Raw genomic sequence first — 56,896 nt, forward strand, 5'->3', positions numbered from 1 at the left:
AGTTTTCAAGGTTCAATGTGCTAGCGACTCCGTTTGGAGCGACTTTATTAATTTACCACAAATTCTTATGTGGTGTCAACTGTTTTTCGGAATTATTTAATGGTGTTTCTTCTAAATAATTCATTGCGTTTCAGCGACGTTTATTAATATACCAAGTTTATCGGGAGGGGTCAATACATTTCATGAACTTTTTTAAAAATATTTCAAACACATTACCTCTTTTACACTTCAGCCTTTTCATTCAGTTAGCCGCTCCCTCCATTCACTATTAGGACATAGTAAAGCTCCCGTTCGGATACTTACGGAAGCTGATTTTTAATCAATATGTTTCTTTCTTCGCTGCCGTCTTCATATACTTTAGACATTCCTTATGACTGGCAAACCTTTTAAAGAGTGAAAATAAGATTTTGTACCGTTCATCCATTGCTCTCTTAACGATATGATCAATTCGAGAATCTTTTAGATCGAACAGTATTTCATCCATTTCTCTTTTTAACAAATACTCTATTTCTTGTTTCTCTCTGTCATTAATCATTAACCCCAGCAAGTATGTCACCCCTTAATGTTTGTATTTGTAGTTTTTTCCATTAAAAGAAATTTATAATCATTTTTTTATAAGATAGATATTTTTTCCGGGGACATGCATATCTTTAGTAGAGATAGACGGTTGAACGGAGGGATGAAATATTGAATACGTTTCACACAGTTCATGCTAAGAAGTTAAAGCAAATCAGTCTGATTATCGTGATTTCATTTTTCACTGCCTTGTTTGTATATAGCAGTAACCTTTCGACTCTTTCTGTTTTTAGTACGAAGGATGGACCGAAAGCGATCTACAAAGGGGAAAAGGGAGTCGCGATTACATTCAATATTGGTTGGGGAGATGAAAAAGCGGGGCCGATCCTTGAAGAATTAAAGAGGATGAATGTCCAGTCCGCTACCTTCTTTCTTTCCGGAGCCTGGGCGGAGAGACACCCTGATTTAGTGGAGCAAATCGTGAAGCAGGGATATGAAATCGGAAATCTTGGCTATGCATATTCCGATTATACGGATATGGAACCAAATAAGATCAAGCAGGACATTTTAAAAGCCGATACCGTTTTCAAGAAGCTGAATGTAAAAGATGTGAAGTTATTACGCGTGCCAACCGGTCACTTTGATAAAGAAACATTAAAGGTAGCTGACTCTCTTGGACTGACAGTGGTTCACTGGAGTGTAGACTCTAAAGATTGGACGAATCCTGGTGTAGATGAAATTATCAATAATGTGAAGAAAGCCAAAAAAGGGGACATCATTCTCCTTCATGCATCGGATTCAGCTAAACAAACGAAATCCGCTTTACCGACCATCGTGAAGGAGTTGAAAGGAAAAGGGGATTTCATTACGGTTTCAGACATGATTTCAAATGGGGATGCCAAGTCTTCCCTCATACAATAATAAAAGCCCGCTGATGAAGGGATCTCATCAGCGGGCTTTTATTTGTTTAACTCTCCGTTGGCTGCTTACGTTGTCTTTCCAATTGGGACTTCTCGATATATTTAGGAAGACGCAGAAGCTGGAATGCATTACATGCCAATAAGGCCAGCAGCATAAGGTACAGCCATTTAACGGAATTCACCAGTAGGACCGGCAGCCACTCCAGTGTCGTTACAACAATCATAAAGAATAAGGCAGACACAAATGTGTTCGTCTTGGCTTCTGATTGCTGATTCTTCATGTAAGCTACGATTAAGCCAACGACCAGGATGCCGATTCCCAGAAAAATATAAGGCGTATACGACTCGCCTTCTTCAGCGAAAGCTCTGAATCGGAAGTAGATTAAATCAAACAGGACAAGAGCAATCAGGACCACTTGAACGGGATTCCATAATCCCTTAAACATTCCCATCCCGAATTGATGGATGGTTAAATAAGCGAAATACCCCATCTGACTGATTACACTAAATGTGAAACCTACAAATATAAACCAAAGTAGACTTGATAATATGCCAATCAAGTTTCCGTCTTGAATGTATGGGCCGAACTGATCCCATCTAATGAGAAGTGCGGCGATGGCAGTCACGGCTCCACCGATCACTAACGTATGAATGAAAAAACGAATCCAATTGCGGATGGTCACTTCTATTTTCCTCCAAATAAAAAAATATACACTCTTTTGATTGTACCAACGCCACTGTAAAAAATCCAGGTTCCAATTTTCCTTGTGCATATTTTTTTCGTTATTTCTCATATTAAGGGTAAGGGAATTTGTATGGAAGGAGCCTACCCATGAAAAGATATTCCTTTCTTTTTCTACTGACGATTTTTCTTCTATCCGCTTGTGGCGGTGGTGGGGATACAGGCAGTGGCAAAATGGATTATGAAGAAACCAAGAAAATGGTTGTCGATATATTAAAGACAGATGATGGTAAAAAAGCGATTCAAGAAGTCATGTCTGATGAAAAAATGAAATCAGAGCTAATTATGGACCAAGGGGTTGTGACGGATACGATTTCGAAGACGTTGACCTCTGAAAAAGGAACTGAATTCTGGAAGAAATCCTTCGAAGACCCTAAGTTTGCCGAAGCGATGGCGAAAAGCATGAAGGATGGAAATGAAAAATTGCTCAAAGACCTCATGAAGGATCCTGAGTATCAAAAAATGATGATGGATCTGTTAAAGGACCCAGAATTCAAGAAGGAACTGACTGAAGCATTAAAAAGCCAAGAATATAGGGAATATCTGCAAAAAGTCATTACGGAAACATTTGAAAGCCCTCTGTTTAAGGCTAAACTTCAGGATGTATTGTTGAAGGCTGCCGGAGAAATGAAAGATGGCGGTAAAAGCGAAGGTGGAGGTCAAGAATCCTCTTCCGGGGGACAAGGCGGATCTGAAGATACTGGTGGTACAGGCAGTGGCGGTGGAAGCCAATAAGATTTAAAAAGGACAAATGCGTGGAGATTCCAACGCATTTGTCCTTTTATACGGTTCATTAAGAGAGTTTTTCAATCACTTTATGAGCGATGTCACCATAGATCTGCCCTAAACGGTGGTCCTCTGCGTAAATGGAAGGAGCAAAATCCTCTTCGTTCCAATCAGGCTGTTGAAGTGGAAGCTTGCCTAATAAATCGGTACGGAGTTCTTCCGTCAGCTTCTCTCCTCCACCTTGACCGAATACGAATTCTTTTTCGCCTGTTAATTTACTTTCGAAATAGGACATGTTCTCAACCACACCGAGAATGTCATGATCGGTTTGCAGGGCCATGGCACCGGCTCTGGCCGCTACGAATGCTGCTGTTGGATGCGGCGTCGTTACGATGATCTCCTTACAATGTGGAAGCATCGTGTGAAGATCAAGGGCAACGTCTCCTGTTCCTGGCGGCAGGTCCAATAGCAAGTAGTCCAGCTCTCCCCACTCTACTTCTGAGAAGAAATTATTCAGCATTTTTCCGAGCATCGGCCCTCTCCAAATAACGGGGGCATTGTCTTCTACAAAGAAGCCCATAGAGATGACTTTTACACCGAAACGTTCTACCGGAATAATTCTTTCTCCCCGAACAACCGGTCGTTTCACGATTCCCATCATATCCGGAACACTGAACCCGTAAATATCTGCATCCACGAGCCCGACTTTTTTGCCTTGACGGGCCAACGACACAGCTAAGTTAACAGAAACTGTCGACTTTCCTACTCCGCCTTTTCCGCTGGCAATCGCGATAAAGGTTGTTTTACTTGCAGGTGATAAAAGATCCGTTCCTTGTCCACCGGATCCTCTATGCTTTTCAAGCTCTTCCTGTGGAAGCTCCGTGAACCGGATCCCGACAGATTCCGCTCCGTTATCCTTTAAGACTTGTACGATCTTTTGTTGGAATTGCATTTGTTCACCAGTACCTGTCTTGGCAATGGCAATCTTCACGCTTACATGCTTCTTTTCTTCCTTAATTGAAATTTCTGCGATACCATTTGTTTCTTCTAACGTTTTATTTAAAAAAGGATCTTTTAATCCAAATAAAAGTTCGCGTGTCTGTTGTTCAGTTAACATGAATAACCACCCTTTTCTATGTATTCGTTTTCAATCAATCTGCTTTCAGTATAACATATTCTTAGTTGAATGAATGATCAAAAGGTTTGGAATGCTTTTGTTGAATAATGAATGGTCGTAACGTTTGATTCTTTCTTAGATAAGAAAGCAGTAGTTGATTTCCGCTACAGGATGCTCGCTTTCCGCGGGGCTGGCGGTGAGCCTCCTCGCCTTTGGCTCCGGGGTCTCACCTGTCCAGCTATTCCCGCAGGAGTCGAGCATCCTTCCGCTCCAATCAACTTTCGAAGTATGTTTCCTTAAAGGCTATTCTCTACACCCTCAGACACAGGTCAAACAGACCTTCTGTATTTAAACAACAATCTTTTCGAAATTAGCCAAAAATAAAAGCTGAGAGGTTATTCCTCGTCAGCCTTTTCTTCGTCTTCATCTTCTATTGTTAAATAATTGAGAACCCCCTGATATACAGAGGCAGCGATTTTTTGCTGGTAGTCTTCTTTAAGTAAGTTAGCCCGCTCGCCTGGATTGGATAAAAACCCGATTTCCACTAAGGCTCCTGACTTTTTGGCGTGTTTTAAGATATACACATTTTGAATGCCCTTCGCTTCACGTGTCGTGTTTTCTAAATTACGTGTAAGCTCTCCTTGAATGGCTTTTGCAAGGGCTTTATTCTCTGTGTACTTTGGATTATAAAATGTTTGGGCACCGCTCCACTTAGCAGATGGAATGGAGTTCAGATGGATACTTAAAAATAAGTCTGCTTCAGAATCATTGATTAAGCTTAGCCTCTTCTTTAAATCCTCCACTTTCCGTCGGCTGTATCCTTTGGTTCCTTCATCGGCAAGATCTTCGTCTTTTTCACGCGTCAGGATCACGAGAGCCCCTTGTTCCTGGAGATAATCCCTTATCATCAGAGACACATTTAAAGCGATGTCCTTTTCAAGGGCATCCTGATCACCAGCCCCACCGTCCGGCCCGCCATGTCCGGGATCTATATAGATGATTTTACCTGATAAGGGGAGATTCCAGGAATCCCACGTATCCTTGTCCAGAATCTTATATTGAATAATGAATAATAATATCGCCAGTGCAGAAATCATCCCGATAACCTTTAGTTTCTGAATCATTCCAGTCCTCCCATTTCCAGTTTCAACCCGGAGTAAAACCTCTTTATAACTCCGTTGTCCTTACTAAAAAAATATGGGACGAGAATGATTTTTAGAACTGAAATGATTAATTCAAACGCAGTTTATGACGCTTGATCCCCTTTTCATACCCTTCTGACCACCATGTTTCCACAAAGTGCTCGCAGCAAAAATAAAAGGATTCATCCACTTGATTAGAGACACCCATCTCTGACCAATACAGCCAGAAATTATAAAGTGTATCAATAAAGTGTTTTAATTCTTCCTCGCACCGCTTTTTCACGTCGTCTGTGGGTTCACCAGTATAACCAAACTTGCTGACCTTTCCACCGAGCAGATAGGCTTCAATGGCCACATCAAAGCATGCCTCATCAAAGCCCTGCTGCATAAATACGCCGCCTTGAACCTTTATATATCCAAAATGCTTCCGGACACTCTCCTGAAGCATTTTAATTGAAATCTCTTTCAGCAATGTTCTTTCCGTCTTAATTTGCTTTTCTCTTCTCTTTGTATTGAAAGTTGTAATAACGTTCAAAAGTCATCCACCCCTTTGAACGTATTTTCCTACTTAACACACCACTTCATTCGAGTAACTGTTACCAATTTTTTTGAGGGACGGACCTCTGATTTTCACGTGAAACAGAAGGTCCGTCCCTCTCCCACATAACAACAAAAGCCCAACCGAATGAATCGGTTGAGCTTTTGTTTGAAATAATAATTAACGCTTAGAGAATTGTGGCGCGCGACGTGCACCTTTAAGACCGTATTTTTTACGCTCTTTCATACGAGAGTCACGAGTTAATAATCCAGCGCGTTTTAGAGATCCACGGTACTCAGGGTCTGCTTGTAGTAAAGCACGAGCGATTCCGTGACGGATCGCACCAGCTTGACCAGAATAGCCTCCACCATGAACGTTTACTAAAACGTCATAGTTACCAAGAGTTTCAGTTGCAACTAGTGGTTGCTTAATTACTTCTCTTAGTGCTGCGAATGGGATATATACTTCTACTTCACGATCATTGATAACAATGTTTCCGTTACCTGGTACTAAACGTACACGAGCTACTGAGCTCTTACGACGACCAGTTCCGTAATATTGAACTTGAGCCAAGATAATAACCTCCTCTTATTAATTATCCACGAAGTTCGTAAACTTCAGGTTGTTGTGCTTGATGCTTATGCTCTGCTCCAGCATATACATGTAATTTCTTGAACATTTGACGACCTAGAGAACCTTTTGGAAGCATACCTTTGATAGTAAGCTCTAACATTTTCTCTGAGTAGTTTGTACGCATTTCTAATGCTGTACGTTGTTTTAAACCACCTGGGTGATTAGTGTGACGGTAGTAAATCTTATCCGTTAACTTTTTACCAGTTAGTTCAATTTTTGAAGCGTTAAGAATGATTACATGATCACCAGTGTCAACATGTGGTGTGAATGTTGGTTTGTGTTTTCCGCGTAGAATTGAAGCAACTTCACTAGCTAAACGTCCTAGAGTTTTGCCTTCAGCATCTACAACGAACCATTTACGATCGATTTCGTTGGCTTTTGCCATATACGTTGTACGCATGATTTAACCTCCTATTTAATGAATCCGTAGTATTTATTTTCTAATCACAATAAGTTTCCGGGGCTTATCGTGGGGTTAATAACATACCATATGCTATATTATCTTGTTCCCAGACTATTGTCAAGAGAATGTTACACCAGGATTAGTTGTTTTAGTATTTTTTTTGAAACTTGATTATCATCTTTAACTAACCAATTCATTTTATGGTTACGAGAAGGTATGTCTATACCTAGATAGTAGTGGTTGATTTCCGCTCCAGGTGCTCGCTTTCCGCGGGGCGGGCGGTGAGCCTCCTCGGCTTCGCCTGTGGGGTCTCACCTGTCCCGCTATTCCCGCAGGAGTCGAGCACCTTCCGCTCCAATCAACTTCAACGGTGCTAATATAAACTATCTTTCAGAATGTTAAATACCCACTAATTCTGATTACAACCATAATCAACCTTCCACAGATATAACCCATGAGGTGGCGCTGTCTTCCCTGCCCTATTGCGATCCCGTGCTTCCAGTATTTCAGGGATCTCCTCTACCGGTAAATCCCCGGAGCCTACTTCTAATAATGTACCAACCAATATCCTCACCATATTGTATAAAAATCCATTTCCTACAAAAGAAAAAACGATTTCTTCTTCATGTTCTTGAATGTCAATATGGTGAATGATTCTTACTTTATCTTCCACTTCCGTCTTAGCCGAACAAAAGCTCGTGAAGTCGTGCTCTCCGATAAGGTGCCGTGCAGCACGCTCCATATCCGTTACAGATAAAGTATAGGGATAATGAAGGGCGAAGTGACGGTTAAACGGACTTCTCGACTCTCCCGTATACACACGGTAGCGATATTCCTTCTGTAGGACAGAGAACCTTGAGTGGAAATCAGTTGGAACAAACTCAGATTCTTTAACGGTTACTTCATCCGGTAAGCGTGTGTTCAGCACGACCGGCCATTTCTCTTCAGGGATGGACAAGGGTGTATCAAAATGAAAAACCTGTCCGTTCGCATGAACACCTGCGTCGGTCCGACCCGACCCACTGATCCGGATTCTTGCCCCTTTATGGATCGTGGACAGAATATCTTCTATGAGCCCCTGGACGGTACGCTGATTGGGTTGTACCTGATAACCATGAAAATAGGTGCCATCATAAGCGATGGTACACTTCACTCTCTGCATGCACGACACCCCCGTTATCCTCTAAAAATAATTAATATAACTGTTAGAAAGGCCAGTACCACTAAAGACCCTGTATCCTTCTTGTGCCAGGATAACAGCCGGTATTTCGTCCTGCCTTCTCCACCTTGATACCCTCTTGCTTCCATGGCTGTTGCCAGGTCCTCTGCACGTTTAAAGGCACTGACGAAAAGAGGGATCAGTAAAGGGATGATGGCTTTGATCCGATCTTTGATAGGACCGGAAGAAAACTCAGCCCCCCTTGCAATTTGTGCCTTCATGATTTTATCCGTTTCCTCCATCAAAGTCGGAATGAACCGTAAGGAAATCGACATCATAAGAGCCAGCTCATGAACGGGAAACTTCACTTTTTTCAATGGGTTCAATAGCGTCTCGAGACCGTCCGTAATCGTAATAGGGGAGGTCGTCAGCGTTAATAAAGACGTGACGAGAATCAGATAAAAGAATCGTAAAGAAATAAAGATCCCCTGCCTTAACCCCTCTTCATGAACAGATAATACGCCTAAGTCCAGGATGACGGGGCCTTCCTTGGTGAAAAACACGTGTAAAAAGAACGTAAACAGAATCAACCATAGGATAAGCTTCAATCCACCGATAATAAAACGCAAGGAAAGATTAGAAAGAATGAGTGCGCTAAACGTAAAAAGACCAAGCAATCCATACGTAACAAAATTATTTGCCAGAAAGACGACACATATAAATCCAAAGATAAATAATAGTTTTGCCCTCGGATCCATCTGATGAAGGATGGATTTAGCAGGTACGTAGCGACCAAAGATCATTTTCTCCATCATAGGACTTCACCTCCGTCACTGACTGTACGGATGGCTGAAGCTAATTCTTCTATCGTTAAACAGGTTTTCGGTAGCTTCTTTCCTGATTTGTATTCAAATTGATATTGAAAACGAACGACGTCGGGCACGTCCAATCCCATCTCAAACAGTTCATCCGCGGAAGAGAATATCTCCTCAGGACTTCCTTTTCTCTTAAGACTGCCTTTCTGCATGATCACAATCTCTTCTGCATAATGAGCAGCGTCTTCCATGCTATGGGTGACGAGAATGGTCGTCAGTCCTTTTTCTTTATGAAGATCATAGAACATGTCCATGATTTCACGTTGACCCCTTGGATCGAGTCCCGCTGTAGGTTCATCGAGTACAATGACCTCCGGATTCATTGCAAGTACTCCTGCAATGGCCACACGTCTCATTTGTCCCCCTGATAAATCAAAAGGGGATTTATTAAGTACTTCTTCTGAAAGTCCAACCTTTACGATCAGTTCCTTGGCTCTTCTTATCGCATCTTCTTCGGATACTCCAAAGTTCATTGGTCCGTAACAGATGTCTTTAAGTACGGTTTCTTCAAACAGCTGATGCTCAGGAAATTGAAAGACGATGCCTACCTTCTGTCTGACCGACTTTAAGCTTTTTGCCTTTTGTTTGGCTTTTATTTGATGCTCTCCAACTTGTACAAGGCCCTCCGTAGGCTTTAACAGTCCATTTAAATGCTGCAGGAGTGTTGATTTCCCTGAACCGGTGTGACCGATCACCGCGAGGAACTGACCTGTCGGGATGGAAAGATTGATATCTTGAAGGGCAAGCTTTTCGAATGGAGTGTTGAATGAATACCGGTATTCTACCTGTTGAAATGTGATTTGCATAATTCATTCACCAACTCTTCTTCTGTAAAATAGGTTTTAGACAAGGGTATCCCTGCCTCTTTAAGGGCTCCAGCAAGCTTTATTGTAAAAGGAGAGTCAAGGCCCAGCTTGATTAACTCGTCCTCTAATAAGAAAATTTCTTCCGGGGTTCCTTCCTTAAAGACCATGCCTTGATTTAATACAATCATTCGATCGGCTTTTGTCGCTTCTTCCAGGTCGTGAGTGATGGAAATCACCGTCAGGTTTTCTTCCTCTTTCAGCTTGCGTACTGTTTCAAGAACTTCTTTTCTTCCTTTCGGATCAAGCATCGATGTCGCTTCATCTAAGATGATGATCGATGGCTGAAGGGCTACGACCCCGGCAATCGCTACACGCTGCTTTTGCCCCCCTGATAAATGGTGCGGCTCTTGATTAAGAAAATCTTCCATATGGACACTTTTTAAAGCATCATTGACTCGCTGTACCATAGATTCATAAGGTACCCCATGGTTTTCTAACCCAAAAGCCACATCATCTTCTACTGTAGCACCAACAAATTGATTATCGGGATTCTGAAAAACCATACCCAGCTTTGAACGGATGTCCCAAATAGAGCTCTCCTCAAGAACGATACCGTCCACCGTTACCCTCCCCTTCTCAGGAAAATGAAGCCCATTCAACATTTTGGCAAGAGTCGACTTACCGGATCCGTTATGACCTACAATCGCTAACCATTCACCTTGATTGACAGTCAGACTAATGCCTTCAAGGGCGAAGGAATTCTGATCAGGGTATCTGAAATGTACATCGTCTACTTTAATGATTTCCTTCAATTTCTGTAACCTCCTCTACGCTATCCATACTCAGCTCTGCTCAAAAAATCTCTACATATAAAAAAAAAGCCTGCACCCCGACCAAAGAAAAGAGATCTTTTCTTGTTCAACCACTGAACAGCTTCTATGAAAATAGAAGTTGGAAGGGATGCACGAGCTAGACGAGTCAGCCGGAGCTGCTCATCGTAACGCTCTGCTTTTCATCAACATGCACTTATACAAAAAGGGCAAAGAAGCAGTTAAGGATTAACTGTCCTGCCCTTAATGTTAGAAGTCACGAATTATTAAACTAATTCGATGATTGCCATTGGAGCACCGTCACCACGGCGAGGACCAACCTTCATAATGCGAGTATATCCGCCTTGACGCTCTGTGTAACGAGGAGCGATGTCAGAGAATAACTTTTGTAAAGCATCTTGGTTGTTTTCAGCGTTTGCAACTTCTTTACGAATGAATGCACCAGCTTGACGACGCGCGTGAATGTCACCACGTTTACCTAAAGTGATCATTTTTTCCACAACTGAGCGAAGCTCTTTCGCACGAGTTTCAGTTGTTTCGATGCGCTCGTTAATGATTAGGTCTGTAGCTAAATCACGTAGCATTGCTTTACGTTGAGCACTGGTACGTCCTAACTTTCTGTAAGCCATTAAGGGTTCCCTCCTTTGTTGAATCTATATATGAAAGAAGATGTTATCAGTCGTCTTTACGTAAGCCAAGTCCAAGGTCTTCAAGTTTAACTTTAACCTCTTCAAGTGATTTACGTCCTAAGTTACGCACTTTCATCATATCTTCTTCTGTCTTGTTAGCAAGCTCTTGAACAGTATTGATTCCAGCACGCTTCAGGCAGTTATAAGAACGAACAGAAAGATCTAATTCTTCGATCGTCATCTCAAGAACTTTCTCTTTTTGGTCTTCTTCTTTTTCTACCATGATTTCAGCATTCTGCGCTTCATCTGTAAGGCCAACGAAAATATTTAAGTGTTCTGTTAGAATCTTAGCACCTAAAGAAATCGCTTCTTTTGGTCCAATACTTCCATCAGTCCATACATCAAGAGAAAGTTTATCGTAGTTCGTCATTTGACCAACACGAGTATTTTCTATTTGATAGTTAACGCGTGAAACTGGAGTGTAAATAGAATCGATTGGGATCACGCCAATAGGAAGATCCTCACGTTTGTTCTGGTCTGCTGGTCTGTATCCACGTCCACGTGATGCGCTTAAACGCACACGGAAGTGTCCACTCTTAGATAATGTTGCGATGTGTAAATCAGGATTTAACACTTCTACATCACTATCATGAGTAATATCAGCAGCCGTTACAACTCCTTCGCCCTGTACATCAATTTCCAGCGTTTTTTCTTCATCAGAGTAGATCTTCAACGCTAGCTTCTTGATATTCAAAATGATGGATGTGACATCCTCTACGACGCCTTCAATTGTTGAAAACTCATGCAGTACTCCATCTATTTGAATAGATGTGACAGCAGCACCTGGGAGTGACGATAGTAGGATACGACGTAAGGAGTTACCCAAAGTTGTACCATATCCACGCTCAAGTGGTTCTACGACGAACTTTCCATATGTGGCATCATCGCTGATCTCAACCGTTTCAATTTTTGGCTTTTCAATTTCGATCATTAATATTTACCCTCCTTCAAAACGTCGAAACTCCGGGCTAAATAAGTTAAAGTCCGAAATTCCCCATGTTTACGTTCCCTATTGTGCACCAACAACTGGTTACTTTTCTGAATGAACGTATCTTGTATCATATCCCATTATAGACAACGATACAAAATTTATACAGAAAAATTAAACGCGGCGACGTTTTGGTGGACGGCATCCATTATGAGGAACTGGAGTAACGTCTCTGATTGCAGTAACTTCTAGACCTGCTGCTTGAAGAGCACGGATAGCTGCTTCACGACCAGCACCAGGACCTTTTACTGTTACTTCAAGAGTTTTTAAACCATGATCTTGAGAAGCTTTCGCTGCAGTTTCAGCTGCCATTTGCGCTGCGAATGGAGTGGATTTACGAGAACCTCTGAATCCTAGTGAACCTGCACTTGACCAAGCAATAGCATTTCCGTGAACATCAGTAATAGTTACGATTGTGTTATTGAATGTAGAACGAATGTGTGCAATACCAGCTTCGATATTCTTTTTCACACGACGTTTACGAGTGTTTGTTTTACGTGCCATACTAAGAAGTAACCTCCTTTACCTATTATTTTTTCTTGTTAGCTACAGTCTTACGAGGACCTTTACGTGTACGAGCATTGTTCTTCGTATGTTGTCCACGAACAGGTAGTCCACGACGGTGACGAAGACCGCGGTATGAACCGATTTCCATAAGACGTTTGATGTTTAGTGATACTTCACGACGAAGATCACCTTCTACTTTTAATTTATCAACGATATCACGAATCTTTCCTAGTTCGTCGTCAGTAAGATCGCGAACGCGAGTATCCTCAGATACACCAGCTTCAGATAAGATTTTCGCTGCAGTATTTTTACCAATACCGTAGATGTATGTTAATGAAATGACAACACGTTTGTCACGTGGAATGTCTACACCAGCAATACGTGCCATAGTGATAGCGCACCTCCTTTAAGATTAGCCTTGTTTTTGTTTGTGTTTAGGGTTTTCACAGATAACCATGACTTTACCTTTTCTACGAATAACTTTACATTTTTCGCAGATTGGCTTAACAGATGGTCTAACTTTCATCTTATTCTAACCTCCTTAATAGTACGGAGTGCAATAGATTATTTATAACGATAAGTGATTCTACCACGAGTTAAGTCATACGGTGATAATTCTACTGTTACCTTGTCACCAGGTAGGATACGAATGAAATGCATACGGATCTTTCCTGAAACATGCGCCAGTACTGTATGACCATTTTCTAATTCTACCTTAAACATCGCATTGGGCAAAGTCTCAGCGACCTTACCTTCAACTTCAATTACATCATCCTTAGCCATCGAACATGTCTCCCTTCTTCTCATCATTTAAAACTTCGTTAACAAACTTTGAAACAGCATAACGCAGTTTACCGTTCGTAACTCTTCCTGTTTCTATAATACTGTTTTGAACTTCTGGAGAAACATAGTCACACAAGTGAAGATGAGCGATGTTCTTTCGCTTGGCGCGATCAAACTTTCTTCGATCTCCATCTGCTATGAGTACAAAACGTTCATCCAATTGCTGAACAACGACCGAGTAGCTTCCTGTTTCTCTCCCTTTAAGGGTTTGAACAATCTGGCCGATCCTCGGAATCGTCGAATCTGAGTCGATCAATCCAATCACCTTCACTTAGGCTTTCGTCAATATCTCATAGCCGCCTTCAGTAATTGCAATGGTGTGTTCAAAGTGCGCACACATTTTATCATCTACTGTGACGACTGTCCAGTTATCTGATAACGTTCTAACATATCGACTTCCTGCATTAACCATTGGTTCAATAGCCAGTACCATGCCAGGCTTTAAACGAGGACCTTTGTTGGGTGGTCCATAATGAGGAATTTGCGGGTCCTCATGTAAGTCTTGACCAACTCCGTGCCCCACATACTCTCGAACGATAGAAAAGCCATTAGCCTCAACAAATGTTTGTATACTATGAGAGATATTCGACAGACGCTCGCCTGGTTTAGCTTCCTTAAGTCCCAGAAATAATGACTCTTCCGTAACATCCAGAAGCTTCTGGGTTTCATCATCTATTGTTCCAACTGGATATGTCCAAGCCGAGTCACCGTGATAACCGTTATATTTAGCACCGATATCGATGCTGATTATATCGCCATCCTTCAATACCCGATCGCCTGGAATTCCATGCACCAACTCATTGTTGACGGAAGCACAGATGCTGCCACGAAACCCATTATACCCTTTAAAAGATGGAATTGCATCATGTTTACGAATGAATTTTTCAGCAATTGCATCCAATTCCTTCGTCGATATTCCCGGAGAAATATGCTTTTGCAATTCCGCATGAGTTAATGCCACAATCTTTCCAGCTTGCCGCATAATCTCAATCTCTCTCGGAGTTTTAGAAATGATCATTATGAAAGGCCTCCAAGTAGTTCATCAATGTCATCAAACACTCTATGGATGTCTTGTTGACCGTCAATGTTTTTCAGATAGCCTTTGTCTTCGTAGTAAGCCAATAGTGGTTGAGTTTGCTTGATGTTTACGTCTAAACGGTTTTGAACCGTTTCTTCGTTATCATCTGCGCGTTGATATAACTCGCCGCCGCAGCGATCACAAACGCCCTCTTCTGTTGGCGGATTAAAGACAAGATGATAAGTAGCGCCGCACTCTTTACAGATCCTGCGACCTGTCAAGCGCTCCATCAGGATGTCCTTATCTACATTTATATTAATGACATAATTCATTTTTTTACCAAGATCAGCCAGGATGTTTTCAAGTGCTTCTGCCTGAGCAACCGTTCTTGGAAACCCATCCAGTAAGAAGCCTTTTTTACAGTCCTCTTTGCTTAAACGTTCACGAACGATACCGATTGTTACTTCATCAGGAACAAGGTCGCCATTATCCATGAATGATTTAGCCTTCAAGCCTAGTTCAGTACCGCCTTTAATAGCTGCACGGAACATATCGCCAGTAGATATATGGGGGATACCATATTTATCTACGATCTTTTCAGCTTGAGTGCCTTTTCCTGCGCCTGGTAAGCCCATAAGAACTATATTCACTCTCGAACTCCCCCTAATTGTCTATAAAATGGCTTCAGGAACAAAACGTTCCCGAAAACCCTCTTATTTAATAAATCCTTTGTAGTGACGTTTCACTAACTGCGCTTCCAGTTGCTTCATTGTCTCAAGTGCAACCCCTACTACGATGAGTAAGCTTGTTCCACCGATTTGAGCTGCAGGAGGTAATCCCGCAAAGTTAATGAAGAAAACAGGAAGTATCGAGATGACAGCTAAGAAGATTGCCCCAACAAATGTTAGACGATACAGAACGCGAGTGAGATACTCTTGTGTGGTTTTACCTGGACGAATACCAGGGATATATCCACCTTGCTTCTTCAAGTTTTCAGCCATTTGTTCTGGATTCACTTGAATGAAAGCATAGAAATACGTAAAGGCAACGATCAGAGCTACATAGATGATCATACCAACTGGTTTAGTGTAATCAAAGATGTACTGAATAGTACTTGTCACATCATTTTCTCCGAAGAAAGATGAAATGGTCTGTGGCGTGATTATGAAAGATATCGCAAAGATAACTGGAATAACACCCGCAGCATTTACCTTTAACGGTAGATGTGTTGATTGTCCACCAACCGGACTACGCCCCACTAAACGTTTTGCATATTGAATCGGAATTTTACGAAGTGCTTGTTGAATAAACACGACACCAACCACGATTGCAATAACTGCTAAAACAAGAAGTGCAAGAACCACAATTCGAAGGAAGAGCTGTTCGCCTGCCCCTTCAATTTGTTGAGCATAGATTTGGTTTACTGTGTTAGGGATAGCAGCAACGATACCTGCAAAGATCAGGATCGAAATACCATTCCCGACACCTTTAGCCGTGATTTGTTCACCTAACCACATAAGAAAAGCCGTACCAGCTGTTAGAACTAACGCTATTAGTAGGTACGTACTAACTCCTGGGCTTTGGATAAGCATTCCACCATATATTCTATTGAAACCATAGGACATACCTAAAGCTTGGATGAATCCGAGAACGATGGTGAAATAACGTGTGAACTGAGCTAATTTTCGGCGTCCGACTTCACCTTGCTTAGACCACTCTGTAAACTTCGGAACAACATCCATTTGCAGGAGTTGTACGATGATTGAAGCGGTAATGTAAGGCATAATTCCCATCGCAAAGATGGAGAAGTTTTGCAGTGCACCGCCACCAAATGTATTAAGGAATCCGAGAATTCCTGCCTGGTCTTGCATTTTCAATACATTAGCGTCTACGTTTGGCACCGGAATAAAGGTACCAAGACGAAAGACTATTAACATTAGAAGGGTGAAGATAATTTTGTTTCTTATATCACCCACGCGCATAAAATTGGAGACAGTTTGAAACATTAGATCACCTCGGATGTACCGCCAGCAGCTTCGATAGCTTCTTTAGCAGTGGTTGAGAATTTGTGTGCTTTTACTGTAAGCTTTTTCTCGATTGAACCTTTACCAAGAATCTTAATTCCTGCTTTTTCGTTACTCACTACACCAGATTCTACAAGTAGAGCTGGAGTAACTTCTGTACCATCTTCGAAGCGATTCAATACGTCAAGATTGACGATTGCATATTCTTTACGATTGATGTTCGTGAATCCACGTTTAGGTAGACGTTGGAACAATGGTGTTTGACCACCCTCAAAGCCAGGACGAGTTCCGCCACCTGAACGGGCGTTTTGTCCTTTATGACCTTTACCAGAAGTCTTTCCATTACCTGAACCAATACCACGTCCTACACGATTGCGGACTTTACGTGAACCTTCTGTAGGCTTTAACTCATGTAATTTCATGTCGGCACCTCCTTTTTTTCGAAAGAAATCGATTATTTTTCTGTAACCGTTACAAGGTGAGCAACTTTGTTGATCATACCGCGGATAGCAGCATTATCTTGTTGTTCAACTGTTTGATGCATTTTGCGAAGTCCTAAAGCTTCAACTGTTTTACGTTGATCTTGAGGACGACCAATTGTACTGCGAGTGAGGGTAATTTCTAGTTTGTTAGCCATCGTTATCCCTCCCTTATCCTAATATCTCTTCTACTGATTTACCACGTAATTTTGCAACGTCTTCAGCGGTCTTTAATTGTTTTAAACCTTCGATTGTAGCGCGAACCATGTTAATTGGAGTGTTAGATCCTAAAGACTTAGATAGGATATCTTGAACACCAGCTAATTCAAGTACGGCACGAACAGGTCCACCGGCAATAATTCCTGTACCCGCAGAAGCAGGTTTGATCAGAATTTGACCAGCACCAAATCGTCCAGTTACTAGGTGAGGTGTTGTACCTTCAACCATAGGAACTTCAATTAGATTTTTCTTCGCATCTTCAATCGCTTTACGGATTGCTTCAGGTACCTCTTGAGCTTTACCCGTTCCGAAACCAACGTGACCGTTCTTATCGCCCACTACTACAAGAGCAGCGAAACGGAAACGACGTCCACCTTTAACAACTTTCGCAACACGATTGATTGTAACTACGCGTTCTTCAAATTCTAGTTTACTTGGATCAATACGACGCATCTGGATTGTCCCTCCTTTTTTTATTAAAATTCTAAGCCGTTTTCACGAGCTGCTTCAGCTAAAGCTTTGATACGGCCATGATATAAATATCCACCACGGTCAAATACTACGGATTTCAATCCTTTTTCTACTGCACGTTTCGCAACTAGTTCTCCAACTTTCGCTGCTGCATCAGCAGTAGCAGATGAGTCTAGATCGAAATCTTTATCTTGAGAAGATGCACTAACTAGAGTAACACCGTTCATATCATCGATAAGTTGAGCGTAGATATTTTTGTTAGAACGGAAAACGTTCAAACGAGGACGAGTTTCAGTTCCAGTAATTTTTGAACGGACACGAGCATGTCTCTTCTTACGTGTTTTGTTCTTATCTGGCTTAGTAATCACCTACGGTCACTCCTTTCTTTTGCCTACGCGGCATTATTTACCTGTTTTACCTTCTTTACGACGAACATATTCACCTTCGTAGCGAATACCTTTTCCTTTGTAAGGCTCAGGAGAGCGTACAGCACGAATGTTAGCAGCTAATGCTCCAACACGTTCTTTGTCGATACCTTTGATAGATATCTTTGTGTTTGCTGGTACTTCGATCTCGATACCTTGTTCTGGTTCAATCTCAACTGGGTGAGAGTAACCAACGTTTAGTACAAGCTTCGTACCTTGCTTTTGAGCACGGTAACCTACACCGACTAGCTCAAGATTTCTTTGGAATCCTTTAGATACACCTTCAACCATGTTCGCGATTAGGGCACGAGTTGTACCGTGTAACGCGCGGTGTTCTTTTGCATCAGAAGGACGAGTAACTGTTGCTACATTTCCTTCTAATTCAACTTTAATATCAGAATTGAATGTACGAGAAAGTTCCCCTTTAGGTCCTTTTACAGTTACAGTGTTATCTTCACCTACTGTTAGAGTAACGTCAGATGGAATTTCGACTGGTAGTTTTCCTACACGTGACATCCTGTTGCACCTCCATTCATATAAAAAATATTACCAAACGTAAGCTAGTACTTCTCCGCCTACTTGTTGAGCACGAGCTTCTTTATCAGTTAAAACACCTGTAGAAGTAGAAACAAGTGCAATACCTAAGCCGTTTAATACTCTAGGTACTTCTGTAGATTTCGCATATACACGTAAACCAGGTTTAGAGATACGCTTTAATCCAGTAATTACACGTTCGTTATTTGCTCCATATTTTAAGAAAATGCGGATAACACCTTGCTTGTTATCTTCTACATATTCTACGTCACGCACGAAACCTTCACGTTTGAGGATTTCAGCAATTTCTTTCTTGATGTTAGAAGCAGGAACTTCTAATCTTTCGTGACGAACCATGTTCGCATTACGGATGCGAGTTAGCAAATCTGCAATTGGATCTGTCATTGTCATAATAATTTACCTCCTTCCCAATATGGGGTATTACCAACTAGCTTTTTTAACGCCTGGAATCTGACCCTTGTATGCAAGTTCACGGAAACAAATACGGCAAAGCTTGAATTTACGGATTACTGAATGAGGACGTCCGCAACGTTCGCAACGAGTGTACGCTTGAACATTATGCTTTGGCGTGCGTTTTTGTTTCGCAATCATAGATTTTTTAGCCACATTTTCGCCTCCCTTATATAGCGATTACTTTTGGAATGGCATTCCGATTTGTGTCAATAATTCACGAGCTTCTTCGTCTGTGTTCGCAGTAGTTACGATTACGATATCCATACCACGTGCTTTAGACACTTTATCATAATCAATCTCAGGGAAAATCAATTGCTCTTTTACTCCTAATGTATAGTTCCCGCGACCGTCGAATGCTTTTTTAGAAACACCGCGGAAGTCACGTACACGTGGAAGTGAAACAGAAATCAATTTATCTAAGAATTGGTACATACGCTCTCCGCGTAGAGTAACTTTTGCACCGATTGGCATACCTTCACGAAGACGGAAGCCTGCGATAGATTTTTTAGCTTTCGTTACGACTGGTTTTTGACCAGTGATTTGAGTTAATTCATCAACAGCTACATCAAGAGCTTTTGAGTTTGAAACAGCTTCACCGATACCCATGTTGACAACGATCTTTTCAACTTTAGGTACTTCCATTACTGATTTGTAATTGAATTTGCTCACTAGAGCTGGACTGATTTCTTGTTGAAATTTTTCTTTTAGGCGGTTCATTCAGAATACCTCCCTTCTTAATCGTACTATTTATCTAGAACTTCACCTGATTTTTTTGCTACACGTACTTTTTTGCCGTCTTCTGTCTTATAACCTACACGAGTTGGCTCGTTAGATTTCGGATCTAGAAGCATAACATTTGATACATGGATAGATGCTTCTTGGCTGATGATTCCGCCTTGCGGATTCATCTGTGAAGGTTTAGCGTGTTTTTTCACAACGTTAATTCCTTCAACTAGCACTCGGTCTTTCTTTGGGAATGAAGCAAGAACAACACCTGTTTTGCCTTTGTCTTTCCCTGTAATGACCATTACTTTATCGCCTTTTTTTACATGCATTTCATCGCACCTCCTTGAATGGCCCAATGCTAATATCTATTAAAGAACTTCTGGAGCTAAAGATACAATTTTCATAAAGTTGCTGTCACGTAGTTCGCGAGCAACAGGTCCGAAGATACGAGTACCACGTGGTCCCTTATCGTCACGGATAATTACACAAGCGTTCTCGTCGAACTTAATGTAAGTACCGTCTTGACGACGTACACCAGATTTAGTACGTACAACAACCGCTCTTACTACGTCACCTTTTTTAACAACGCCACCTGGTGTTGCTTGTTTTACTGTACACACGATAACATCACCGATGTTAGCTGTCTTGCGTCCAGAACCACCAAGCACTTTGATAGTTAATACTTCACGAGCACCAGAGTTGTCAGCAACTTTTAAACGTGATTCTTGTTGAATCATGTAGGTAACCTCCCTTCGGAATATAAAATATCCGAACAAATATATTAGATAATAACTGCTTTTTCAACAACTTCTACTAAACGGAAACGTTTTGTAGCAGATAGTGGACGAGTCTCCATGATACGTACGATATCTCCTACTTTTGCTTCGTTGTTCTCATCATGAGTTTTTAACTTCTTAGAGTACTTAACGCGCTTGCCGTATAGAGAATGCTTTTTATAAGTTTCTACCATAACCGTTACTGTTTTATCCATTTTGTCGGAAACAACACGGCCAGTGTATACCTTACGTTGGTTGCGGTCACTCATTTAAGCAAACCTCCTCTCATTTATCGATTGTTAACCCCGATCTCTCTTTCACGGATTACAGTTTTCATACGAGCGATCCCTTTGCGGACTTCACGGATGCGAGCTGTGTTTTCTAATTGCCCAGTCGCAAGTTGGAAGCGAAGGTTAAATAACTCTTCTTTTAGAGTTTTTACTTTTTGTTCAATTTCAGCAGTGGTTAGGTCACGAATTTCATTACTTTTCATTTGATTCACCACCAATTTCCTCACGTTTTACAAACTTCGTTTTGATAGGAAGTTTGTGTGATGCTAGACGAAGTGCTTCACGAGCTACCTCTTCAGACACACCAGCGATTTCAAACATGATTTTTCCAGGCTTAACTACTGCTACCCAACCTTCTGGAGCACCTTTACCTGAACCCATACGTACTTCTAAAGGTTTTGCAGTGTAAGGTTTATGAGGGAAGATTTTAATCCATACTTTACCGCCACGTTTCATGTAACGAGTCATAGCGATACGAGATGCTTCGATTTGACGGTTTGTGATCCAAGAAGCTTCAACTGCTTGTAAACCGTATTCACCGAACGCTACTTCTTGACCGCCTTTAGCACGTCCACGCATTTTTCCACGGTGTTCGCGACGATGTTTAACGCGTTTAGGTAATAACATAATTATTTGCCTCCTTCCTCAGATTTCTTTCTTGTAGGAAGAACTTCTCCACGATAGATCCATACTTTAACGCCAAGCTTACCATAAGTAGTGTCAGCTTCTGCATGAGCATAGTCAATGTCAGCGCGTAGAGTATGAAGTGGAACAGTACCTTCACTGTAATGTTCTGAACGAGCGATATCTGCTCCGCCTAAACGACCAGATACTTGTGTTTTGATTCCTTTTGCACCAGCACGCATCGCACGTTGAAGCGATTGTTTCTGAGCACGACGGAAAGAAACACGATTTTCTAATTGGCGAGCGATGTTTTCAGCTACTAGTTTAGCATCAACGTCTGCTCTTTTGATTTCAACGATGTTGATGTGTACACGTTTTGAAGTAAGTTCGTTTAATGCTTTACGAAGTGCTTCAACTTCTGTACCACCTTTACCGATAACCATACCAGGTTTAGCTGTATGAACAGTAATGTTAATACGATTTGCTGCGCGTTCGATTTCTACTTTAGAAACAGAAGCGTCAACTAAACGTTTTGCAATATATTCACGTACTTTAATGTCTTCGTGTAATAGATTAGCGTAATCTTTATCTGCGTACCATTTAGATTCCCAATCACGGATTATACCGACACGAAGTCCGACCGGATGTACTTTTTGACCCACAGCTTATCCCTCCTTCTTTTCTGATACGACAAGTGTAATGTGACTTGTACGTTTGTTAATTTGACTTGCACGTCCCATCGCACGAGGACGGAAACGTTTAAGTGTTGGTCCTTCATTTACATAAGCCTCAGTTACCACTAGGCTATTAATATCCATATCAAAGTTGTGCTCTGCGTTCGCAATAGCAGACTTAAGTACTTTTTCGATTACTGGTGAAGCAGCTTTAGGTGTATGCTTTAAGATAGCAACCGCTTCTCCAACTTGCTTACCTCGGATTAGATCAACGACTAAACGTACTTTACGAGGAGCAATACGTACTGTTCTTGCAACAGCTTTTGCTTGCATTAGGATACCCTCCTCTCAATTAGCGTCTTGTTTTCTTATCATCACTTGCGTGACCTTTGTAAGTACGAGATGGTGCGAATTCACCAAGCTTGTGTCCTACCATGTCTTCAGTGACGTATACAGGTACATGTTTACGACCATCGTAAACTGCGATAGTGTGACCGATGAATGCTGGGAAGATCGTTGAGCGACGAGACCAAGTTTTAACAACTTGTTTGCCTTCAGTTTCGTTCAATTTCTCAACCTTATTCATTAAATGATCATCAACAAAAGGTCCTTTTTTTAAGCTACGACCCATGTTTGAACCTCCCTTCGTGATTGATCTACGGCTCTTTTCAGGAACCGTAGTACAATCCCGTTATTTTTTGCGACGACGCACAATAAATTTATCAGATTTGTTGTTTTTCTTACGTGTCTTGTATCCAAGAGTAGGTTTACCCCATGGAGACATTGGTGATTTACGTCCGATTGGAGCACGTCCTTCACCACCACCGTGTGGGTGATCGTTAGGGTTCATTACAGAACCACGAACTGTTGGGCGTTTACCTAACCAACGAGAACGTCCGGCTTTACCAATGTTGATAAGTTCGTGTTGTTCATTTCCAACTTGACCTACAGTAGCACGACAAGCAGAAAGAATCATACGAGTTTCACCAGAGTTAAGACGTACAAGTACATATTTACCTTCTTTACCAAGTACTTGAGCAGATGTTCCAGCAGAACGAACTAACTGGCCACCCTTACCTGGTTTAAGTTCAATATTGTGTACGATTGTACCAACTGGGATGTTGATAAGTGGTAATGTGTTACCCACTTTAATATCTGCTTCAGGTCCAGACATTACTTCCATACCTACAACAAGTGTTTTAGGTGCAAGAATGTAACGTTTTTCCCCATCAGCGTAGTTGATTAGTGCAATGTTAGCTGAGCGGTTTGGATCGTATTCGATCGTAGCAACGCGTCCAGGTATACCATCTTTTTCACGTTTGAAATCGATGATACGGTATTGGCGCTTATGACCGCCACCTTGATGACGAACTGTTAACTTACCTTGGTTGTTACGGCCACCCTTTTTGTGTAGGGGTGCTAAAAGTGACTTTTCCGGAGAATCAGTAGTAATTTCAGCGAAATCAGAACTAGTCATGCCGCGACGACCATTAGAGGTAGGTTTATACTTTTTAATCGCCATGTTTTTCCCTCCTCTTCTTAATTAAAGAATTTTATACTTCAAAGAATTCGATTTCTTTACTATCAGTAGTAAGCTTAACGATTGCTTTACGACGCTTGTTAGTGTAACCAGCGTGTTTACCCATACGTTTGAACTTACCTTTGTAGTTCATGATGTTAACTTTATCTACTTTCACGTCAAAGATTACTTCAACAGCGTCTTTTACTTGAGTTTTGTTCGCTCTAGTATCAACTTCGAAAGTATATTTCTTCTCAGACATAAGATCAGTTGAAGCCTCTGTAATTACGGGGCGCTTAATGATTTCACGTACATCCATTATGCAAGCACCTCCTCTACTTTTTCAACAGCTGATTTAGTGATCACTAGTTTGTCGTGTCCTAATACATCCAGAACGCTAACTCCATCAGCAGGAACAACAGTTACACCAGGGATGTTACGAGCTGAAAGTGCTACGTTTTCGTCGATTCCATCAGTGATTACTAAAGTTTTAGAATCAACAGAAAGACCTTTAAGAACGTTAGCAAATTCTTTTGTTTTAGGAGCATCGAATGATAATGCTTCTAATACTAAAATGTTTTCTTCTACTACTTTAGAAGAAAGAGCAGATTTGATCGCTAAGCGACGAACTTTCTTAGGAAGTTTGTAGCTGTAGCTGCGTGGAACTGGTCCAAATACAGTACCACCACCGCGCCATTGTGGAGAACGGATTGACCCTTGACGAGCACGGCCAGTTCCTTTTTGACGCCAAGGCTTACGCCCACCGCCACGTACTTCAGAACGATTTTTTACTTTGTGATTACCTTGACGTAAAGAAGCTCTTTGCATCAATACTGCTTCAAACATTACATGTTTGTTTGGTTCGATACCAAAAACAGTGTCATTAAGTTCGATATCACCAACTTTAGAACCGCTTTGGTTAAATAATGCTACTTTCGGCATTCTTGTTTCCTCCTTTCTTGAAAAGTTCTATTAGTTTGCTTTAATAGCTGACTTTACTTTGATCAGTTGTTTCTTAGGTCCAGGTACATTACCTTTAACTAAGATAAGGTTACGATCAGCATCGATTTTTACAATTTCAAGGTTTTGAATTGTAATTTGCTCTCCGCCCATACGTCCAGGTAGTAATTTACCTTTGAATACACGGTTTGGATCAACAGGACCCATTGAACCAGGACGACGGTGGTAACGAGAACCATGGGACATAGGTCCGCGAGATTGGTTATGACGCTTGATAGCACCTTGGAATCCTTTACCTTTTGAAACTCCTGTTACATCTACGATTTCGCCTGCCGCGAAAATATCAACTTTGACTTCTTGACCAACTTCGTACTCTTCTACGTTTACACCGCGGATTTCACGGATGAAGCGCTTAGGAGCAGTTTCAGCTTTAGCAACGTGGCCTCTCTCTGGTTTGTTAGAAAGCTTTTCACGTTTGTCTTCAAAACCTACTTGGATAGCTGAGTAGCCATCAACATCGATAGATTTCTTTTGAAGTACCACGTTTTGAGCAGCTTCGATAACAGTTACAGGGATAAGATCACCGTTTTCAGCGAAAACTTGAGTCATACCAATCTTTCTTCCTAAGATTCCTTTGGTCATAAGTCACACCTCCTAATAATTATGGTTTTTATGAATTAAAGTTTGATTTCGATATCTACACCTGATGGTAAGTCTAAACGCATAAGCGCATCAACTGTTTGAGGTGTTGGGTTTACAATGTCGATTAAGCGTTTATGAGTACGCATTTCGAATTGCTCACGAGAATCTTTGTATTTGTGTACAGCACGTAAGATTGTGTAAATAGACTTTTCAGTCGGTAGTGGGATCGGTCCAGAAACCGCCGCACCAGAACGTTTTGCTGTTTCAACAATTTTCTCAGCTGATTGATCAAGAATTCTGTGATCATAAGCCTTTAAACGGATACGAATCTTTTGTTTTGCCATTATTTTCCCTCCTTTATCGCCTATTTTTGAATAGACATTCTCCACAGAAATTTCCCACACACTCGCCATGGCAAAGCGGCCGTGTGTGTCAGCAACCTTCTGTTTCATCGCAGTCAAAGACCAACATTGTCTATTATAACTAAAACACCTAGAAGATGCAACTGTTTCTTGCAAAATCTTTATGTTTTGCACACTTTCTCTATTATACAAACGAACCGTTTTATTTTCAAGGTTATGTGTTATTTTCACAATATTTAATATAACGGTTTTAATGGATCAAAGTACATTAATTTAGAGGGAACTAATATCCATTCTTTATTAGAACTTATTTCTACTACTTCCTAAAGAGTGAGTGCTTGTTGATTTCCGCTACAGGATGTTCGCTTTCCGCGGGGTGGGCGGTGAGCCTCCTCGGCTTCGCCTGCGGGGTCTCACCTGTCCCACTTCTCCCGCAGGAGTCGAACATCCTTCCGCTCCAATCAACTTAGTGTTTCAATTACTTATTCATGCAGGAAATTTAATTTATATGATAAACACTGAAGATTGACCAACATAAATAAACAATTACTATACTATATAGAAGAAACTCGACAACACCCTCACATTTATCGTTTGAATACTGACCGTAAATATAGCTATTTTAACGCAAAAAAACAGATGGACATGATGTCCATCTGTTTTTGATATCAATGATTACTCAGTGATTGTAGCTACTACTCCAGCACCTACAGTACGTCCACCCTCACGGATAGAGAACTTAGTACCTTCTTCGATAGCGATTGGAGCGATAAGCTCAACAGTCATTTCGATGTTATCGCCAGGCATAACCATTTCTACACCTTCAGGAAGGTTACAGATACCAGTTACGTCAGTTGTACGGAAGTAGAACTGTGGGCGGTAGTTAGTGAAGAATGGAGTGTGACGTCCACCCTCTTCTTTAGAAAGAACATAAACTTCTGCTTTGAACTTTGTGTGTGGAGTGATTGTACCTGGCTTAGCAAGTACTTGTCCACGTTGGATATCTTCACGAGCTACACCACGAAGTAGTGCACCGATGTTGTCTCCAGCTTCAGCATAGTCAAGAAGCTTACGGAACATTTCTACACCTGTTACAGTTGTAGATTTTGGCTCTTCAGAAAGACCGATGATGTCGATAGTGTCTCCAACTTTAACTTGTCCACGCTCAACACGACCAGTAGCAACTGTACCACGACCTGTGATTGAGAATACATCCTCAACAGGCATCATGAATGGCTTTTCAGTGTCACGCTCTGGAGTTGGGATGTAGCTATCTACAGCTTCCATAAGTTCGTAGATTTTTTCTTCCCACTCAGCTTCTCCTTCAAGAGCTTTAAGAGCAGAACCTTTGATTACTGGTACGTCATCGCCAGGGAAATCGTACTCAGAAAGAAGGTCACGTACTTCCATTTCTACTAATTCAAGTAGCTCTTCGTCGTCTACCATGTCACATTTGTTCATGAATACAACAAGGTATGGAACACCTACTTGACGAGAAAGAAGGATGTGCTCACGAGTTTGTGGCATTGGGCCATCAGCAGCAGAAACTACTAGGATCCCACCATCCATTTGTGCTGCACCAGTGATCATGTTTTTAACATAGTCAGCATGTCCTGGGCAGTCAACGTGTGCATAGTGACGAGTATCAGTTTCATACTCAACGTGTGCAGTAGAGATTGTGATTCCACGCTCTCTTTCTTCTGGTGCACCGTCAATTTGGTCATATGCCATTGCAGTTCCACGACCATACTTCTTGTGAAGTGTAGTTGTGATTGCAGCTGTTAGAGTTGTTTTACCGTGGTCAACGTGACCGATTGTACCGATATTCGCATGTTGCTTGGAACGATCAAATTTTTCCTTACCCATTTGAAAATCCTCCTTTGATTTTAAAGAAAATAAGTATATTTTGGATGCCTCAGAGATAGCTAAAAACCATCTCTGACACAACAATTGCCTACATTAGTATTTATACTTTATAAAAGCGAATAAATCAATTATTCACCTTTATTTTTTTTGATGATTTCTTCAGAAATCGATTTAGGTACTTCTTCATAGTGATCGAAGTGCATGGAGTATGTTCCACGTCCTTGTGTGTTAGAACGAAGGGAAGTTGCATATCCAAACATTTCTGATAGAGGTACGAACGCTTTAACGACTTGAGCGTTACCGCGTGCTTCCATACCTTCTACGCGCCCACGACGAGAAGTTACATCACCCATGATATCTCCAAGGTATTCCTCAGGGATAACAACCTCAACCTTCATCATTGGCTCTAAGATTACCGGCTTACATTTAGAAGCAGCATTCTTAAGTGCCATAGAAGCAGCGATCTTAAACGCCATTTCAGAGGAGTCAACATCATGGTATGAACCATCGAATAATCTTGCTTTAACATCAACAAGTGGGAAACCAGCTAAGACACCATTTTCTAAAGCGTCAGTTAGACCGGCTTGTACTGCAGGGATGTATTCACGAGGAACTACACCACCGACGATACCGTTCTCGAATTCGAATCCTTTACCTTCTTCGTTAGGTGAGAATTCGATCCAAACGTGTCCGAATTGTCCACGTCCACCAGATTGACGGGCGAACTTACCTTCAACTTTAGCCGTATCACGGAAAGTCTCACGGTAAGATACTTGAGGAGCACCTACGTTTGCTTCAACTTTGAATTCACGTTTCATACGGTCAACGATGATATCTAAGTGAAGCTCACCCATACCCGCGATGATAACTTGACCTGTTTCCTGGTCAGTATGCGCACGGAATGTTGGATCTTCCTCTTGAAGTTTTTGTAGAGCTGTAGTCATTTTATCTTGGTCAGCCTTTGATTTAGGCTCAACAGATAGAGAGATAACCGGCTCTGGGAATACCATAGATTCAAGAATAACCAGACTCTTTTCATCACATAGTGTATCTCCAGTAGAAGTATCTTTCAGACCAACAGCTGCTGCAATGTCCCCAGCGTAAACTGTAGAGATTTCTTCACGAGAGTTAGCGTGCATTTGCAGGATACGTCCTACACGCTCACGTTTACCTTTAGAAGAGTTTCTTACATATGAACCAGAATCTAATGTTCCTGAGTACACACGGAAGAATGTTAATTTACCAACATAAGGGTCAGTTGCAACTTTGAACGCTAAAGCAGAGAATGGCGCATCGTCTGTTGATGGACGAGTTACTTCTTCTTCTGTTTCAGGAACAAAACCTTTGATATCTTCAACGTCTGACGGCGCTGGAAGATAGTCAATAACTGAGTCAATTAATAATTGAACCCCTTTGTTTTTAAATGCAGATCCACAAACTACCGGGTAGAACTCGACAGTCAGTGTAGCCGCACGGATAGCAGATTTGATTTCTTCGTTAGAAAGCTCTTCACCTTCTAAGTACTTCATCATAAGCTCTTCATCAAGTTCAGAAACTGCTTCAATTAACTTTCCGCGGTATTCTTCAGCTTGATCTTTGTACTCTTCAGGAATGTCACGAGCTTCTGCACGCGTTCCAAGGTCATCTTCATAGAAGTAAGCTTTCATTTCTACTAAGTCGATGATACCTTCGAAATCATCCTCAGCACCGATTGGAAGCTGAATAGGATGCGCATTCGCTTGTAAACGATCATGAAGTGTACCTACAGAATAAAGGAAGTCAGCACCGATTTTGTCCATTTTATTAACGAACACAACACGAGGAACCCCGTAAGTTGTTGCTTGGCGCCAAACAGTTTCAGTTTGAGGCTCAACACCAGATTGAGCATCAAGTACTGCTACTGCACCATCAAGTACACGCAATGAACGTTCAACTTCAACAGTGAAGTCTACGTGTCCAGGTGTATCGATGATGTTAATACGATGGCCTTTCCATTGAGCTGTTGTCGCAGCAGAAGTGATAGTGATACCACGTTCTTGCTCTTGCTCCATCCAGTCCATTTGAGAAGCACCTTCGTGAGTTTCTCCAATTTTATGGATACGACCTGTATAAAATAGGATACGCTCAGTTGCAGTTGTTTTACCAGCATCGATGTGAGCCATGATACCGATATTACGAGTGTTTTCTAAGGAGAACTCTCTAGGCATGCGGTCTTTCTCCTTCCTTATATGAGAATGGTTTGTATGTTGTTGATCAGATTACCAACGATAGTGAGCAAACGCTTTGTTCGCTTCAGCCATCTTGTGTGTATCTTCACGCTTCTTAACAGAAGCTCCAGTGTTATTAGCTGCATCAAGGATTTCGTTAGCTAAACGCTCTTCCATTGTCTTCTCACCGCGAAGACGAGAGTAGTTTACTAACCAACGAAGACCTAATGTAGTACGACGCTCTGGACGCACCTCTACAGGTACTTGATAGTTTGAACCACCAACACGACGAGCTTTAACTTCTAATACCGGCATGATATTTTTTAGAGCTGCATCGAATACTTCCATTGCATCTTTACCTGAACGCTCGCTAATGATATCAAACGCAGCGTATAGTTTCTTTTGAGCTTTACCTCTTTTACCGTCAATCATGATTTTGTTGATTAAACGAGTAACTAATTTTGAATTGTACATTGGATCAGGTAAAACGTCTCTTTTTGCTACAGGACCTTTACGTGGCATGTGATTTCCTCCTTTCAACGAGAAATGAATTTATGATTTTTTTATTATTTTTTAGCTGCTTTAGGGCGCTTAGTTCCGTATTTAGAACGTCCTTGCATACGGCCTTCAACTCCAGCTGTATCAAGCGCACCACGTACGATGTGATAACGTACCCCCGGTAAATCCTTTACACGTCCTCCACGAATAAGAACAACACTGTGCTCTTGAAGGTTATGTCCGATACCAGGAATGTAAGCAGTAACCTCGATTCCATTTGTTAAACGAACACGAGCATATTTACGTAGCGCCGAGTTCGGTTTCTTTGGAGTCATTGTACCAACACGAGTACATACACCACGTTTTTGTGGAGAAGACAAGTTCGTGTGCACTTTCTTAAAGCTGTTATAACCTTTGTTAAGTGCAGGTGACTTTGATTTAGTTGATTTAGACTGACGAGGCTTGCGAACTAATTGGTTAATAGTTGGCATTTTGTTTTCCTCCCTTCTTATTTGGTAAGCCCACACATCCAGGTGGTTCTTTTTTGGGTAAAAGTAAAGTTTTTGCAGATAGCTTCTACAAAAACTATTTTACTGTATAATCGCAACAGCTGCTGCTCCAACATCTATTCCGCACGATTTACCAAGTTTCTTCATAGAATCCACTTTGTTAACCGGTACTTTAAGATCAATAGCGGCCTGAACTACTTTCGCTGTAACTTTGGGATCAGCATCTTCCGCAATAACAACTTCTAGTACATGACCTGATTTCAGAGCTTTCACTGCTTGCTTTGTTCCTACAATAATTTCTTTAGCCTGCGCTACTTTTTCATAAGACATTTCGTATCCTCCAAAGTAACAGGTTATTAATAGGAGCAACCTTGAATATATTATCATCTTAAAATCTCTATGTCAACATAGATTTAAAAGATTTATAAAAGCTAACTCTTAGAGCTTCTGTTTGAGCAATCAAACACGCCTAAGAGTTAGCCTAAATAGATTACTCTACTGTTACTGTTTCTTCACTAGTATCTTCTGCTAAAACCGGCTCTGCCTTGCGGTAACGTTGCATACCAGTACCGGCAGGAACCAATTTACCGATGATAACATTTTCTTTCAATCCAAGTAACTCATCACGTTTTCCTTTAATAGCAGCGTCCGTTAACACACGAGTTGTTTCCTGGAACGATGCTGCTGATAAGAAGGAATCTGTTTCAAGTGAAGCTTTGGTGATTCCGAGCAGTACAGGACGTCCTGTTGCTGGAAGCTTTCCGCCAAATAATGCTTTTTCGTTCGCATCTCTGAATTGATGGATGTCCATAAGAGTACCTGGCAGTACCTCAGATTCACCTGCATCAATAACACGAACCTTACGTAACATTTGACGAACCATAACCTCAACGTGTTTGTCACCGATTTCAACCCCTTGCATACGGTATACTTTTTGTACCTCACGCAGCAAGTATTCTTGAACAGCTGACACATCACGAACTTTAAGAAGTTCTTTAGGATCGATAGAACCTTCAGTGATTTCCTGACCGCGTACTACTTTATCGTTCACAGCGAATTTCAAGCGGGCTGTGTAAGGAGCTGTGTAACTTCTCGTTTCCACATCACCTTGAACGGTAATTTCGTACTGACGATCTTTTCCTTCACTGATGGAAGTAATGACACCATCAATTTCAGAAATAACGGCTTGACCTTTAGGGTTACGCGCTTCGAAGATCTCTTGGATACGCGGTAAACCTTGAGTGATATCGTCTCCTGCAACCCCACCAGTATGGAACGTACGCATCGTTAACTGTGTACCAGGTTCCCCGATGGATTGAGCAGCGATGATCCCAACAGCTTCCCCAACTTCGACTTTTTGACCTGTTGCCAAGTTCGTTCCGTAACATTTCTCACAAACACCATGTCTTGTGTGACAGGTGAAAGCAGAACGGATCGAAACATGTTCGACACCAGCATCAATGATCGTCTTAGCTAAGTCTTCTGTAATCAGCTGATTTTCTGTCATGATGATTTCATCTGTCTCAGGGTGACGTAATGTTTTACGTGAGTAACGACCAAGTAAACGTTCTTCAAGAGGTTCGATGATTTCGGTACCCTCTTTAATGGAGCCTACAAGTAGGCCTCTGTCCGTTCCACAGTCTTCTTCACGAACGATTACATCCTGGGCCACATCAACAAGACGACGTGTCAGGTAACCTGAGTCAGCTGTTTTCAGTGCAGTATCGGCAAGACCTTTATGGGCACCATGTGTAGAGATAAAGTACTCAAGAACCGTTAAACCTTCACGGAAACTTGATTTGATCGGTAACTCAATGATACGACCAGCCGGGTTGGCCATCAGTCCACGCATACCAGCAAGCTGAGTAAAGTTAGATGCGTTACCACGGGCACCTGAATCACTCATCATGAAGATTGGGTTGCGTTTATCCAGTGTCGCCATTAATTTCCCTTGAATGGTATCTTTCGCAGCACTCCAGATTGAGATGACACGATCGTATCTTTCATCCTCTGTAATAAGACCACGTTTAAATTGTTTTAATACGTTGTCTACTTTACTTTGTGCTTCGATCAAGATTTCTTCTTTTTCCGCTAGTACGACGATATCTGCGATACCAACCGTAATACCGGCTTTAGTAGAATATTTGAATCCTAAGTCTTTCATTTTATCAAGCATACGAGACGTTTCAGTGATAGCAAACTTCTTGAATACTTCTGCAATGATATTCCCTAAGAAACCTTTTTTGAACGGGTTGATTAACTCACGATTTTGGAATACTTCTTTAACGTCCGTTGACGGATCAACAAAGTATTGCTCAGGAGTAGCTACTTCTAAGTTTGTTCTTGTTGGTTCGTTAATGAACGGGAATGTATCAGGTAATATCTCGTTAAAGATTACTTTACCTACCGTTGTTATCAATAATTGTTTGTTTTGCTTTTCAGTGAACGTTTTGTTGTTGATGGTGCTTGCATGGATCGCAATACGGGTATGCAAGTGTGCATAACCATTTTGATAAGCAAGGATGACTTCATTTGCATCATTGAAGACCATACCTTCACCAACAGCATTTTCACGCTCAAGTGTCAGGTAATAGTTACCTAATACCATATCCTGGGACGGAGTAACAACTGGCTTACCGTCTTTCGGATTAAGAATGTTTTGGGCAGCAAGCATCAGCATGCGTGCTTCAGCTTGTGCTTCAGAAGATAGCGGTACGTGAACCGCCATTTGGTCACCATCAAAATCCGCATTGTATGCAGTACATACAAGTGGGTGAAGACGAATCGCTCTACCTTCGACTAGAGTTGGTTCAAATGCTTGAATACCAAGTCTGTGAAGAGTAGGTGCACGGTTTAAAAGAACTGGATGTTCTTTAATGACCCCTTCTAATACATCCCATACTTCCGGTTGTACGCGTTCGATCTTGCGTTTTGCACTCTTAATGTTGTGAGCCAATCCTTTTTCAACAAGTTCTTTCATAACAAATGGTTTGAATAACTCAAGAGCCATTTCTTTAGGAAGACCACATTGATACATCTTAAGGTTAGGTCCAACGACGATTACAGAACGACCTGAATAGTCAACACGTTTACCAAGAAGGTTCTGACGGAAACGACCTTGCTTCCCTTTAAGCATATGAGAAAGGGATTTTAATGGACGGTTACCTGGTCCAGTAACTGGACGTCCGCGACGGCCATTATCAATTAAAGCATCGACCGCTTCTTGAAGCATACGCTTCTCGTTTTGAACGATGATACTTGGAGCACCAAGGTCCAATAAACGTTTCAAACGGTTATTACGGTTAATTACACGACGATATAAATCATTTAAGTCAGAAGTTGCAAAGCGCCCACCGTCAAGCTGAACCATCGGGCGAAGCTCTGGAGGAATGACAGGTAATACATCAAGAATCATCCAATCCGGATCATTTCCTGAGTTTCTGAAAGATTCCACTACTTCTAAACGTTTGATTGCACGGGTACGGCGTTGACCTTGAGCTGTTTTCAGTTCTTCTTTAAGGAAATCAGCTTCTTTATCCAGGTCAATGTCTTGAAGAAGCTTTTTAATCGCTTCAGCTCCCATTGCAGCTTGGAATTTCACACCGTATTTCTCACGATACGCACGGTACTCTTTCTCAGAAAGAAGTTGCTTTCTTTCCAGAGCCGTGTCACCCGGTTCTGTTACAACATAGGAAGCGAAGTAAATAACTTCTTCCAAAGCGCGGGGAGACATGTCTAAAACAAGTCCCATACGGCTTGGAATTCCTTTGAAGTACCAGATGTGGGATACAGGGGCAGCCAGTTCAATGTGACCCATACGTTCACGACGAACTTTAGCCTTCGTTACTTCAACACCACAGCGGTCACAAACGACGCCTTTATAACGTACACGCTTGTATTTTCCACAGTGACATTCCCAGTCCTTCGTAGGACCGAAGATACGTTCACAGAACAAACCATCTTTTTCAGGTTTTAATGTACGATAGTTAATCGTTTCAGGTTTTTTAACCTCCCCGAAAGACCAAGAACGGATCTTATCGGGGGAAGCTAAACCAATTTTCATATACTCAAAATTATTTACATCTAGCAAGGGGCCTACCTCCCTTTTAATCTACAGGCTCTAACCCTAATTGCTCTAAATTTATTCTTTTGACCCTACTGTCTCGGATTCTTGTGTGTTAGATTCAGAGATATTTAGCGTGTCAGCTTGTTGTACTTCTTCTTCTTCATCTAAGTCACGCATTTCAATTTCTTCTTCGTTACTAGAGAGCATCTTAACATCCATACCTAAACTTTGAAGCTCTTTGATCAGAACCTTGAAGGATTCCGGAACTCCCGGTTCAGGAACGTTTTCACCTTTGACAATGGCTTCGTATGTTTTCACACGACCCACAACATCATCAGACTTAACTGTTAGAATTTCTTGCAGAGTGTAAGCAGCACCATAAGCTTCAAGTGCCCATACCTCCATCTCACCGAAACGTTGTCCACCGAATTGAGCTTTACCCCCGAGTGGCTGCTGCGTAACAAGTGAATAAGGACCAGTTGAACGTGCGTGAAGTTTGTCATCGACCATGTGAGCAAGTTTGATCATATACATGATCCCCACTGATACACGGTTATCAAACGGTTCACCTGTTCTACCATCATATAGAACAGTTTTCGCATCACGTGCCATACCGGCTTCCTCGATGGTTGCCCATACGTCTTCTTCACGCGCTCCATCAAATACCGGTGAAGCGACATGTACACCAAGATATCTTGCTGCCATACCTAAGTGAAGTTCAAGCACCTGTCCGATATTCATACGTGATGGTACCCCTAATGGGTTCAACATGATATCGATCGGTGTACCGTCCGGTAAGAACGGCATGTCTTCTTCAGGAAGGATTCTCGAGATAACACCTTTGTTACCGTGACGACCAGCCATTTTGTCACCTTCAGAAATCTTACGCTTCTGAACGATGTATACACGTACAAGCTGGTTTACACCTGGTGGTAATTCATCGCCGTCTTCACGATTGAAGACTTTGACATCGAGGATGATTCCTCCCCCACCATGTGGTACACGAAGAGAAGTATCCCGGACTTCACGAGCTTTCTCGCCGAAGATTGCATGCAATAAGCGTTCTTCAGCAGTCAGCTCAGTTACACCCTTAGGCGTTACTTTACCAACAAGTAAGTCGCCATCTTTTACTTCAGCACCGATGCGGATGATTCCACGCTCATCAAGATTGCGAAGTGCATCTTCACCAACGTTTGGAATATCACGAGTGATTTCTTCAGGTCCTAATTTCGTATCACGAGATTCAGACTCATATTCTTCAATATGAATTGAAGTATATACATCATCTTTTACAAGACGTTCACTCATGATGATCGCATCTTCATAGTTGTAACCGTCCCAAGTCATGAATCCAACCATTACGTTACGTCCTAAGGCGAGTTCTCCTTTTTCCATTGAAGGACCATCAGCAAGGATTTCTCCTTTAACTACCCGGTCGCCTTCACTTACGATCGGACGCTGGTTGTAACATGTACCCTGGTTGGAACGGATGAATTTTTGCATACGATATTTATCGAGGTCACCTTTTACTTCTTGACCGTCGATTTCTTTCACACGACGTACCCAAACTTGTTTCGCTTCAACCTTTTCTACAATACCTTCATATCTACAAATCACAGCTGCACCAGAGTCTTTCGCAGATACGTGTTCCATACCCGTTCCGACGATCGGTGATTCAGGATTCATTAATGGTACTGCTTGTCGCTGCATGTTCGCTCCCATAAGAGCACGGTTAGAGTCATCGTTCTCTAAGAAAGGAATACATGCTGTCGCAGCTGATACTACTTGTTTAGGAGATACGTCCATGTAGTCCAGACGTTCGCGCTTGATAACCGTGTTTTCACCACGGAAACGAGCGATGACTTCTTCATCAAGGAAGGCTCCGTCATCACCAAGACGCGCGTTTGCTTGTGCCACTACATAGTTATCTTCTTCGTCTGCTGTCAAGTAATCGATACGATCGGTTACTTTCCCTGTATCAGGGTCAACACGACGATACGGCGTTTCGATAAATCCGAATTTATTCACTTTCGCAAATGAAGAAAGTGAGTTGATCAGTCCGATGTTTGGTCCCTCAGGCGTTTCAATCGGACACATACGACCATAGTGGGAGTAATGTACGTCACGCACTTCGAATCCTGCACGTTCACGCGTTAATCCACCAGGTCCTAAAGCAGAAAGACGACGTTTGTGCGTTAATTCTGCAAGAGGATTCGTTTGATCCATAAATTGAGACAATTGAGAGCTTCCAAAGAACTCCTTCATTGATGCGATTACCGGACGAATGTTGATCAGTTGTTGAGGCGTGATCGTGTTTGTGTCCTGGATGGACATTCTTTCACGAACTACACGCTCCATACGTGATAAACCGATGCGGAATTGGTTTTGAAGCAATTCACCTACCGAACGTAAACGACGGTTACCTAAATGGTCAATATCATCCGTTAGTCCTACTCCGTGTAATAAGTTAAAGAAGTAAGAAATAGAAGAGATGATATCTGCAGGTGTAATGTACTTAACCTCTTCTTCAACATACGCATTGCTGATGACATTAATCTCAAATTCTCCCTCTTCGTTAGGAGAATAGATTTTGATAGATTGAAGAACAACGTCTTCTTCTAACACGCCACCAGACTGTTGGTAGTTTTTAAACCCGATGCCATTTTCTAAATAAGGAATAACCTTATCAAGAGCGCGACGATCAAGAACCGTGCCTTTCTCTGCCAGAATCTCACCCGTTTCCGGATCTGCTAGAGTTTCTGCTAGAGTTTGACCGAATAAACGGTTCTTAATGTGAAGCTTTTTGTTCATTTTGTAACGTCCAACGTTTGCTAAGTCATAACGCTTAGGATCAAAGAAACGAGAAACGAGTAAACTTTTAGCATTTTCTACTGTAGGAGGCTCTCCTGGACGCAGACGCTCGTAAATCTCGAGCAATGCCTTGTCGATACCTTCCGTGTTGTCTTTCTCGAGCGTGTTACGAATGTACTCATTATCACCGATCAAATCGATGATTTCTTGATCAGAGCCAAACCCAAGGGCACGTAAAAGAACCGTTACCGGTAGTTTGCGAGTTCGATCAATTCGTACATATACAACATCTTTCGCATCTGTTTCATACTCAAGCCAAGCTCCGCGGTTTGGTATAACGGTAGCAGTAAACCCTTTCTTTCCGTTCTTATCTACTTTTCCGCTAAAGTAAACACTAGGTGAACGTACTAACTGAGAAACGATAACGCGCTCAGCACCATTGATGACAAAAGTACCTGTGTCTGTCATTAATGGGAAGTCACCCATAAATACGTCTTGATCTTTTACTTCTCCTGTTTCCTTGTTCACAAGACGGACTTTTACTCTAAGCGGTGCAGAGTAAGTAACATCTCTTTCCTTTGATTCTTCCACCGAGTACTTTGGCTCTCCCAGACTATAGTCAATAAATTCCAAGGAGAGATTACCAGTGAAGTCCTCAATCGGAGAAATGTCACGGAACATTTCTCTTAACCCCTCATCAAGAAACCATTGATACGAGGAAGTTTGAATTTCGATTAAATTCGGTAATTCTAAAACTTCACTGATACGCGCAAAACTTCTGCGTTGGCGGTGTCGTCCATACTGAACTAGTTGACCTGTCAACTGATTCACCCCTCAAATCAAGCGTTTTGGTTGTGTCTATATGCCTTCAAGTAGGAATGCTACTCTACACAAGACAAAAAGAAAAAGGGTTTTAATGATAAAACCTCATTTTCAAATGACGAACTATTATTTTATAATCTTTTCCAATTTATCCAATATGTATACATATGGACATAATACCGGAAAATAATATTTTTGCATTTTATAATGTTATCATAGCAGCAAAGCTACGTCAACGGATTTCTTTTACCGATCTCAAGATGTAGTATCCCTTTTTTCTAGCGACAATTTCTACATTTGAAAACAATTCTTCCATTTTATCCATGGCAGACGGAGCACCTTGCTTCTTCTGAATAACGACCCACAATTCACCATTCTCCTTCATGTAGTCATAACTAGTTTCAAGAATCGAATGAACCGTTTCTTTCCCTGCTCTTATCGGCGGGTTTGTTAAAATGGCCGCAAATTCCGTTTCAACGACATTCGTATATCGGTCACTTTGATAGATGTTCACGTTTTGAACTTTATTCCCTCTAGCATTTTCTTTCGCTAAAGACAACGCTCTCTCATTTACATCAATCATATGAACCATACGATCATCATTGTCTTTCGCTAAAGACAAACCGATCGGACCATACCCACAACCGACATCCAGTAACGGACCCGTTACGCCAGGTAATTCAAACGTTTCAATCAAAGCTCTAGATCCAAAGTCAACTTCCTTCTTCGAGAAAACACCTTGATCCGTTTTAAAACGAAAAGTATGTCCTCTTAACTCAAAGGTGATCGTTTGGGGGTTACTCCCTACATCAGGGTTATGAGAATAATAGTGATTGGTCATTATATCATCTCCATCCATTCTTACATCACGTCTATTAACCATCATTCCCAAAAGGACTGAAGTTTACGGACATGTTTATATTCTGTTAGAAGCCAGACAAGAAAAAAGCCCGCCAAATATAGCGAGCTTTTCATCTATACAATCATTACTTAACTTCTACGCCAGCTCCAACTTCTTCAAGTTTAGCTTTAAGTTCTTCAGCTTCCTCTTTAGAAATACCTTCTTTAAGAGCTTTTGGAGTGTTATCAACAACTTCTTTCGCTTCTTTAAGGCCAAGACCTGTGATTTCACGAACAGCTTTGATAACTTTGATTTTTTGAGATCCAGCGCTCTCAAGGATTACGTCGAATTCAGTTTTTTCTGCAGCAGCTTCTCCGCCACCAGCAGCTACAGCTACAGGTGCAGCAGCAGTTACTCCGAATTCTTCTTCGATTGCTTTAACTAGATCATTTAATTCAAGAACTGACATTTCTTTAATCGCGTCAATGATTTGCTCTTTACTCATTTTAAATTTCCTCCTTGTAATGTGTGCTTATTTTTTATTTAAACGACTTGCTTTAACTTACGCGCCTTGCTCTTCTTTTTGATCTGCAACGGCTTTTGTTGCCAATGCAAAGTTGCGCATTGGTGCTTGAAGCACGCTGAGTAGCATAGAAAGAAGTCCTTCGCGGCTTGGAAGTTCAGCGATTGCTTTAACGTCCTCAACTGAAGTGATTGTTCCTTCAATGACACCCGCTTTGATTTCAAGCGCTTCGTGTTCTTTAGCAAAGCTGTTAATAATCTTTGCAGGTGCAACTACTTCTTCACTGCTGAACGCGATTGCGTTAGGACCAGTTAAGAATTCGTTTAACCCTTCAAGACCAGCTTCTTCTGCCGCACGACGTACCATAGTGTTTTTGTACACTTTGAAGTCGATGCCAGCTTCACGGAGTTGTTTACGAAGCTCAGTTACTTCGGAAACATCCAGACCACGGTAATCTACAACGATTGTAGATACACTGTTTTTTAGCTTGTCAGAGATTTCTCCAACGATATGTTTCTTTTGTTCTAGAATGCTGCTCATCATTACACCTCCTGTAGATTGACTGATGAACATTTATACCGTCATCCAATAAAAAATGCCCTTATATCAAGGTAGACATAAGGGCATTGCAAACACGCTATAAGCGGTTATTTTATCGCAATTACCTCGGCAGGGCATTAAGCTCTTAACGAGCACCTACTGTCTACGGTACAAATGTATTCATTTTTTTAACAACAGAACTAATTATAATCACTAGTCCTTAGTAAGTCAATACCAAATTATGCCTTAACTGCGAAAGATGAAGGATCGACTTTAACGCCAGGTCCCATAGTGGAAGTTACAGAAACGTTTTTCATGTAAGTTCCTTTTGCAGCAGCAGGTTTAACTTTAAGCATTGTTTCATACATTGTAGCAAAGTTTTCAACAAGCTTGTCGTTGTCGAATGAAACCTTTCCAACAGGAACGTGAACGTTACCTGATTTGTCAGCACGGTATTCAACTTTACCAGCTTTGATTTCATTAACAGCTTTTGTCACGTCGAATGTAACTGTTCCAGTTTTAGGGTTTGGCATTAAACCTTTAGGTCCTAATACACGACCAAGTTTACCAACTTCACCCATCATGTCCGGAGTCGCTACGATTACGTCGAACTCGAACCAACCTTGGTTGATTTTGCTGATAAGATCTGCATCACCTACGAAATCAGCGCCAGCAGCTTCTGCTTCTTTTGCTTTATCGCCTTTAGCGAATACAAGAACCTTTTGAGTTTTACCAGTTCCGTGTGGAAGTACAACTGCTCCACGGATCTGCTGGTCGTTTTTACGAGTATCTACACCTAAGCGGAACGCTACTTCGATCGTTGCGTCAAACTTAGCGAAGTTTGTTTTCTTAACTAGTTCGATTGCTTCTTCAACTGAGTAAGCTGTAGTACGATCTACAAGCTTTTGAGCTTCAAGAAACTTTTTACCTTTTTTTGCCATTTTATATTTCCTCCTATATGTGGTTTTAGCGGAATAACCTCCCACGAAATAAGGTTGCGAGTGAAACGTACATTTCATCATCGCAACCTCGTTCAACAGGACCTTTAACGAAGCAGGGATTAGTCTTCGATGACGATACCCATGCTGCGCGCAGTTCCTTCTACCATGCGCATAGCTGATTCAACACTAGCCGCATTTAAGTCAGGCATTTTTGTTTCAGCAATTTCACGTACTTTGTCGCGTTTAAGTGTTGCCACTTTCTTGCTGTTTGGTTCGCCTGAACCAGACTCGATACCAGCTGCTTTTTTAAGTAAAACTGCAGCGGGTGGAGTTTTTGTGATGAATGTAAATGAACGGTCTTCAAATACCGTAATTTCAACAGGAATGATTAAGCCAGCTTGATCTGCTGTACGAGCATTGAATTCCTTACAGAATCCCATGATGTTAACACCTGCTTGACCTAGTGCAGGACCAACTGGTGGAGCTGGATTAGCTTTACCGGCAGGAATCTGCAATTTAACCATTTTGATAACTTTTTTAGCCACGAGACACACCTCCTTAAGTCCGTGATGTGGTTATTGGGTTCTTCACCCTCCCACTCATGTAAAAAATGTCTTTATCAACATAAAGAACGTCTATTAGTTTCAGTATCTCTTTGTGGAGACGCACTGACTTATGAAATAGTACCATTTTTTCAGAATGATTTCAAGTTCTTTTCCATTATAATTTATCAATTTGGGAGAAATCCAGTTCTACCGGGGTATCTCTGCCAAACATATTAACAAGAACTTTCACTTTTGCTTTCGCATTATCTATCTCTTCGATTGAGCCAGTAAAGTTTGCAAACGGACCTTCGTTTACTTTTACTGTTTCTCCTAATTCGAAGTCGATCTCAACCTTTTTCTCTGTCATACCCATTTGCTTCAGAAGATTTGTTACTTCTTCAGGCAATAATGGTGTAGGCTTTGAACCGGAACCTGATGAACCGACAAACCCTGTAACGCCCGGCGTATTTCTTACAACATACCAGGAATCATCAGTCATGACGATTTCAACAATCACATAACCAGGGAATACCTTTTTCTTTACGACTTTCTTTTTACCATTTTTAAAATCAGTCTCTTCTTCTTCAGGTACCATTACGCGGAAGATTTTATCCTGCATCCCCATTGTTTCAACACGCTTCTCAAGGTTTGCTTTAACCTTGTTCTCGTATCCTGAATAAGTATGGACTACATACCAATTCTTCTCCATTTAATAGGACTAAACGTCCGTCCCTCCTCGCTATTTAAGAATACTCTTTCGCCTTTTTCTCCAAATGAAAAAACCCGTAAAAAGATAACGGGCTCTAAGGTCATGTACTCTATTAATATTCATTATACCATGCTTTCACGGTATATATACAACTAATTCTATGTTTCTCTTACTTAGAACCAATGATCAATCGCATAAGTTCTGAGATGCCCAGGTCAATGACAGCAAAGAAAAGGGCAACAAATACCACTGTTGTAATAACGGTAATCGTATAGCGTGTTAACTCTTTACGTTTAGGCCAGCTGACCTTTCTCATTTCTGATGCAACATTGCGAAAGAATTTAAACATCCGTTTGTAACCTCCAACTAATATCAATACCACTTGGTGCTCCACTATTTTGTTTCTTTGTGTAGGGTGTGAGCATTACATGTATTACAGAATTTCTTTAACTCTAACCGAACTGCTTGATTACGATTACCCGGTACACTATAATTCCTGGAACCACACACCGTACAAGCAAGTATTAATTTAGTAGTCATATATTCCACCTATACTATCCATAGTAAGTCCTATCAAAAATAACACGACCACCAATTTGTGTCAATATGACTTTACATCGTTATTTCGCGAACTTCCAAGTATCGTTCGAGCTTTCTCTTCACCCGCTGCAAGGCATTGTCGATGGATTTCACATGGCGGTTCAGTTCTTCCGAAATCTCCTGATAGGATTGCCCGTCTAAATAGAGAGCCAGGACTTTCCTCTCAAGATCACTTAATAACTGAGCCATCTTGTCTTCCATATTATCGAATTCTTCACGATTGATAATCAGCGCTTCCGGATCCATTACTTTCGCACCTGAAATAACATCTAAGAGCGTTCGGTCTGACTCGTCATCATAAATGGGCTTATCCAATGATACATAAGAATTCAGCGGTATATGCTTCTGTCTCGTGGCTGTCTTAATGGCCGTAATGATTTGTCTTGTGATACAAAGCTCTGCAAACGCTTTAAAAGAAGTCAGCTTGTCCTCTTTATAATCACGGATCGCTTTGTATAATCCAATCATACCCTCCTGGACGATGTCTTCCTTATCTGCCCCAATTAAGAAATACGAGCGGGCTTTCGCTCTTACAAAATTACGATATTTCCTGATTAAAAAATCTAACGCTTCGCTGTGACCCTGATGGACGGCTTCAATTATTTCTTCATCATTCATGCCTTCTAATCGATTATCAAATGCTTCTGTCCTGGTGATATTGCTCACACACATCCCCCCGCGCAAAACAATAGATAGAAATATTATACATTACAGAAAATTCAATCGTCAACCTCTCATTGTTCCCCACGGCGCCATTTTTCGAAAATTTCAGCAACTTCATCTGATAATTGGATCTTGGAAGCCGGCCTTTTATCACTTGAATTCCTTACTTTTCTTTCGATCTTTTTTTCGATGACTTTTACTTCTGTATGCAGCTCCCTTGCTGACTTACGAAGGGCTCCCTGACCAAAGATCGCCCATTGCTCGGTAAAATCAGAAGTCGCTACATGAATTTGAGTTTTTATATTACTTAACTCAATAGCTAATTTTTCAATCCGTTCGTCCGCTGTTTCATTTTCTTTCGTGAAAATGACTTCTACCCTATAATTTTTATACTTACGGGCAATTCCCTGAACGTAATAAGCATCAAACACGACAATGACGCGGTAGCCCGTATATCCTTGATATTCTGCCATTTGCTCTACAAGGCGATCTCTTGCTGCGGACAAATCCTTATGTTTCAACTCATTCAGCTCTGACCAGGCACCGATTATGTTATAGCCATCCACAAGGAGAATATCCATTTCTGCTATTCTCCCAACGGGTGGCGTTTACGATAGACCTCATACATTAATATACTAGCTGCCACCGAAGCGTTTAATGATGTTACATGACCGATCATTGGCAACTGAACAAGGAAATCACATTTGTCTCTGAGTATTCGGCTCATCCCTTTACCTTCGCTTCCGATAATTAAGCCGATAGGCAGAGTACCATCCAACTGGCGGAAATCCTGCTTTCCTTTCGCATCCGTTCCTGCCACCCATACACCACGTTCTTTCAGTTCATCAACCGCTCTCGACAGATTGGTTACACGTGCAACCGGAATGTGCTCAATGGCGCCCGTGGATGCTTTCGCTACCGTTGACGTAAGCCCCACTGCTCTCCTCTTCGGGATGATGATTCCATGGGCACCTGCAGCATCCGCTGTCCTCATGATCGAACCCAGGTTATGGGGATCCTCTAATTCATCCAGGATCAGTATAAATGGATCTTCCCCTTTTTGTTCGGCTCTATGAAACAAATCATCTATTTCTGCATACTGGTAAGCAGCTACGGAAGCCACGACCCCTTGATGATTTTCCGATACCATTTGTTCAATCTTCTTCTTCGGGACGTATTGAACCATCACATTCAATTCTTTAGCAAGTCCAACAATTTGCTGGATGGAGCCTTTCTGAGAACCTTCTGCAATCCAAATCTTATTGATATCCCTTCCTGACTTCAATGCTTCCATAACCGGATTTCTTCCTCCGATAAAATCTTTACTCATTTCTACTCCTCCTTTCCTGCCTGGGCTTGTTCAAATATCATCTTTAACAGTTCCTCTAATCGCTCTGTCCGATTAAGTAAAAACAAATATCCAATAAGTGCCTCAAAAGCAGTGCTATGTTTATACGTTTGTACATCTGTGTTTTTTGGCGTGGTCCCGGATTTCGCATTCCGGCCGCGCTTGACAATCGAAATCTCTTCTTCCGTTAAGACGTCCTGATCGAACAACGTTCTGAGAATGGCCGCTTGAGCTTTGGCAGACACATACTTCGTCGCCGCTCTGTGCAGCTGATTCGGTTTAATCTTTCCTTTTGTTAATAGGAGCTGCCGTACATATGTTTCATATACAGCATCCCCCATATATGCCAGTGCAAGTGCATTGATTTGTTTTGCATCGATTTGTTCATTTATCTCGTGCAGCATTAAGATCCTCTTTTCCAGCGAATGCCTTGAGGAGTATCTTCCAGGATGATATCCATCTCTTTTAACGTGTCACGAATCTCATCCGCTAATTGGAAGTTACGATCTTTACGTGCCTGAACACGTTTTTCGATCAGTTCTTCCACTTCTTCATCCAACAGTTCTGCTTCCTGAAGGCTTAGTCCCAGAACAGAGAAGAAATCTTCGAATTGGCACAAGAACGTATCAATGACTTTTGTAGCTGTATTCTTCTCCATCAAGTAATAATTGGCTTGCTTGGATAATTCGAATAATACGGAAATTCCGTTGGCTGTGTTAAAGTCATCATCCATTTCGGAGATGAACTGCGCTTTTAACTCAGCTATTTTGTCCAGCCATTCCCGGTTGTTATCCGTTAAGTCTGTACTTGATTCCTTACGGTGCTTCAAGTTCTCATAAGCAGTCTTAATTCTATCTAAAGCGGACTCTGCATTTTGCAGAAGCTCTAAATTGTAGTTGATAGGATGACGGTAATGAACAGATAGCATAAAGAAACGAAGGACTTGTGGATCCTGTTCTTTAATGATGTCATGAACCAATACAAAATTCCCCAGTGATTTAGACATTTTCTCATTATCAATATTGATATATCCATTGTGCATCCAATACTTTGCGAATGGCTTACCTGTAAGTGCTTCTGATTGTGCAATTTCATTCTCATGATGAGGGAAGGTTAAATCTTGTCCCCCGGCGTGAATATCGATGGTATCCCCTAAATAGCGCTTTGCCATGGCAGAGCACTCAATATGCCAGCCTGGACGGCCTTCACCCCAAGGGCTTTCCCAAGAAATTTCCCCTTCTTTCGCTGCTTTCCATAATACGAAATCAAGGGCATCTTCTTTTTTATCCCCTACATCTATGCGGGCACCTGCTTTAAGCTCATCGATTGGCTGATGAGAAAGCTTACCGTAGCCATCAAACTTTCTTGTACGATAATAAACGTCGCCTTGTGATTCGTAAGCAAACCCTTTTTCAACAAGCGCAGAAATAAAATCAATGATGGTATCAATATTGTCTGTTACAGTCGGATGAACATCCGCTTTCTTGCATCCAAGTGCTCCGGTATCTTCAAAATATGCCTGGATAAAGCGCTGGGCAACCGTAGGTACATCCACTCCCAACTCCTTTGCCGCCCGAATCAATTTATCATCCACATCTGTGAAGTTAGAGACAAATTGAACATCATAGCCTCTGTATTCTAAATAGCGTCTCACCGTATCGAAGACAATGGCAGGGCGTGCATTTCCTATATGAATATAATTATAAACCGTCGGCCCGCACACATACATTTTGACTTTACCCTCTTCCAGGGGTTTGAATTCCTCTTTTTTTCTTGTCAATGTGTTATATAAACGAATCGTCAATATGATCGACTCCTTTCTTCATATTCCCTTAATAATGATTTTACCTCGTTCAATTCCATTTCCAGTTGTTTCATACGATCATTCATCGGATCCGGGAGATCACAGTGATTCAGATCCTTCTGTATCTTGACGCCATCCTGAATGACGACCTTCCCCGGAATACCGACGACGGTTGAGTTTGGAGGAACATCTTTAAGAACGACCGATCCAGCCCCCACCTTAGAATTTTCCCCAACTACAATCGATCCTAACACTTTCGCTCCCGTGGCGATAAGGGCATTATCCTGAATCGTAGGATGCCGCTTCCCTTTTTCTTTGCCTGTTCCGCCAAGGGTCACCCCTTGAAAGAGCGTAACATTATCTCCGATTTCACACGTTTCACCAATCACGACTCCCATCCCGTGATCAATGAAGAATCGGCGGCCAATCTTTGCCCCCGGGTGAATCTCCACACCGGTGAAAAAACGGCTTACCTGAGAAATAACGCGCGCAATAAAAAAGAATTTCCTTTTGAAAAAAGCATGGGCTATGCGATGGGCCCAAATGGCATGAAGACCCGAATACGTAAGGATCACCTCGAGATAATTCCTCGCAGCCGGATCCTGATCAAACACTACTTCTATATCTTCCTTAAATGACTTAAACATTCGGATCCCCTCTCCTCGAAAAAATAAAAGCGCAGGCGGTTTGGTCAGAGGCGACAAGCATAAGGCAAGCCCGCCGGAAAGGCGTTCTTTGCCTTTTTGGTGGGATTGACTTATGACCTCGAGCCTCTAGCCGCCGGAGCTAGATAAAATAAAAGCGCAGGCGGCTTGGTCAGACAATAAAAAAACGCCCCTGTCAATAAAATGACAGAGACGCTTAGGTAGCGCGGTTCCACTCTGATTGAGAAGAAAAAAACCTTCCCCAACTCAAATCCTGTTAACGGTAGGAAACCGCCTTTACCTACTATATTTCAGTAACGGGCTCAGAGGTGCATTTCAGAATAGGAGGGGCTTAAACCACTTTCAGCCGGTGATGGTTCTCTCTACTAAGCATCCTTTTCTTACTTCTCCTCATCAACGCGATATCATTTATTGTGATACTCTTACTATATTACATAACATCCAAAATGTTAACCTAAAAGAATTTGCAGACGATGTTTAACGGTATCTTTCCCTAAAAGCTCAATCGCATTCGGTAATTCAGGACCGTGAGTCTGACCTGTTACCGCTACACGGATTGGCATAAACAGCTTTTTCCCTTTATGACCAGTAGACTTTTGCACTGCTTTGATAGACGATTTAATTTCTGCTGCTTCATAATTTTCAAGAGCTTCGATTTCATTCAAGAAAGCTTGAAGAACTTCAGGAACCTGCTCTTCTTCCAAGACCGCCTTGGCATCCTCATCATATTCAAGATCTACCTTGAAGAACATTTCAGACAGCTCTACGATTTCAGCACCGAAGCTCATTTGCTCCTGGTATAAAGAGATGACGCGACTCGCCCATTCACGCTGCTCGTCTGACATATCCTCATCCAGTTTACCCGCACTGATTAAGTGTGGAAGGGATAGCTCCACAACTTGACTTAACTCCAAATTCTTCATGTACTGATTATTCATCCATGTAAGCTTCTGATTATCAAACAGAGCAGAAGAAGTCGATAAACGCTCAGGGTCAAAGATTTCAATAAACTCATCTTTAGAAAATAGCTCTTCTTCTCCTTTTGGAGACCAGCCTAGTAACCCAATGAAGTTGAATAAAGCTTCCGGTAAATAACCTAAAGCTTCGTATTGCTCAATGAACTGAATGATACTTTCATCACGCTTACTTAGCTTTTTACGGCTTTCATTAACGATTAATGTCATATGGCCATAGACAGGTGCTTCCCATCCAAGAGCTTCAAAAATCATTAATTGTTTTGGCGTATTGGAAATATGATCTTCCCCGCGCAGAACGTGTGAAATTTTCATCAGATAATCATCTACTGCAACGGCAAAGTTATACGTTGGCGTACCGTCTTTTTTCGCAATGACAAAATCACCGATTCCGTCTGATTCGAAGGCTACATCTTCCTTCACGATATCATTGAAAGAATAGACCTTTCCTGCAGGTACACGGAAACGAATGCTAGGTTGACGGCCTTCTGCTGCTAATTTCTCCTGATCCTCTTTCGTCAGGTTGCGGCATTTCCCTGAGTAGCGGGGCATTTGACCTGATGCTGATTGCGCTTCACGTTCCGCTTCAAGCTCTTCTTCCGTACAGTAGCATTTATAGGCTTGTCCGCTTTCCAACAGCTCGTTTAGATACTGCTCATAAATATGGTTACGCTCGGATTGGCGATAAGGACCGTAATCACCCGGCTTATCTGTGCTCTCGTCCCAATCGATTCCAAGCCATTGAAGATATTTAAGCTGACTTTCTTCTCCGCCTTCAATATTACGTTTTTTATCCGTGTCTTCAATACGGATGATGAACTTTCCACCTACACTGCGAGCGTATAGATAATTAAATAAAGCGGTTCTTGCATTTCCAATATGTAAATGACCCGTTGGACTTGGAGCATAACGGACGCGTACTTCTTTTGTCATTTAATTTCCTCCTCTTTGTATTCCTGCATTAAAGTCTCTGACCTATTTTAACACCGTTATGAAAGGGAATAAAGCGAATTTATCCTCTTACTTCTTTTTGATCAACACGGTCGTTTGCGCTGCGATCCCTTCGCCTCTCCCGGTAAAACCAAGCTGCTCAGAGGTTGTGGCCTTTACGTTCACTTGCGTAATATCTGCTTCTAATAGCGCTGCAATGCTTTGTCTCATTTCATCAATATAAGGAGCCATCTTCGGTTTCTGCGCAATGATCGTGCAATCGATATTCCCTAATTCATACCCTTCCTCTTTCACAAGAGCCCATACATGCAGAAGAAGCTTTGCTGAATCTGCATCCTTGAACTCAGGATCTGTGTCTGGAAAATGCTTGCCGATATCCCCTGCACCAACAGCCCCCAAACACGCATCCGCTACAGCATGTAATAATACATCTGCATCTGAATGTCCTAATAATCCCTTTTCATATGGTATCGTTATCCCTCCCATAATAAGGGGTCTCTCTTCTACTAATTGATGAACATCAAAACCTTGTCCGATTCTAAACATGGTTGTCTCCTCCACTCATTTCCTCTTGCTTCTTCAAAATGGCCTCAGCAAAATACAAGTCCTCAGGTGTCGTCAGTTTAATATTGTCATAATCACTCTCGACAACTGCAACCTCAACATCCATTCGTTCCACTAGAGAAGCATCGTCTGTTCCAAGAAAACCATCTTGCTCCGCTTCCCCGTGCGCTCTTTTCAACAATGAAACACGAAAAGCTTGTGGAGTTTGAACCATCCACAAGCTTGAGCGTTCAATCGTTTCCTCGACTTCCCCATCCAGTACTTTTTTAATCGTATCTTTAACAGGAACAGCAGCAATGGCCGCTCCTGTTGAATGAGTTTTCTCTACTAATTGGTGAATCGTGGATTCTTTAATAAATGGCCTTGCCCCGTCGTGTACAAGAACAATTTCATGATCAACCTCAAGCAATGCATTGTATACACTATGCTGTCTTTCTTCCCCGCCATCTACAAGCTTAACCACCTTCGTAATACCAAAACGGGCTAATAAACTCTTGAAAGCATCCCGCTCCGATGGATGAATCGCTAAATAGATTCCCTGACAATGGGAGTCATGTTCAAAGACGCGAAGTGTATGAATAATGACTGGACAGCTATCCAGCTCGAGGAGCAGCTTGTTCTTGCCCGCTTTCATTCGTTTCCCTTGCCCTGCAGCCGGAATGACAACTTCATATTCCATATGATAACTCCTTTAACACTCGAGTAATACTATTTATTATACCTTACTGAATCAATAGAGTCAGGGCAATGATACTTATAAAGCTTTTTCTAATTGTTTGGGCTTAGCAAAGATCATCCGGCCTGCAGAGGTTTGAAGAACAGATGTTACAAGTACATCTATGTACTTGCCGATATAATTGCGTCCCTCTTCCACTACAATCATCGTACCATCATCGAGATAGGCGATCCCTTGGTTATGTTCTTTCCCATCTTTGATTACCTGAACCTTCAATTCTTCTCCAGGTAATACAACAGGCTTAACGGCGTTAGCTAAATCATTGATATTCAATACTTGTACACCTTGAAGATCGCACACTTTATTCAAGTTGAAATCATTCGTTACAACAATCCCATTCGTAAGCTTTGCTAATTTTACGAGCTTCGAATCAACTTCCTGAATTTCCTCGAAGTCACCTTCATAAATCTGAACCTCTACAGGAAGCTCCTTTTGAATTCGATTCAGGATATCAAGTCCGCGTCGTCCACGGTTTCGTTTTAACACGTCTGAAGAATCCGCAATATGCTGAAGCTCTTCCAGCACGAACTGTGGAATCACGACAATTCCTTCTAAGAATCCAGTTTGACAGATATCTGCGATACGACCATCGATAATCACACTCGTATCCAGTATCTTCAGGGTTTTCACACCCTCTTCATCAGAATCTTCGTCAGTCCCTTTTTTCTTACCCCTATTTGAAGTGCCGAACAAACTAACCAGTTCATCCCTCTTCTTAAAGCCAACTTGAAATCCTAAATATCCAAGAATCAACGTTAATAGAATCGGAACCACTGTGTTGACAATCGGAATCTCCATTTGATTGAAAGGAATCCCAAACAGATACGCAACAAAAAGACCGATAATCAGACCTAAACTGCCAAATAACAGATCCGTTACTGGAGCTTTTACTAAACTATCTTCAAACCACTTGACGAAATTGACGACATACTCGACTGCCCAAAACGTAAGAATATAAAAAATAATGGCACCAAATATAGCAGTCATATAAGGGTTATTAATTAAAGGAATGTCTGATAAATTTATGACGGTAAATAATTCGGGAAGAAGAAATATCCCCAGTGTTCCCCCGACGATAAGGAAGCACGCTTGAACGATTCTTTTTAACATTCCCTCACCTCCTCCTATTCATTATAAACAATTTACTATTTTTGAAACCTCTTAGCCCTTGAAAATTTTAAATTTAATCGAATGGAAACCATTTTGATATACTTATCCCATTTTACTAGCTTCCTTAAGTGAAGGCTAACATGTCTTATAAAGACTGTCAATTTTTTGAAAATGCTTCAATTATACCATATATGGCAAATACAGGACCACATACCTATAACTGTCGATCGGCAAATGTTTGTTCTTTGATCAGTTTTAACCCCTCTTTGATTTTCCGGGCCCTGACCTCTCCGATTCCTTCCACTTCATCCAAATCATCCACTGAAGCACTCACTACATGAGGGAGGGTTTCAAACCTCGTAATAAGGTTTTCGATGATCACAATCGGTAAACGTGGAATTTTATTCAACACGCGGTATCCTCTTGGATAGATGGCATCATCGTGATGAACATACCCATGATAGCCTAATAGTTTTAATAGGACATTATCCTCTAATACCTCTGAATGAACAAGTTCCTGAAATTTATAGAGGAGTTCGAACGGCTTGATATTTCTTTCCTGGGAATAATCCCTTATAATGAGCATCGCCTCATCTTCGATATCCGCCAATAGTTCATTCATCTGCAGGCGGATCAACCTTCCTTCAACACCCAGCTCGCTTAAATAGGTCAATAACTCGTTCTTTATCCTTAAAACCATTTCGAATCTGTGAAGAACTTGCAGTAGGTCGCTTTGTGTGACAAGCTCCTCAAACTCCAACACCGATAAATTAGAAATGCTCTGATCCAGAACCACCTTATACTTCTCCAATGTTTGAATCGCCTGGTTGGCCTTCGTCAAGATGACAGAGATGTCCTTTAATGCATATCGAAAGTTGCCTTGATACAGGGTGATGACGTTCCTCCGTTGAGAGATGGCGATGACAAGGGCATTGGTTTGTCTTGCAACCCGCTCAGCCGTACGGTGTCTCATTCCAGTTTCAGTGGAAGGAACGTACACATCTGGAGCCAACTGTGCATTGGCCAAAATAATCTTCGTACCCGCTTCATTCAAGATGATGGCCCCATCCATCTTGGCCAACTCATATAGATAGCTGGGAGAAAAAGCGCAATTGATATGAAATCCGCCGTCCAGTACAGATTTAACCTTATCATTGTAGCCCACAACAATGAGCCCTCCTGTATTGGCTCTCAGCACATTATCAATGCCATCCCTGATCGGGGCACCAGGAGCAACGAATTGTAAAATATCCGACATGGACTTCTCTCTTGCCTTCTTATCTTCCATTTCCTATCCTCCTAAAATAATAGCCAGCGCTTCGTTTATATTTGATACTCCTGTAATCTCTATATCAGAAGGCGGCTGCCACCCACTTAAGTTATTTTGGGGAATAATCACACGTTTAAAGCCTAGTTTAGCCGCTTCCTGGACACGTTGCTCAATCCTCGAAACCCTTCTGATTTCACCTGTCAAACCAACTTCTCCAATGATACAATCGTGGGCCCTTGACGCTTTATCCCGAAAGCTCGACGCAATACTCGCTGCAACGGCCAAATCAATCGCCGGTTCATCCAGTTTAACTCCACCTGCCACTTTCAGATAGGCATCCTGCTGCTGCAATAGCATTCCTGCCCGTTTCTCCAATACAGCCATAATGAGTGAAACACGGCTATGATCTATCCCCGTAGCCATTCGTCGTGGGTTGTTGAAACTGGTCGGAGTGACAAGGGCCTGTATCTCCACTAGAACGGGTCTTGTACCTTCCATGGAAGCAACGACCGTCGAGCCTGCCGCGCCTTGGGAGCGCTCCTCCAGGAATATCTCAGAAGGATTTGCGACTTCCTCCAAGCCAAGCTCTTTCATTTCAAAAATCCCCATCTCATTCGTCGATCCGAATCGATTCTTCACGGCTCTTAAAATACGATACGAATGATGACGCTCCCCTTCAAAATACAGCACGGTATCAACCATATGCTCCAATAAACGAGGCCCTGCAATCGATCCTTCCTTTGTAACATGCCCTACAATAAAGATGGCGATGCCTTTGGTTTTCCCTATTCTCATTAATTCGGCTGTACATTCCCTTACCTGAGAAACACTGCCTGGAGCAGACGTCACTTCTGGGTGAAAAATCGTTTGAATCGAGTCGATGATAACAAAATCAGGTGAGATCTGTTCAATCGTCTGATGAATCAATTCAAGATTTGTTTCTGCAAATATATATAGATCATCGGATTTCACATGTAATCGATCTGCCCGAAGTTTTGTTTGCTTGATGGATTCTTCTCCGGATATATATAAAACCTTCTGCTTTTGATCAGCCAGCTGAGCAGAAACCTGGAGCAATAAAGTAGATTTTCCGATTCCCGGATCTCCACCGATCAACACAAGTGATCCCGGAACGACTCCCCCACCCAACACCCGATTCAGCTCTTTCGACTCGGTCAATACTCTTGGTTCTTGCTTTGTTTCGATTGAGATAAGCTTTTCTGCTTTAGTTGGCCCGCTATTTTCAGAATGCATAAACGACCCACGAGGCTTCTTCCCCGTCATCTCAACCTCTTCCACCATCGTGTTCCACTCGTTACACCCTGGACATTTCCCCATCCATTTAGCAGACTCATATCCACATGATGTACATACAAACTTTGTCTTTTTCTTTGCCAATCTATTCTTCTCCTCTTTTACTCTATTTGTACTCTAACCATTCCATATAAATACCCTTTTGGAATGATTGTATCGGTTTTATGTAATGGTTACAAGAAAAGCGCAGGTGGCTTGGTCAGAGGCGACAAGCATAAGACGAGTTAACCGGAAAGGCGCTTTTTGCCTTTTTGGTTAACTTGGCTTATGACCTCGAGCCTCTAGCCACCGGAGCTGGACAATCAGAAAAGCGTAGCAGGCTTGCTTAGAGACGACAAGCATTTCAGAAAAGCCACATTATGATAAAAGAGGTACACGAAAAACATATACGTGTACCTCTTTTTCCATCGTTGTATTAAGTAGGAGTATTTGCTGCTTCTTCTTCTTTTATCTTCACAACAAACTCACTGTCTTCTACATCGATCAATATATTCTGTCCTGTCAGTACCTTACCTCTTAATAGCTCTTCTGACAGTTTATCCTCTACATGTTTCTGAATGGCACGACGCAGTGGACGCGCACCGTATTCAGGATCGAATCCTTCATCTGCAATTTTTTCTTTAGCAGCAGCTGAAAGCTCTAAATGAATATCCTGCTCTTTCAAGCGATTTGTCAATTGGTTGGACATCAAGGTCACAATCTCTTTTAAGTGGTCTTTTTCAAGGGAATGGAACACAATGATTTCATCGATACGGTTAAGGAACTCTGGTCGGAACGCTCGTTTCAGCTCCTCCATCACCTTGCCTTTCATATCCTTATAATCCTGCTTTCCATCTTGAATATTGAACCCAACATATTTATTGCTCTTAAGGGACTGGGCACCAACGTTAGATGTCATAATTAACACCGTGTTTCTAAAGTCTACCGTTCTTCCTTTAGAATCCGTCAATCTCCCGTCTTCCAAGACTTGTAGAAGAATGTTAAATACATCAGGGTGTGCTTTTTCGATTTCATCCAACAGGACGACGGAATACGGTTTACGGCGAACTTTTTCCGTTAACTGGCCGCCTTCTTCATATCCTACATACCCTGGAGGAGAACCTACTAAACGGGAAGTCGAATGTTTCTCCATGTACTCGGACATATCAATACGGATCATGGCATCCTCGTCACCGAACATAGATTCCGCCAGCGCACGGGCAAGTTCTGTTTTCCCCACCCCTGTCGGTCCTAAGAAGATAAAGGAACCGATTGGACGCTTCGGATCTTTCAGCCCCGCTCTTGCACGACGGACAGCTTTTGACACCGCTACGACTGCTTCAGATTGACCAATGACTCTGGAATGGAGAATTTCCTCTAACTTAAGTAAGCGATCCGTTTCCGTTTGAGCAAGCTTAGATACCGGTACTCCCGTCCAGTTCGATACAACTTTCGCAATATCTTCAACGGTCACTTCTGTATTTTCCTGGCCTTGCTTTTCTTTCCATGTGTTCTTCGTTTCTTCCAACTCTTCACGAAGCTTTTGCTCTGAATCTCTTAGAGAAGCTGCTTTTTCAAACTCTTGACTTTGAACCGCTGCATCCTTCTCTTTGCGGATTTCTTCCAGCTTGGCTTCAAGCTCTTTCAAGTTTGGCGGCGTTGTATATGAACGTAAGCGTACTTTAGAGCCAGCTTCATCAATTAAATCGATCGCCTTATCCGGTAAGAAGCGGTCTGAAATATAGCGATCAGAAAATTTCACTGCCGCATCAATCGCTTCATCTGTAATCGACACGCGGTGATGGGCTTCATAGCGATCACGTAAACCTTTAAGAATCTGAATGGACTCTTCTGCCGTTGGCTCATTGACCTGGATTGGTTGGAAACGGCGCTCTAACGCAGCATCCTTTTCAATATATTTACGGTACTCATCTAATGTCGTCGCACCGATACACTGTAATTCACCGCGGGCAAGAGATGGTTTTAAGATGTTTGACGCATCAATGGCACCTTCAGCCCCACCTGCTCCGATTAATGTATGAAGCTCATCGATGAACAGGATGATGTTACCTGCTTGACGGATTTCATCCATTACTTTCTTTAATCGATCCTCGAATTCCCCACGATATTTCGTACCGGCTACCACTGTACCCATATCCAGGGTCATGACGCGTTTGTCCCGAAGAATCTCAGGAACCTCATTGGCAATGATCTGCTGGGCAAGACCCTCTGCAATCGCGGTCTTACCTACACCAGGCTCACCGATCAGCACCGGGTTATTCTTCGTACGTCGACTCAGCACTTCGATGACACGCTGAATTTCTTTGCTTCGACCTATAACCGGATCTAAACTGCCTTCACGGGCAATCGCCGTCAAGTCACGGGCTAA

General features: G+C 41.8%; 72 protein-coding genes and 2 other annotated features (1 of these 74 cut by a window edge). Of the genes, 2 read left to right on the forward strand and 70 right to left on the reverse strand.

Going from position 1 to position 56,896, the window contains the following annotated elements:
- Positions 1-319 precede the first annotated feature (319 nt).
- Positions 320-547, reverse strand: a complete 228-nt coding sequence (locus tag ACIFOD_RS19950) for a hypothetical protein (RefSeq protein WP_113970914.1) — start codon at positions 545-547, stop codon at positions 320-322.
- A 140-nt stretch (positions 548-687) separates the two neighbouring features.
- Between ACIFOD_RS19950 and pdaB the strand changes: the two genes are divergently transcribed.
- Complete coding sequence (gene pdaB / locus ACIFOD_RS19955; RefSeq protein WP_430315998.1) at positions 688-1,437, forward strand: polysaccharide deacetylase family sporulation protein PdaB; 750 nt, start codon at positions 688-690, stop codon at positions 1,435-1,437.
- Between the two features lie 46 nt (positions 1,438-1,483).
- On the opposite strand, the gene ACIFOD_RS19960 is transcribed toward pdaB, so the two are convergent.
- Positions 1,484-2,119, reverse strand: coding sequence for a KinB-signaling pathway activation protein (locus tag ACIFOD_RS19960; RefSeq protein ID WP_430315999.1), 636 nt, complete (start codon positions 2,117-2,119; stop codon positions 1,484-1,486).
- A 149-nt stretch (positions 2,120-2,268) separates the two neighbouring features.
- Between ACIFOD_RS19960 and gerD the strand changes: the two genes are divergently transcribed.
- Positions 2,269-2,913, forward strand: a complete 645-nt coding sequence (gene gerD / locus ACIFOD_RS19965; protein WP_430316000.1) for a spore germination lipoprotein GerD — start codon at positions 2,269-2,271, stop codon at positions 2,911-2,913.
- A 58-nt stretch (positions 2,914-2,971) separates the two neighbouring features.
- On the opposite strand, the gene ACIFOD_RS19970 is transcribed toward gerD, so the two are convergent.
- The 68 genes from ACIFOD_RS19970 to clpC all read right to left on the reverse strand — a co-directional run.
- Positions 2,972-4,021 carry a P-loop NTPase gene (locus ACIFOD_RS19970; RefSeq protein ID WP_324746292.1) on the reverse strand — a complete coding sequence of 350 codons (1,050 nt, stop codon included), beginning with the start codon at positions 4,019-4,021 and terminating at the stop codon, positions 2,972-2,974.
- Between the two features lie 395 nt (positions 4,022-4,416).
- Positions 4,417-5,145, reverse strand: coding sequence for an N-acetylmuramoyl-L-alanine amidase CwlD (cwlD, locus tag ACIFOD_RS19975; RefSeq protein ID WP_430316001.1), 729 nt, complete (start codon positions 5,143-5,145; stop codon positions 4,417-4,419).
- A 106-nt stretch (positions 5,146-5,251) separates the two neighbouring features.
- Complete coding sequence (locus ACIFOD_RS19980) at positions 5,252-5,698, reverse strand: DUF2521 family protein (RefSeq protein WP_397554507.1); 447 nt, start codon at positions 5,696-5,698, stop codon at positions 5,252-5,254.
- A gap of 183 nt (positions 5,699-5,881) precedes the next feature.
- Positions 5,882-6,274: a 30S ribosomal protein S9 gene (gene rpsI / locus ACIFOD_RS19985; RefSeq protein WP_113970907.1), complete on the reverse strand. Its 393-nt coding sequence runs from the start codon at positions 6,272-6,274 to the stop codon at positions 5,882-5,884.
- Between the two features lie 22 nt (positions 6,275-6,296).
- Positions 6,297-6,734 (reverse strand): 50S ribosomal protein L13, encoded by a 438-nt coding sequence (rplM, locus tag ACIFOD_RS19990; protein WP_113970906.1) that lies wholly within the window; start codon positions 6,732-6,734, stop codon positions 6,297-6,299.
- Positions 6,735-7,146: 412 nt separating this feature from the next.
- A complete protein-coding gene (gene truA / locus ACIFOD_RS19995) occupies positions 7,147-7,899 on the reverse strand; it encodes a tRNA pseudouridine(38-40) synthase TruA (RefSeq protein ID WP_430316002.1) in 753 nt (250 codons plus the stop codon).
- Between the two features lie 14 nt (positions 7,900-7,913).
- Positions 7,914-8,711 (reverse strand): energy-coupling factor transporter transmembrane component T family protein, encoded by a 798-nt coding sequence (locus tag ACIFOD_RS20000; RefSeq protein ID WP_430316003.1) that lies wholly within the window; start codon positions 8,709-8,711, stop codon positions 7,914-7,916.
- Positions 8,708-9,577, reverse strand: a complete 870-nt coding sequence (locus ACIFOD_RS20005) for an energy-coupling factor ABC transporter ATP-binding protein (protein ID WP_430316004.1) — start codon at positions 9,575-9,577, stop codon at positions 8,708-8,710. The genes ACIFOD_RS20000 and ACIFOD_RS20005 overlap by 4 nt, the downstream gene beginning before the upstream one ends.
- Positions 9,553-10,389, reverse strand: coding sequence for an energy-coupling factor ABC transporter ATP-binding protein (locus tag ACIFOD_RS20010; RefSeq protein ID WP_397554503.1), 837 nt, complete (start codon positions 10,387-10,389; stop codon positions 9,553-9,555). Before ACIFOD_RS20010 ends, ACIFOD_RS20005 begins: the two co-directional genes overlap by 25 nt.
- A gap of 284 nt (positions 10,390-10,673) precedes the next feature.
- The gene (gene rplQ / locus ACIFOD_RS20015) at positions 10,674-11,036 is read right to left on the reverse strand and encodes a 50S ribosomal protein L17 (RefSeq protein WP_034765940.1); all 363 of its coding nucleotides are present in this window, start codon (positions 11,034-11,036) and stop codon (positions 10,674-10,676) included.
- Positions 11,037-11,082: 46 nt separating this feature from the next.
- Positions 11,083-12,027, reverse strand: coding sequence for a DNA-directed RNA polymerase subunit alpha (locus tag ACIFOD_RS20020; RefSeq protein ID WP_034765941.1), 945 nt, complete (start codon positions 12,025-12,027; stop codon positions 11,083-11,085).
- Between the two features lie 171 nt (positions 12,028-12,198).
- On the reverse strand, positions 12,199-12,588 hold the full coding sequence (gene rpsK, locus ACIFOD_RS20025) for a 30S ribosomal protein S11 (RefSeq protein ID WP_113970901.1): 390 nt from the start codon (positions 12,586-12,588) through the stop codon (positions 12,199-12,201).
- A gap of 25 nt (positions 12,589-12,613) precedes the next feature.
- Entirely contained in the window at positions 12,614-12,979 is a 366-nt protein-coding gene (gene rpsM / locus ACIFOD_RS20030; RefSeq protein WP_034765943.1) for a 30S ribosomal protein S13, read from the reverse strand.
- A gap of 24 nt (positions 12,980-13,003) precedes the next feature.
- Positions 13,004-13,117 (reverse strand): 50S ribosomal protein L36, encoded by a 114-nt coding sequence (rpmJ, locus tag ACIFOD_RS20035; protein ID WP_003156543.1) that lies wholly within the window; start codon positions 13,115-13,117, stop codon positions 13,004-13,006.
- Positions 13,118-13,155: 38 nt separating this feature from the next.
- Entirely contained in the window at positions 13,156-13,374 is a 219-nt protein-coding gene (gene infA, locus ACIFOD_RS20040; protein WP_034765945.1) for a translation initiation factor IF-1, read from the reverse strand.
- A complete protein-coding gene (locus ACIFOD_RS20045; RefSeq protein WP_397554513.1) occupies positions 13,367-13,687 on the reverse strand; it encodes an RNA-binding protein in 321 nt (106 codons plus the stop codon). The genes infA and ACIFOD_RS20045 overlap by 8 nt, the downstream gene beginning before the upstream one ends.
- An 18-nt stretch (positions 13,688-13,705) precedes the next feature.
- Complete coding sequence (map, locus tag ACIFOD_RS20050; protein ID WP_113970900.1) at positions 13,706-14,452, reverse strand: type I methionyl aminopeptidase; 747 nt, start codon at positions 14,450-14,452, stop codon at positions 13,706-13,708.
- Positions 14,452-15,102: an adenylate kinase gene (locus ACIFOD_RS20055; protein WP_430316005.1), complete on the reverse strand. Its 651-nt coding sequence runs from the start codon at positions 15,100-15,102 to the stop codon at positions 14,452-14,454. Before ACIFOD_RS20055 ends, map begins: the two co-directional genes overlap by 1 nt.
- A 63-nt stretch (positions 15,103-15,165) precedes the next feature.
- Complete coding sequence (secY, locus tag ACIFOD_RS20060; protein ID WP_044340534.1) at positions 15,166-16,458, reverse strand: preprotein translocase subunit SecY; 1,293 nt, start codon at positions 16,456-16,458, stop codon at positions 15,166-15,168.
- Positions 16,458-16,898 (reverse strand): 50S ribosomal protein L15, encoded by a 441-nt coding sequence (rplO, locus tag ACIFOD_RS20065; protein WP_060674101.1) that lies wholly within the window; start codon positions 16,896-16,898, stop codon positions 16,458-16,460. The genes secY and rplO overlap by 1 nt, the downstream gene beginning before the upstream one ends.
- 32 nt (positions 16,899-16,930) lie before the next feature.
- Entirely contained in the window at positions 16,931-17,113 is a 183-nt protein-coding gene (gene rpmD / locus ACIFOD_RS20070; protein WP_044340532.1) for a 50S ribosomal protein L30, read from the reverse strand.
- Between the two features lie 13 nt (positions 17,114-17,126).
- Positions 17,127-17,627, reverse strand: coding sequence for a 30S ribosomal protein S5 (gene rpsE / locus ACIFOD_RS20075; RefSeq protein WP_060674103.1), 501 nt, complete (start codon positions 17,625-17,627; stop codon positions 17,127-17,129).
- Positions 17,628-17,650: 23 nt separating this feature from the next.
- Complete coding sequence (gene rplR / locus ACIFOD_RS20080; protein WP_430316006.1) at positions 17,651-18,013, reverse strand: 50S ribosomal protein L18; 363 nt, start codon at positions 18,011-18,013, stop codon at positions 17,651-17,653.
- A gap of 33 nt (positions 18,014-18,046) precedes the next feature.
- Entirely contained in the window at positions 18,047-18,586 is a 540-nt protein-coding gene (rplF, locus tag ACIFOD_RS20085; RefSeq protein ID WP_034765962.1) for a 50S ribosomal protein L6, read from the reverse strand.
- Positions 18,587-18,616: 30 nt separating this feature from the next.
- On the reverse strand, positions 18,617-19,015 hold the full coding sequence (gene rpsH / locus ACIFOD_RS20090; RefSeq protein WP_060674108.1) for a 30S ribosomal protein S8: 399 nt from the start codon (positions 19,013-19,015) through the stop codon (positions 18,617-18,619).
- Between the two features lie 30 nt (positions 19,016-19,045).
- Positions 19,046-19,231 (reverse strand): type Z 30S ribosomal protein S14, encoded by a 186-nt coding sequence (locus ACIFOD_RS20095; RefSeq protein ID WP_010191505.1) that lies wholly within the window; start codon positions 19,229-19,231, stop codon positions 19,046-19,048.
- A 24-nt stretch (positions 19,232-19,255) separates the two neighbouring features.
- Positions 19,256-19,795, reverse strand: coding sequence for a 50S ribosomal protein L5 (gene rplE / locus ACIFOD_RS20100; protein WP_430316007.1), 540 nt, complete (start codon positions 19,793-19,795; stop codon positions 19,256-19,258).
- A 26-nt stretch (positions 19,796-19,821) separates the two neighbouring features.
- The gene (rplX, locus tag ACIFOD_RS20105; protein ID WP_034765969.1) at positions 19,822-20,133 is read right to left on the reverse strand and encodes a 50S ribosomal protein L24; all 312 of its coding nucleotides are present in this window, start codon (positions 20,131-20,133) and stop codon (positions 19,822-19,824) included.
- 39 nt (positions 20,134-20,172) lie between these two features.
- Positions 20,173-20,541 carry a 50S ribosomal protein L14 gene (gene rplN / locus ACIFOD_RS20110; RefSeq protein WP_060674112.1) on the reverse strand — a complete coding sequence of 123 codons (369 nt, stop codon included), beginning with the start codon at positions 20,539-20,541 and terminating at the stop codon, positions 20,173-20,175.
- Between the two features lie 44 nt (positions 20,542-20,585).
- A complete protein-coding gene (gene rpsQ / locus ACIFOD_RS20115) occupies positions 20,586-20,849 on the reverse strand; it encodes a 30S ribosomal protein S17 (RefSeq protein ID WP_430316008.1) in 264 nt (87 codons plus the stop codon).
- 20 nt (positions 20,850-20,869) lie between these two features.
- Complete coding sequence (rpmC, locus tag ACIFOD_RS20120) at positions 20,870-21,073, reverse strand: 50S ribosomal protein L29 (protein ID WP_060674114.1); 204 nt, start codon at positions 21,071-21,073, stop codon at positions 20,870-20,872.
- Positions 21,063-21,497, reverse strand: coding sequence for a 50S ribosomal protein L16 (gene rplP, locus ACIFOD_RS20125; RefSeq protein ID WP_060674116.1), 435 nt, complete (start codon positions 21,495-21,497; stop codon positions 21,063-21,065). The genes rpmC and rplP overlap by 11 nt, the downstream gene beginning before the upstream one ends.
- A gap of 2 nt (positions 21,498-21,499) precedes the next feature.
- A complete protein-coding gene (gene rpsC, locus ACIFOD_RS20130; RefSeq protein WP_060674118.1) occupies positions 21,500-22,156 on the reverse strand; it encodes a 30S ribosomal protein S3 in 657 nt (218 codons plus the stop codon).
- Between the two features lie 3 nt (positions 22,157-22,159).
- Positions 22,160-22,501, reverse strand: a complete 342-nt coding sequence (rplV, locus tag ACIFOD_RS20135) for a 50S ribosomal protein L22 (RefSeq protein ID WP_034765976.1) — start codon at positions 22,499-22,501, stop codon at positions 22,160-22,162.
- A gap of 19 nt (positions 22,502-22,520) precedes the next feature.
- Positions 22,521-22,799, reverse strand: coding sequence for a 30S ribosomal protein S19 (gene rpsS, locus ACIFOD_RS20140; RefSeq protein WP_060674120.1), 279 nt, complete (start codon positions 22,797-22,799; stop codon positions 22,521-22,523).
- A 60-nt stretch (positions 22,800-22,859) separates the two neighbouring features.
- Entirely contained in the window at positions 22,860-23,690 is an 831-nt protein-coding gene (rplB, locus tag ACIFOD_RS20145) for a 50S ribosomal protein L2 (protein ID WP_113970892.1), read from the reverse strand.
- Between the two features lie 31 nt (positions 23,691-23,721).
- Complete coding sequence (rplW, locus tag ACIFOD_RS20150) at positions 23,722-24,006, reverse strand: 50S ribosomal protein L23 (protein WP_397554501.1); 285 nt, start codon at positions 24,004-24,006, stop codon at positions 23,722-23,724.
- The gene (gene rplD / locus ACIFOD_RS20155) at positions 24,006-24,629 is read right to left on the reverse strand and encodes a 50S ribosomal protein L4 (RefSeq protein ID WP_113970890.1); all 624 of its coding nucleotides are present in this window, start codon (positions 24,627-24,629) and stop codon (positions 24,006-24,008) included. The genes rplW and rplD overlap by 1 nt, the downstream gene beginning before the upstream one ends.
- A 30-nt stretch (positions 24,630-24,659) precedes the next feature.
- Complete coding sequence (gene rplC, locus ACIFOD_RS20160) at positions 24,660-25,289, reverse strand: 50S ribosomal protein L3 (RefSeq protein WP_397554500.1); 630 nt, start codon at positions 25,287-25,289, stop codon at positions 24,660-24,662.
- Positions 25,290-25,324: 35 nt separating this feature from the next.
- Positions 25,325-25,633 (reverse strand): 30S ribosomal protein S10, encoded by a 309-nt coding sequence (gene rpsJ, locus ACIFOD_RS20165; RefSeq protein ID WP_034676072.1) that lies wholly within the window; start codon positions 25,631-25,633, stop codon positions 25,325-25,327.
- Between the two features lie 693 nt (positions 25,634-26,326).
- Positions 26,327-27,517: an elongation factor Tu gene (gene tuf, locus ACIFOD_RS20170; RefSeq protein WP_113970887.1), complete on the reverse strand. Its 1,191-nt coding sequence runs from the start codon at positions 27,515-27,517 to the stop codon at positions 26,327-26,329.
- Positions 27,518-27,645: 128 nt separating this feature from the next.
- The gene (fusA, locus tag ACIFOD_RS20175; protein WP_430316009.1) at positions 27,646-29,724 is read right to left on the reverse strand and encodes an elongation factor G; all 2,079 of its coding nucleotides are present in this window, start codon (positions 29,722-29,724) and stop codon (positions 27,646-27,648) included.
- 51 nt (positions 29,725-29,775) lie between these two features.
- Entirely contained in the window at positions 29,776-30,246 is a 471-nt protein-coding gene (gene rpsG / locus ACIFOD_RS20180) for a 30S ribosomal protein S7 (RefSeq protein WP_034765993.1), read from the reverse strand.
- 44 nt (positions 30,247-30,290) lie between these two features.
- Positions 30,291-30,713, reverse strand: a complete 423-nt coding sequence (rpsL, locus tag ACIFOD_RS20185; RefSeq protein ID WP_032085266.1) for a 30S ribosomal protein S12 — start codon at positions 30,711-30,713, stop codon at positions 30,291-30,293.
- 99 nt (positions 30,714-30,812) lie between these two features.
- A complete protein-coding gene (locus ACIFOD_RS20190) occupies positions 30,813-31,061 on the reverse strand; it encodes a 50S ribosomal protein L7ae-like protein (protein WP_397554499.1) in 249 nt (82 codons plus the stop codon).
- A 160-nt stretch (positions 31,062-31,221) separates the two neighbouring features.
- Positions 31,222-34,821 carry a DNA-directed RNA polymerase subunit beta' gene (gene rpoC / locus ACIFOD_RS20195; protein WP_430316010.1) on the reverse strand — a complete coding sequence of 1,200 codons (3,600 nt, stop codon included), beginning with the start codon at positions 34,819-34,821 and terminating at the stop codon, positions 31,222-31,224.
- Between the two features lie 51 nt (positions 34,822-34,872).
- Positions 34,873-38,430, reverse strand: coding sequence for a DNA-directed RNA polymerase subunit beta (rpoB, locus tag ACIFOD_RS20200; protein ID WP_113970883.1), 3,558 nt, complete (start codon positions 38,428-38,430; stop codon positions 34,873-34,875).
- Between the two features lie 232 nt (positions 38,431-38,662).
- The gene (locus tag ACIFOD_RS20205) at positions 38,663-39,271 is read right to left on the reverse strand and encodes a class I SAM-dependent methyltransferase (protein ID WP_430316011.1); all 609 of its coding nucleotides are present in this window, start codon (positions 39,269-39,271) and stop codon (positions 38,663-38,665) included.
- A gap of 145 nt (positions 39,272-39,416) precedes the next feature.
- Positions 39,417-39,776, reverse strand: a complete 360-nt coding sequence (rplL, locus tag ACIFOD_RS20210; protein ID WP_430316012.1) for a 50S ribosomal protein L7/L12 — start codon at positions 39,774-39,776, stop codon at positions 39,417-39,419.
- 57 nt (positions 39,777-39,833) lie between these two features.
- Positions 39,834-40,334, reverse strand: coding sequence for a 50S ribosomal protein L10 (gene rplJ / locus ACIFOD_RS20215; protein ID WP_113970880.1), 501 nt, complete (start codon positions 40,332-40,334; stop codon positions 39,834-39,836).
- Between the two features lie 42 nt (positions 40,335-40,376).
- Positions 40,377-40,521, reverse strand: a sequence feature (ribosomal protein L10 leader region).
- Positions 40,522-40,573: 52 nt separating this feature from the next.
- Positions 40,574-41,275 (reverse strand): 50S ribosomal protein L1, encoded by a 702-nt coding sequence (gene rplA / locus ACIFOD_RS20220; protein WP_113970879.1) that lies wholly within the window; start codon positions 41,273-41,275, stop codon positions 40,574-40,576.
- A 119-nt stretch (positions 41,276-41,394) separates the two neighbouring features.
- The gene (gene rplK, locus ACIFOD_RS20225; protein ID WP_032085258.1) at positions 41,395-41,820 is read right to left on the reverse strand and encodes a 50S ribosomal protein L11; all 426 of its coding nucleotides are present in this window, start codon (positions 41,818-41,820) and stop codon (positions 41,395-41,397) included.
- Positions 41,821-41,995: 175 nt separating this feature from the next.
- Positions 41,996-42,529 carry a transcription termination/antitermination protein NusG gene (gene nusG, locus ACIFOD_RS20230; RefSeq protein ID WP_113970877.1) on the reverse strand — a complete coding sequence of 178 codons (534 nt, stop codon included), beginning with the start codon at positions 42,527-42,529 and terminating at the stop codon, positions 41,996-41,998.
- A gap of 169 nt (positions 42,530-42,698) precedes the next feature.
- Positions 42,699-42,878 carry a preprotein translocase subunit SecE gene (gene secE / locus ACIFOD_RS20235; RefSeq protein WP_044340513.1) on the reverse strand — a complete coding sequence of 60 codons (180 nt, stop codon included), beginning with the start codon at positions 42,876-42,878 and terminating at the stop codon, positions 42,699-42,701.
- A 44-nt stretch (positions 42,879-42,922) separates the two neighbouring features.
- Positions 42,923-43,069: a 50S ribosomal protein L33 gene (gene rpmG / locus ACIFOD_RS20240; RefSeq protein ID WP_079534455.1), complete on the reverse strand. Its 147-nt coding sequence runs from the start codon at positions 43,067-43,069 to the stop codon at positions 42,923-42,925.
- A 72-nt stretch (positions 43,070-43,141) separates the two neighbouring features.
- Positions 43,142-43,786 (reverse strand): RNA polymerase sporulation sigma factor SigH, encoded by a 645-nt coding sequence (gene sigH / locus ACIFOD_RS20245; protein ID WP_430316018.1) that lies wholly within the window; start codon positions 43,784-43,786, stop codon positions 43,142-43,144.
- A gap of 77 nt (positions 43,787-43,863) precedes the next feature.
- Entirely contained in the window at positions 43,864-44,373 is a 510-nt protein-coding gene (locus tag ACIFOD_RS20250) for an NYN domain-containing protein (RefSeq protein ID WP_430316013.1), read from the reverse strand.
- Positions 44,374-44,378: 5 nt separating this feature from the next.
- Positions 44,379-45,122: a 23S rRNA (guanosine(2251)-2'-O)-methyltransferase RlmB gene (gene rlmB / locus ACIFOD_RS20255; protein ID WP_324746267.1), complete on the reverse strand. Its 744-nt coding sequence runs from the start codon at positions 45,120-45,122 to the stop codon at positions 44,379-44,381.
- A gap of 2 nt (positions 45,123-45,124) precedes the next feature.
- On the reverse strand, positions 45,125-45,544 hold the full coding sequence (locus ACIFOD_RS20260) for a Mini-ribonuclease 3 (RefSeq protein ID WP_113970873.1): 420 nt from the start codon (positions 45,542-45,544) through the stop codon (positions 45,125-45,127).
- Positions 45,544-46,944: a cysteine--tRNA ligase gene (cysS, locus tag ACIFOD_RS20265; protein ID WP_430316014.1), complete on the reverse strand. Its 1,401-nt coding sequence runs from the start codon at positions 46,942-46,944 to the stop codon at positions 45,544-45,546. Before cysS ends, ACIFOD_RS20260 begins: the two co-directional genes overlap by 1 nt.
- Positions 46,941-47,591, reverse strand: a complete 651-nt coding sequence (cysE, locus tag ACIFOD_RS20270) for a serine O-acetyltransferase (protein WP_397554494.1) — start codon at positions 47,589-47,591, stop codon at positions 46,941-46,943. Before cysE ends, cysS begins: the two co-directional genes overlap by 4 nt.
- A 203-nt stretch (positions 47,592-47,794) precedes the next feature.
- Positions 47,795-48,015: a binding site (T-box leader), on the reverse strand.
- 43 nt (positions 48,016-48,058) lie between these two features.
- Positions 48,059-49,516 (reverse strand): glutamate--tRNA ligase, encoded by a 1,458-nt coding sequence (gene gltX, locus ACIFOD_RS20275; RefSeq protein ID WP_430316015.1) that lies wholly within the window; start codon positions 49,514-49,516, stop codon positions 48,059-48,061.
- Positions 49,517-49,603: 87 nt separating this feature from the next.
- Positions 49,604-50,080 (reverse strand): 2-C-methyl-D-erythritol 2,4-cyclodiphosphate synthase, encoded by a 477-nt coding sequence (ispF, locus tag ACIFOD_RS20280; RefSeq protein WP_397554492.1) that lies wholly within the window; start codon positions 50,078-50,080, stop codon positions 49,604-49,606.
- Positions 50,073-50,777, reverse strand: a complete 705-nt coding sequence (gene ispD, locus ACIFOD_RS20285; protein WP_430316016.1) for a 2-C-methyl-D-erythritol 4-phosphate cytidylyltransferase — start codon at positions 50,775-50,777, stop codon at positions 50,073-50,075. The genes ispF and ispD overlap by 8 nt, the downstream gene beginning before the upstream one ends.
- Positions 50,778-50,852: 75 nt before the next feature.
- Entirely contained in the window at positions 50,853-51,944 is a 1,092-nt protein-coding gene (locus tag ACIFOD_RS20290) for a PIN/TRAM domain-containing protein (protein WP_397554490.1), read from the reverse strand.
- Positions 51,945-52,158: 214 nt separating this feature from the next.
- Complete coding sequence (disA, locus tag ACIFOD_RS20295; RefSeq protein WP_113970866.1) at positions 52,159-53,232, reverse strand: DNA integrity scanning diadenylate cyclase DisA; 1,074 nt, start codon at positions 53,230-53,232, stop codon at positions 52,159-52,161.
- 3 nt (positions 53,233-53,235) lie between these two features.
- Complete coding sequence (gene radA / locus ACIFOD_RS20300) at positions 53,236-54,612, reverse strand: DNA repair protein RadA (protein ID WP_428976828.1); 1,377 nt, start codon at positions 54,610-54,612, stop codon at positions 53,236-53,238.
- A gap of 331 nt (positions 54,613-54,943) precedes the next feature.
- On the reverse strand, positions 54,944-56,896 hold the 3' portion of the coding sequence (clpC, locus tag ACIFOD_RS20305; RefSeq protein WP_397554488.1) for an ATP-dependent protease ATP-binding subunit ClpC. 495 nt of this gene lie beyond the right edge of the window; the window shows 1,953 of its 2,448 coding nt (coding positions 496-2,448); its start codon lies beyond the right edge, outside the window; it ends in the stop codon at positions 54,944-54,946.

The organism is Rossellomorea sp. NRS-1567 (assembly GCF_050467885.1).
In the GTDB taxonomy this organism is placed as follows: domain Bacteria; phylum Bacillota; class Bacilli; order Bacillales; family Bacillaceae_B; genus Rossellomorea; species Rossellomorea aquimaris_C.

Bases quoted from the DNA above. Each gene is read 5' to 3' on its own strand.
- gerD (WP_430316000.1), top strand. From the start codon at position 2,269: ATGAAAAGATATTCCTTTCTTTTTCTACTGACGATTTTTCTTCTATCC.
- ACIFOD_RS19970 (WP_324746292.1), bottom strand. From the start codon at position 4,021: ATGTTAACTGAACAACAGACACGCGAACTTTTATTTGGATTAAAAGAT.
- cwlD (WP_430316001.1), bottom strand. From the start codon at position 5,145: ATGATTCAGAAACTAAAGGTTATCGGGATGATTTCTGCACTGGCGATA.
- rplM (WP_113970906.1), bottom strand. From the start codon at position 6,734: ATGCGTACAACGTATATGGCAAAAGCCAACGAAATCGATCGTAAATGG.
- truA (WP_430316002.1), bottom strand. From the start codon at position 7,899: ATGCAGAGAGTGAAGTGTACCATCGCTTATGATGGCACCTATTTTCAT.
- ACIFOD_RS20000 (WP_430316003.1), bottom strand. From the start codon at position 8,711: ATGATGGAGAAAATGATCTTTGGTCGCTACGTACCTGCTAAATCCATC.
- ACIFOD_RS20005 (WP_430316004.1), bottom strand. From the start codon at position 9,577: ATGCAAATCACATTTCAACAGGTAGAATACCGGTATTCATTCAACACT.
- rplQ (WP_034765940.1), bottom strand. From the start codon at position 11,036: ATGGCTTACAGAAAGTTAGGACGTACCAGTGCTCAACGTAAAGCAATG.
- ACIFOD_RS20020 (WP_034765941.1), bottom strand. From the start codon at position 12,027: ATGATCGAAATTGAAAAGCCAAAAATTGAAACGGTTGAGATCAGCGAT.
- rpsK (WP_113970901.1), bottom strand. From the start codon at position 12,588: ATGGCACGTAAAACAAACACTCGTAAACGTCGTGTGAAAAAGAATATC.
- rpsM (WP_034765943.1), bottom strand. From the start codon at position 12,979: ATGGCACGTATTGCTGGTGTAGACATTCCACGTGACAAACGTGTTGTC.
- rpmJ (WP_003156543.1), bottom strand. From the start codon at position 13,117: ATGAAAGTTAGACCATCTGTTAAGCCAATCTGCGAAAAATGTAAAGTT.
- infA (WP_034765945.1), bottom strand. From the start codon at position 13,374: ATGGCTAAGGATGATGTAATTGAAGTTGAAGGTAAGGTCGCTGAGACT.
- map (WP_113970900.1), bottom strand. From the start codon at position 14,452: ATGATCATTTCTAAAACTCCGAGAGAGATTGAGATTATGCGGCAAGCT.
- secY (WP_044340534.1), bottom strand. From the start codon at position 16,458: ATGTTTCAAACTGTCTCCAATTTTATGCGCGTGGGTGATATAAGAAAC.
- rplO (WP_060674101.1), bottom strand. From the start codon at position 16,898: ATGAAATTACATGAGTTAAAGCCTACAGAAGGTTCACGTAAAGTCCGC.
- rpmD (WP_044340532.1), bottom strand. From the start codon at position 17,113: ATGGCTAACAAACTAGAAATTACCCTCACTCGCAGTACAATTGGTCGT.
- rpsE (WP_060674103.1), bottom strand. From the start codon at position 17,627: ATGCGTCGTATTGATCCAAGTAAACTAGAATTTGAAGAACGCGTAGTT.
- rplF (WP_034765962.1), bottom strand. From the start codon at position 18,586: ATGTCACGTGTAGGAAAACTACCAGTCGAAATTCCATCTGACGTTACT.
- rpsH (WP_060674108.1), bottom strand. From the start codon at position 19,015: ATGACAATGACAGATCCAATTGCAGATTTGCTAACTCGCATCCGTAAT.
- rplE (WP_430316007.1), bottom strand. From the start codon at position 19,795: ATGAACCGCCTAAAAGAAAAATTTCAACAAGAAATCAGTCCAGCTCTA.
- rplX (WP_034765969.1), bottom strand. From the start codon at position 20,133: ATGCATGTAAAAAAAGGCGATAAAGTAATGGTCATTACAGGGAAAGAC.
- rplN (WP_060674112.1), bottom strand. From the start codon at position 20,541: ATGATTCAACAAGAATCACGTTTAAAAGTTGCTGACAACTCTGGTGCT.
- rpsQ (WP_430316008.1), bottom strand. From the start codon at position 20,849: ATGAGTGACCGCAACCAACGTAAGGTATACACTGGCCGTGTTGTTTCC.
- rpmC (WP_060674114.1), bottom strand. From the start codon at position 21,073: ATGAAAAGTAATGAAATTCGTGACCTAACCACTGCTGAAATTGAACAA.
- rplP (WP_060674116.1), bottom strand. From the start codon at position 21,497: ATGTTATTACCTAAACGCGTTAAACATCGTCGCGAACACCGTGGAAAA.
- rplV (WP_034765976.1), bottom strand. From the start codon at position 22,501: ATGCAAGCAAAAGCTGTTGCAAGAACAGTACGTATTGCTCCTCGTAAA.
- rpsS (WP_060674120.1), bottom strand. From the start codon at position 22,799: ATGGGTCGTAGCTTAAAAAAAGGACCTTTTGTTGATGATCATTTAATG.
- rplB (WP_113970892.1), bottom strand. From the start codon at position 23,690: ATGGCGATTAAAAAGTATAAACCTACCTCTAATGGTCGTCGCGGCATG.
- rplW (WP_397554501.1), bottom strand. From the start codon at position 24,006: ATGGATGTACGTGAAATCATTAAGCGCCCCGTAATTACAGAGGCTTCA.
- rplD (WP_113970890.1), bottom strand. From the start codon at position 24,629: ATGCCGAAAGTAGCATTATTTAACCAAAGCGGTTCTAAAGTTGGTGAT.
- rplC (WP_397554500.1), bottom strand. From the start codon at position 25,289: ATGACCAAAGGAATCTTAGGAAGAAAGATTGGTATGACTCAAGTTTTC.
- rpsJ (WP_034676072.1), bottom strand. From the start codon at position 25,633: ATGGCAAAACAAAAGATTCGTATCCGTTTAAAGGCTTATGATCACAGA.
- tuf (WP_113970887.1), bottom strand. From the start codon at position 27,517: ATGGGTAAGGAAAAATTTGATCGTTCCAAGCAACATGCGAATATCGGT.
- fusA (WP_430316009.1), bottom strand. From the start codon at position 29,724: ATGCCTAGAGAGTTCTCCTTAGAAAACACTCGTAATATCGGTATCATG.
- rpsG (WP_034765993.1), bottom strand. From the start codon at position 30,246: ATGCCACGTAAAGGTCCTGTAGCAAAAAGAGACGTTTTACCTGATCCA.
- rpsL (WP_032085266.1), bottom strand. From the start codon at position 30,713: ATGCCAACTATTAACCAATTAGTTCGCAAGCCTCGTCAGTCTAAATCA.
- ACIFOD_RS20190 (WP_397554499.1), bottom strand. From the start codon at position 31,061: ATGTCTTATGAAAAAGTAGCGCAGGCTAAAGAAATTATTGTAGGAACA.
- ACIFOD_RS20205 (WP_430316011.1), bottom strand. From the start codon at position 39,271: ATGACCAATCACTATTATTCTCATAACCCTGATGTAGGGAGTAACCCC.
- rplL (WP_430316012.1), bottom strand. From the start codon at position 39,776: ATGAGTAAAGAGCAAATCATTGACGCGATTAAAGAAATGTCAGTTCTT.
- rplJ (WP_113970880.1), bottom strand. From the start codon at position 40,334: ATGAGCAGCATTCTAGAACAAAAGAAACATATCGTTGGAGAAATCTCT.
- rplA (WP_113970879.1), bottom strand. From the start codon at position 41,275: ATGGCAAAAAAAGGTAAAAAGTTTCTTGAAGCTCAAAAGCTTGTAGAT.
- nusG (WP_113970877.1), bottom strand. From the start codon at position 42,529: ATGGAGAAGAATTGGTATGTAGTCCATACTTATTCAGGATACGAGAAC.
- secE (WP_044340513.1), bottom strand. From the start codon at position 42,878: ATGTTTAAATTCTTTCGCAATGTTGCATCAGAAATGAGAAAGGTCAGC.
- rpmG (WP_079534455.1), bottom strand. From the start codon at position 43,069: ATGACTACTAAATTAATACTTGCTTGTACGGTGTGTGGTTCCAGGAAT.
- ACIFOD_RS20250 (WP_430316013.1), bottom strand. From the start codon at position 44,373: ATGGATATTCTCCTTGTGGATGGCTATAACATAATCGGTGCCTGGTCA.
- rlmB (WP_324746267.1), bottom strand. From the start codon at position 45,122: ATGAGTAAAGATTTTATCGGAGGAAGAAATCCGGTTATGGAAGCATTG.
- ACIFOD_RS20260 (WP_113970873.1), bottom strand. From the start codon at position 45,544: ATGCTGCACGAGATAAATGAACAAATCGATGCAAAACAAATCAATGCA.
- cysE (WP_397554494.1), bottom strand. From the start codon at position 47,591: ATGTTTAAGTCATTTAAGGAAGATATAGAAGTAGTGTTTGATCAGGAT.
- gltX (WP_430316015.1), bottom strand. From the start codon at position 49,516: ATGACAAAAGAAGTACGCGTCCGTTATGCTCCAAGTCCAACGGGTCAT.
- ispF (WP_397554492.1), bottom strand. From the start codon at position 50,080: ATGTTTAGAATCGGACAAGGTTTTGATGTTCATCAATTAGTAGAAGAG.
- ispD (WP_430316016.1), bottom strand. From the start codon at position 50,777: ATGGAATATGAAGTTGTCATTCCGGCTGCAGGGCAAGGGAAACGAATG.
- ACIFOD_RS20290 (WP_397554490.1), bottom strand. From the start codon at position 51,944: ATGTTAAAAAGAATCGTTCAAGCGTGCTTCCTTATCGTCGGGGGAACA.
- disA (WP_113970866.1), bottom strand. From the start codon at position 53,232: ATGGAAGATAAGAAGGCAAGAGAGAAGTCCATGTCGGATATTTTACAA.